The organism is Halopseudomonas yangmingensis (genome assembly GCF_900114825.1).
In the GTDB taxonomy this organism is placed as follows: domain Bacteria; phylum Pseudomonadota; class Gammaproteobacteria; order Pseudomonadales; family Pseudomonadaceae; genus Halopseudomonas; species Halopseudomonas yangmingensis.
The window spans coordinates 1-57,671 of sequence record NZ_FOUI01000011.1; the positions used below are offsets into that span (position 1 = coordinate 1).

The 57,671-nt window shown below is 61.6% G+C and carries 44 protein-coding genes, 1 tRNA gene and 1 CRISPR repeat array (1 of these 46 running past the window's edge); of the genes, 23 read left to right on the forward strand and 22 right to left on the reverse strand.

What is annotated here, in order from left to right; translation table 11 throughout:
• Positions 1 to 2 precede the first annotated feature (2 nt).
• Positions 3 to 275: direct repeats of the CRISPR family, unit length 29 nt; unit sequence GCGTTCCCCGCGTCCGCGGGGATGAACCG.
• A 64-nt stretch (positions 276 to 339) separates the two neighbouring features.
• The 6 genes from BMZ23_RS10430 to BMZ23_RS10455 are packed head-to-tail and all read right to left on the reverse strand — an operon-like array spanning position 340 to position 7,109.
• Positions 340 to 2,016, reverse strand: a complete 1,677-nt coding sequence (locus BMZ23_RS10430; protein ID WP_093476557.1) for a BatD family protein — start codon at positions 2,014 to 2,016, stop codon at positions 340 to 342.
• Positions 2,013 to 3,755: a VWA domain-containing protein gene (locus tag BMZ23_RS10435; RefSeq protein WP_093476560.1), complete on the reverse strand. Its 1,743-nt coding sequence runs from the start codon at positions 3,753 to 3,755 to the stop codon at positions 2,013 to 2,015. Before BMZ23_RS10435 ends, BMZ23_RS10430 begins: the two co-directional genes overlap by 4 nt.
• Positions 3,748 to 4,746: a vWA domain-containing protein gene (locus tag BMZ23_RS10440; RefSeq protein ID WP_093476563.1), complete on the reverse strand. Its 999-nt coding sequence runs from the start codon at positions 4,744 to 4,746 to the stop codon at positions 3,748 to 3,750. The genes BMZ23_RS10435 and BMZ23_RS10440 overlap by 8 nt, the downstream gene beginning before the upstream one ends.
• Complete coding sequence (locus BMZ23_RS10445) at positions 4,739 to 5,200, reverse strand: DUF4381 family protein (RefSeq protein ID WP_093476567.1); 462 nt, start codon at positions 5,198 to 5,200, stop codon at positions 4,739 to 4,741. Before BMZ23_RS10445 ends, BMZ23_RS10440 begins: the two co-directional genes overlap by 8 nt.
• Positions 5,197 to 6,144, reverse strand: coding sequence for a DUF58 domain-containing protein (locus BMZ23_RS10450; protein WP_093476570.1), 948 nt, complete (start codon positions 6,142 to 6,144; stop codon positions 5,197 to 5,199). The genes BMZ23_RS10445 and BMZ23_RS10450 overlap by 4 nt, the downstream gene beginning before the upstream one ends.
• A 5-nt stretch (positions 6,145 to 6,149) precedes the next feature.
• The gene (locus BMZ23_RS10455; RefSeq protein WP_093476572.1) at positions 6,150 to 7,109 is read right to left on the reverse strand and encodes an AAA family ATPase; all 960 of its coding nucleotides are present in this window, start codon (positions 7,107 to 7,109) and stop codon (positions 6,150 to 6,152) included.
• A 129-nt stretch (positions 7,110 to 7,238) separates the two neighbouring features.
• On the opposite strand from BMZ23_RS10455, the gene BMZ23_RS10460 reads away from it, so the two are divergent.
• From BMZ23_RS10460 to BMZ23_RS10470, 3 genes are all read left to right on the forward strand, one after another.
• Positions 7,239 to 12,113 carry an NAD-glutamate dehydrogenase gene (locus BMZ23_RS10460; protein WP_093476575.1) on the forward strand — a complete coding sequence of 1,625 codons (4,875 nt, stop codon included), beginning with the start codon at positions 7,239 to 7,241 and terminating at the stop codon, positions 12,111 to 12,113.
• Complete coding sequence (locus BMZ23_RS10465; RefSeq protein ID WP_093476578.1) at positions 12,101 to 12,328, forward strand: DUF2835 domain-containing protein; 228 nt, start codon at positions 12,101 to 12,103, stop codon at positions 12,326 to 12,328. The genes BMZ23_RS10460 and BMZ23_RS10465 overlap by 13 nt, the downstream gene beginning before the upstream one ends.
• Before the next feature lie 71 nt (positions 12,329 to 12,399).
• Positions 12,400 to 13,437 (forward strand): quinone-dependent dihydroorotate dehydrogenase, encoded by a 1,038-nt coding sequence (locus BMZ23_RS10470; protein ID WP_093476581.1) that lies wholly within the window; start codon positions 12,400 to 12,402, stop codon positions 13,435 to 13,437.
• A 111-nt stretch (positions 13,438 to 13,548) separates the two neighbouring features.
• Here the strand turns inward: BMZ23_RS10470 and rmf are convergent, their stop codons facing one another.
• Positions 13,549 to 13,764, reverse strand: coding sequence for a ribosome modulation factor (rmf, locus tag BMZ23_RS10475; protein ID WP_093476584.1), 216 nt, complete (start codon positions 13,762 to 13,764; stop codon positions 13,549 to 13,551).
• Between the two features lie 246 nt (positions 13,765 to 14,010).
• On the opposite strand from rmf, the gene rlmKL reads away from it, so the two are divergent.
• Positions 14,011 to 16,185: a bifunctional 23S rRNA (guanine(2069)-N(7))-methyltransferase RlmK/23S rRNA (guanine(2445)-N(2))-methyltransferase RlmL gene (gene rlmKL, locus BMZ23_RS10480; protein ID WP_093476588.1), complete on the forward strand. Its 2,175-nt coding sequence runs from the start codon at positions 14,011 to 14,013 to the stop codon at positions 16,183 to 16,185.
• Here the strand turns inward: rlmKL and dacB are convergent.
• The 4 genes from dacB to BMZ23_RS10500 all read right to left on the reverse strand — a co-directional run bounded on the left by dacB (position 16,182) and on the right by BMZ23_RS10500 (position 21,461).
• On the reverse strand, positions 16,182 to 17,654 hold the full coding sequence (gene dacB, locus BMZ23_RS10485; protein ID WP_093476591.1) for a D-alanyl-D-alanine carboxypeptidase/D-alanyl-D-alanine endopeptidase: 1,473 nt from the start codon (positions 17,652 to 17,654) through the stop codon (positions 16,182 to 16,184). The two genes, rlmKL and dacB, sit on opposite strands and share 4 nt — an antisense overlap.
• Positions 17,655 to 17,763: 109 nt before the next feature.
• On the reverse strand, positions 17,764 to 18,876 hold the full coding sequence (locus BMZ23_RS10490; protein WP_093476594.1) for a PDC sensor domain-containing protein: 1,113 nt from the start codon (positions 18,874 to 18,876) through the stop codon (positions 17,764 to 17,766).
• A 59-nt stretch (positions 18,877 to 18,935) separates the two neighbouring features.
• The gene (locus BMZ23_RS10495; RefSeq protein ID WP_093476789.1) at positions 18,936 to 19,736 is read right to left on the reverse strand and encodes a TatD family hydrolase; all 801 of its coding nucleotides are present in this window, start codon (positions 19,734 to 19,736) and stop codon (positions 18,936 to 18,938) included.
• A gap of 3 nt (positions 19,737 to 19,739) precedes the next feature.
• The gene (locus BMZ23_RS10500; protein ID WP_093476597.1) at positions 19,740 to 21,461 is read right to left on the reverse strand and encodes a DEAD/DEAH box helicase; all 1,722 of its coding nucleotides are present in this window, start codon (positions 21,459 to 21,461) and stop codon (positions 19,740 to 19,742) included.
• A gap of 138 nt (positions 21,462 to 21,599) precedes the next feature.
• On the opposite strand from BMZ23_RS10500, the gene BMZ23_RS10505 reads away from it, so the two are divergent.
• From BMZ23_RS10505 to BMZ23_RS10560, 12 genes are all read left to right on the forward strand, one after another.
• Positions 21,600 to 22,586, forward strand: coding sequence for a glutathione S-transferase family protein (locus tag BMZ23_RS10505; protein ID WP_093476600.1), 987 nt, complete (start codon positions 21,600 to 21,602; stop codon positions 22,584 to 22,586).
• Between the two features lie 87 nt (positions 22,587 to 22,673).
• A tRNA-Asp gene (locus BMZ23_RS10510) sits at positions 22,674 to 22,750 on the forward strand.
• Positions 22,751 to 23,061: 311 nt separating this feature from the next.
• Positions 23,062 to 25,047 (forward strand): class I SAM-dependent DNA methyltransferase, encoded by a 1,986-nt coding sequence (locus BMZ23_RS10515; protein ID WP_093476603.1) that lies wholly within the window; start codon positions 23,062 to 23,064, stop codon positions 25,045 to 25,047.
• Complete coding sequence (locus tag BMZ23_RS14835) at positions 25,037 to 26,374, forward strand: restriction endonuclease subunit S (RefSeq protein ID WP_143069588.1); 1,338 nt, start codon at positions 25,037 to 25,039, stop codon at positions 26,372 to 26,374. Before BMZ23_RS10515 ends, BMZ23_RS14835 begins: the two co-directional genes overlap by 11 nt.
• Positions 26,374 to 27,450 (forward strand): Fic family protein, encoded by a 1,077-nt coding sequence (locus BMZ23_RS10525; protein ID WP_093476606.1) that lies wholly within the window; start codon positions 26,374 to 26,376, stop codon positions 27,448 to 27,450. Before BMZ23_RS14835 ends, BMZ23_RS10525 begins: the two co-directional genes overlap by 1 nt.
• Positions 27,451 to 27,558: 108 nt before the next feature.
• On the forward strand, positions 27,559 to 30,660 hold the full coding sequence (locus tag BMZ23_RS10530; RefSeq protein ID WP_093476609.1) for a type I restriction endonuclease subunit R: 3,102 nt from the start codon (positions 27,559 to 27,561) through the stop codon (positions 30,658 to 30,660).
• 24 nt (positions 30,661 to 30,684) lie between these two features.
• Positions 30,685 to 31,056: a hypothetical protein gene (locus tag BMZ23_RS10535; protein ID WP_093476612.1), complete on the forward strand. Its 372-nt coding sequence runs from the start codon at positions 30,685 to 30,687 to the stop codon at positions 31,054 to 31,056.
• 11 nt (positions 31,057 to 31,067) lie between these two features.
• Positions 31,068 to 32,273: a YbfB/YjiJ family MFS transporter gene (locus BMZ23_RS10540; RefSeq protein ID WP_177197266.1), complete on the forward strand. Its 1,206-nt coding sequence runs from the start codon at positions 31,068 to 31,070 to the stop codon at positions 32,271 to 32,273.
• 81 nt (positions 32,274 to 32,354) lie between these two features.
• Positions 32,355 to 33,593, forward strand: coding sequence for a GGDEF domain-containing protein (locus BMZ23_RS10545; RefSeq protein ID WP_177197267.1), 1,239 nt, complete (start codon positions 32,355 to 32,357; stop codon positions 33,591 to 33,593).
• Between the two features lie 252 nt (positions 33,594 to 33,845).
• A complete protein-coding gene (locus BMZ23_RS10550; protein WP_093476620.1) occupies positions 33,846 to 35,180 on the forward strand; it encodes a CmpA/NrtA family ABC transporter substrate-binding protein in 1,335 nt (444 codons plus the stop codon).
• A gap of 27 nt (positions 35,181 to 35,207) precedes the next feature.
• Positions 35,208 to 36,080: a nitrate ABC transporter permease gene (gene ntrB, locus BMZ23_RS10555; protein ID WP_093476623.1), complete on the forward strand. Its 873-nt coding sequence runs from the start codon at positions 35,208 to 35,210 to the stop codon at positions 36,078 to 36,080.
• A 10-nt stretch (positions 36,081 to 36,090) separates the two neighbouring features.
• Complete coding sequence (locus BMZ23_RS10560; RefSeq protein WP_093476626.1) at positions 36,091 to 36,891, forward strand: ABC transporter ATP-binding protein; 801 nt, start codon at positions 36,091 to 36,093, stop codon at positions 36,889 to 36,891.
• A gap of 49 nt (positions 36,892 to 36,940) precedes the next feature.
• Here BMZ23_RS10560 and BMZ23_RS10565 read toward each other — a convergent pair whose 3' ends face one another.
• Positions 36,941 to 38,008, reverse strand: a complete 1,068-nt coding sequence (locus BMZ23_RS10565) for an AI-2E family transporter (protein WP_093476629.1) — start codon at positions 38,006 to 38,008, stop codon at positions 36,941 to 36,943.
• A gap of 128 nt (positions 38,009 to 38,136) precedes the next feature.
• On the opposite strand from BMZ23_RS10565, the gene BMZ23_RS10570 reads away from it, so the two are divergent.
• Positions 38,137 to 39,000: a fumarylacetoacetate hydrolase family protein gene (locus BMZ23_RS10570; RefSeq protein ID WP_093476632.1), complete on the forward strand. Its 864-nt coding sequence runs from the start codon at positions 38,137 to 38,139 to the stop codon at positions 38,998 to 39,000.
• Between the two features lie 30 nt (positions 39,001 to 39,030).
• On the opposite strand, the gene BMZ23_RS10575 is transcribed toward BMZ23_RS10570, so the two are convergent.
• From BMZ23_RS10575 to BMZ23_RS10620, 10 genes are all read right to left on the reverse strand, one after another.
• A complete protein-coding gene (locus tag BMZ23_RS10575) occupies positions 39,031 to 39,453 on the reverse strand; it encodes a putative signal transducing protein (RefSeq protein WP_218143594.1) in 423 nt (140 codons plus the stop codon).
• Between the two features lie 102 nt (positions 39,454 to 39,555).
• Positions 39,556 to 39,774 carry a DUF3820 family protein gene (locus tag BMZ23_RS10580; protein ID WP_093476635.1) on the reverse strand — a complete coding sequence of 73 codons (219 nt, stop codon included), beginning with the start codon at positions 39,772 to 39,774 and terminating at the stop codon, positions 39,556 to 39,558.
• A complete protein-coding gene (locus tag BMZ23_RS10585) occupies positions 39,771 to 40,829 on the reverse strand; it encodes an enoyl-CoA hydratase/isomerase family protein (RefSeq protein WP_093476638.1) in 1,059 nt (352 codons plus the stop codon). The genes BMZ23_RS10580 and BMZ23_RS10585 overlap by 4 nt, the downstream gene beginning before the upstream one ends.
• Before the next feature lie 92 nt (positions 40,830 to 40,921).
• Positions 40,922 to 41,464: a glycine zipper 2TM domain-containing protein gene (locus BMZ23_RS10590; RefSeq protein WP_093476641.1), complete on the reverse strand. Its 543-nt coding sequence runs from the start codon at positions 41,462 to 41,464 to the stop codon at positions 40,922 to 40,924.
• A gap of 109 nt (positions 41,465 to 41,573) precedes the next feature.
• Entirely contained in the window at positions 41,574 to 43,532 is a 1,959-nt protein-coding gene (locus BMZ23_RS10595) for a DUF389 domain-containing protein (protein WP_093476644.1), read from the reverse strand.
• 95 nt (positions 43,533 to 43,627) lie between these two features.
• Entirely contained in the window at positions 43,628 to 45,160 is a 1,533-nt protein-coding gene (locus tag BMZ23_RS10600) for a methyl-accepting chemotaxis protein (protein WP_177197268.1), read from the reverse strand.
• A 151-nt stretch (positions 45,161 to 45,311) separates the two neighbouring features.
• Entirely contained in the window at positions 45,312 to 47,042 is a 1,731-nt protein-coding gene (locus BMZ23_RS10605; RefSeq protein WP_093476650.1) for a chloride channel protein, read from the reverse strand.
• Between the two features lie 97 nt (positions 47,043 to 47,139).
• On the reverse strand, positions 47,140 to 47,829 hold the full coding sequence (locus BMZ23_RS10610) for a tellurite resistance TerB family protein (RefSeq protein ID WP_093476653.1): 690 nt from the start codon (positions 47,827 to 47,829) through the stop codon (positions 47,140 to 47,142).
• A gap of 71 nt (positions 47,830 to 47,900) precedes the next feature.
• The gene (locus tag BMZ23_RS10615) at positions 47,901 to 50,357 is read right to left on the reverse strand and encodes a sensor domain-containing protein (RefSeq protein ID WP_093476656.1); all 2,457 of its coding nucleotides are present in this window, start codon (positions 50,355 to 50,357) and stop codon (positions 47,901 to 47,903) included.
• 140 nt (positions 50,358 to 50,497) lie between these two features.
• A complete protein-coding gene (locus tag BMZ23_RS10620; RefSeq protein ID WP_093476659.1) occupies positions 50,498 to 51,370 on the reverse strand; it encodes a LysR family transcriptional regulator in 873 nt (290 codons plus the stop codon).
• A gap of 137 nt (positions 51,371 to 51,507) precedes the next feature.
• On the opposite strand from BMZ23_RS10620, the gene leuC reads away from it, so the two are divergent.
• From leuC to BMZ23_RS10650, 6 genes are all read left to right on the forward strand, one after another.
• Complete coding sequence (gene leuC / locus BMZ23_RS10625) at positions 51,508 to 52,941, forward strand: 3-isopropylmalate dehydratase large subunit (RefSeq protein ID WP_093476662.1); 1,434 nt, start codon at positions 51,508 to 51,510, stop codon at positions 52,939 to 52,941.
• Positions 52,938 to 53,585, forward strand: a complete 648-nt coding sequence (gene leuD, locus BMZ23_RS10630) for a 3-isopropylmalate dehydratase small subunit (RefSeq protein ID WP_093476666.1) — start codon at positions 52,938 to 52,940, stop codon at positions 53,583 to 53,585. The genes leuC and leuD overlap by 4 nt, the downstream gene beginning before the upstream one ends.
• A gap of 24 nt (positions 53,586 to 53,609) precedes the next feature.
• Complete coding sequence (gene leuB, locus BMZ23_RS10635) at positions 53,610 to 54,689, forward strand: 3-isopropylmalate dehydrogenase (protein ID WP_093476669.1); 1,080 nt, start codon at positions 53,610 to 53,612, stop codon at positions 54,687 to 54,689.
• 78 nt (positions 54,690 to 54,767) lie between these two features.
• Positions 54,768 to 55,880, forward strand: coding sequence for an aspartate-semialdehyde dehydrogenase (gene asd, locus BMZ23_RS10640; protein ID WP_093476672.1), 1,113 nt, complete (start codon positions 54,768 to 54,770; stop codon positions 55,878 to 55,880).
• Between the two features lie 101 nt (positions 55,881 to 55,981).
• On the forward strand, positions 55,982 to 57,004 hold the full coding sequence (locus tag BMZ23_RS10645; protein ID WP_093476675.1) for an aspartate-semialdehyde dehydrogenase: 1,023 nt from the start codon (positions 55,982 to 55,984) through the stop codon (positions 57,002 to 57,004).
• 197 nt (positions 57,005 to 57,201) lie between these two features.
• On the forward strand, positions 57,202 to 57,671 hold the beginning of the coding sequence (locus BMZ23_RS10650; protein WP_093476678.1) for a FimV/HubP family polar landmark protein. Its footprint extends 2,470 nt past the window's final position; the window shows 470 of its 2,940 coding nt (coding positions 1-470); the start codon lies at positions 57,202 to 57,204; its stop codon lies off the right edge, out of view.

The following is a 57,671-nucleotide window of genomic DNA, read 5'->3' on the forward strand; positions in this document are numbered from 1 at the left end:
GAGCGTTCCCCGCGTCCGCGGGGATGAACCGCCGTCCGCACAGGAAAAACGCGCCGAGCGGGCGCGTTCCCCGCGTCCGCGGGGATGAACCGTCAGTCCACCAGATTGTCTGGGAAGAGACCCAGCGTTCCCCGCGTCCGCGGGGATGAACCGTGTCACCTGGAGCATCTGGACAGCCTACAGCCGCGTTCCCCGCGTCCGCGGGGATGAACCGGCTGCGTTCGGCAATACGCTGGCACTGCTGCGGCGTTCCCCGCGTCCGCGGGGATTAATGACCAATAATCTGAGCTACCTGAGTTGTGGCATGTTATTGGGCTGTTTTTGTAGCAGCGCCTTGCATCACTCCTGCGGATACAGCGTATCCAGCACCTGGCTCTGTTGCTGACGGGCCATTTCCTCGCGTTTTTGTGCCTGAATCACCATTCGTACCGCACGCCACAGTGACTTGCCGCGCCAAGCGGTGTCGCTCTGGCCGAACAGGCAGGCATTCAGGTCGTCGAGTGCTTCCCCTAGTTCTGCGTGTTGTTGGCTGAGGCCGATCAGTCCGTCGCTGTGCTGGCGGCGGGCCCAGGCTTCCAGCGCCTTGCGCGCGTCGGCTGGCTGGTTGCTGCGGCAGGCTGCCTGCAGGTCGGTCAAGGGGTTGTTCTGGGTATCCAGCTCCAGATGTTCTTCTTCTTCGGGCAGCTCCAGTGCTTGCAGCTGGCGACGGGTTCGCCATAGCTGCAGCAGGCTGGCGCCGAGGGCTACGCCGAGTAGCAGGGTTGCCAGCTGCCAGGGCCAGAGGCGAACGTTGCTTGTATGTGCAGGCTGGATGCCTGCCAATGCCGGGTCCTCACTGACTTGTCCGTCCTCGCTGATGATGCTCAGCGTGAGGGGTTCCAGCGTGGCTGTTTCAAGTTGATCGGTCAGGGTGTTCCACCAGGGCAGGCGTATTTCCGGAAGCTGGAACTGGCCGGCCTGCTGGGCGACCAGTGCTGCGCTGTCGGTGCGAATGCCGATAATGCCGTACTCGTCGATTTGCTGCTCCAGCAGTGGCTGATCTGCGTATTGGCGCATTCCAGCCAGATCATCCAGGCGGCTGGCCAGTTCAGGCAGTTGGGCCGGACTCAGTCCGCGAGCCTGAACCAGCAATGAGCGGGTAAGGGGCTCGCCGGTAAGCAGGTCGAGTCCGGGGTCGGGTTGCCAGTTTTGCCGGAGTTGCACTTCGCGTGCTGGTAGCCATACGGCATTGGCCGGATAGCTGGGCGGAATGGGGCGTACTTCAATGCTTAATGAGGGTGAGCGTACCTGCACCAGTCGGCCGGTGCGCGGCGAGAAACGCTGGTCCGGATCGCGATCCTCCAGCACGTTGGCGCTGAATAGTTGGGAGGGAATATCCAGCAGGCCGCTGCGCTGGGGCCAGATGGCGTAGCGTACTTCGCTGACGCCATGACGGATGCCGTTGATGATCCGGGTGTACTGCTGCGGCTCACCCAGTCGCTGGACCCGCGCACCATCTATTTCCAATCCGCTAAGGCTGTTGTCGTCATACAGTGAGACTGAATGGTAGATGCGCAGGGTCAACACCACCTGCGCCTGGACATAGGGGTGACGTTCGTCAACTTCACTGTCAATAAATACCGGCGCCAGCACGGCGCTTCGGTCTTGGGCTGCCTGACTGGAACTGAGTACTTCGATGGCAATCGGGGCGCTGGCGGCATCTTCGGCGACCAGGGCGGGGATTTCCAGTAACCCGCTGTGGCGTGGGAGGAGGGTGATGATCCAGCGGGTGACCGGCTGGTTGCGCCCCTCCAGACGTGATACCAGGCTCAGTTGGCGAGTGCCTTGCACCTCGAAGTCCTGCTCCAGTGGTGTCAGATCGGGGCGATTCAGCCGGCTGCTCGCAGGGCTTTCCAGGGTCAGTTCGAGGGTATCGCCCTCGACCAGCCGGGTGCGGTCGACGCTGGCCTCCAGCGACGCCTGTGCCAGGCCCGGCAGGCACAGTAACAGCAGCAATAGCAGTCGTCCCAGGGTCACTCGTGATGCTCCAGATACTGGTGAAGAAACTTGCGTCGCAGCAGCTCTGCCGGGTTGTCCTCAATGCTGTCAAGCCATTGCTGCATGGCTTGCTGGCGTTCCCGTTGCAAGGCGTCGGGTGGCTGAGCGGTATTGCCGGCCGCAGCGGGTTGCAGGGCTTCGCCCGTGGCCCCTGCCGGTTCCGTCTGGCTGTTGTTGTTACTCTCGGCAGTGCCGCTGCTGCTGGTTTCTTCTGTGGCCGGCGTCTGGTTGCTGCTGGTTGTGCTGTCTGTCTGCGCGGGCGTGGGGTTGGCCGGTTGCGTGGCGTCCTGATCGTGCGGCGCCGGGCCCGAGGGGCTGCTTTCTGTGGCCTTGCTGTCGGCTGTTTGCTCTTCTGCACGCTGCGCTTCCAGCCAGGCTTCCACCCGGCTGCGGTTGTGTCTGGCGATACGCAGGTCGGGGGCGCGGGTCAATGCCTGCTCAAAAGACTCCAGTGCTGCTTCGTAGTATCCGTCCATGGCCAGTGCAGTGCCAAGGTTGGCGTGGTGCTCAGCAATGTCAGGCTGTTGCTGGACCAGTACGCGATACTGCTCGATGGCGCGTGGCATATCGGCTGCCTGATACCAGGCCCAGGCTCGCCAGGCCGGATCCTCGAAGCGTCTGGCAGCGGTGGCGGGATCGGTGTCGAGCAGTTGCATGGCCTGCTGGTCAGGCCGTTGCCACAAATCCTTCCAACTCAGGGCTTCGGCCGGCACGGGCAGTAGCCCGGCACACAGCACCAGTCCCAGCCAGCCGCGACGGTAGCCCAGTGCGGCTATCGGCAGGAGTAGCAACAGCAGCCAGTGGCTTTGTTCAGTCAAGGTCTGGCTGATGGTCGTGCTGTCTATGCCGGCGCTGCGCAGGGGGGGTAGCAGTTGGTTGAGGTCGCTGTTGTCAAGGGTCAGTCCGTGATAGCGAGCACCATGCCGGCGCAGGGTGCTGGCCAGTTGTTTGGCATCCAGTCGCGGCAGCAGGATTCGCCCTTGTTCGTCGCGCAGGAACCCGCCGTCGGCCAGCGCCACGGGTGAGCCTTCAGCACTGCCGATGCCAAGCACCGCCAGTCGCGATCCCAGTTCGGCAGCCTGCTGGTCCAGTGCCTGCAGGGCCTTGTCGTCGACACCTGAGGTGATCAGTAGAATGCTCGACCGGCGCGGTGGCCTGCCGCTGAGCATCTGCCGCGCAATCTGCAGGCCGGGTTCCAGCGCCTGTCCATCGATGGGCATGATGTCAGGATGCAAACCACGCAGCAGATTGCTCAGGGTTTCGGCATCCTGTGTCAGCGGAGCAACCCGGTGAGCGCTGCCGGCGTATACCACCAGTCCGGTTTCCAGATCATTGCGTTGCAGCAGATCTTCTATCTTGCGAATGGCACGCTGCAGGCGCTCCGGTTTGATATCGGTCGCCAGCATGGCGCGCGACATATCCAGCACCACGACCACCGCATGGGCTTCGGCTCGCAATCCCTGAGGCTGTCCGGCAGGGACGGAGGGCCCGGACAGGGCAATAACCGCCAGCATCCAGCCGCCAGCCAACAGCCACCAGCGTCCGCGATGCTGGGCGGTCGTGTTGCTCAACAGTACCTGGGCGACAGTCTCGGGCAGCAGTCTGGCCCAGCCGCTGTGACTGGTTCCCTGTCTGTACAGCAGCCAGCTGAGCACAGCCGGCAGCGGGAGCAGGAGCAGCCACGCGGGGCGGGCAAGGTGCAGCATTATTTCAGGCATGCAGTTGCTCCGGTCGCAGGCGGGTGATCGCCAGCCCCAGACTGATCAGCAGAGCCAGTCCTAGAGGCCAGTGCTGTAACGGTCGTGTGTCGTAGCGGGGGCGATCGGCGCGCAGTGCCGGTTCAAGTTGGTCAAGACGCCGGTAGATGGCCGTCATGCTCTGGTTATCGGTGGCGCGAAAATATTCACCGCCGGTGATGGCAGCAATATCCCGCAAAGCAGGTTCGTCGAGATCGATGGAAGGGTCGCCACTGAATGCCAGCAGCGATGTGTTGCTGCTGGCGGTGTGGCTGCCGACGCCAATGGTGAAAATACGCACGTTGTTCTCGGCGGCCATTTGTGCCGCCTGGCGTGGCTGCAGGCTGCCGCTGGTATTGGCACCATCAGTAATAAGTATCAGGGTTCGGCTGCTGGATGGCTGGTCGTGAAGACGGCGGATCGCCAAACCGATGGCATCGCCGATTGCAGTCTGTTGCCCGGCGAGTCCGATAAAGGTTTCGTCAAGCCAGGTGCGCACGCTGTCGTGGTCCAGGGTCAAGGGAGCCTGAACGTAGGCCTGAGTACCAAACAGGATGAGCCCCAGCCGGTCGCCATGACGTTGCTGGATGAAGGTGTCCAGCAGGCTTTTCACCAGCGTCAGGCGATCCACGGTTTGTCCGTCAAGTTGCATGTCATGGATTGTCATGCTGCCGGACAGGTCTACTGCCAACAGCATGTCGCGGCCACTGAGCTCCGGTGTCAGCGGATCGCCAAGCCAGTGAGGCCGGGCAGCTGCGAGCAACAGCAGGAACCAGATCAACAGCAGGGGCCAGCGCCGCCCCGGATTGATGTGCTGGCTGATGCCGCGGTGGGTCTGCGGTAACTGCTGCAGCCGGCGGATGAAACTGACCTGTAGCGCTGGCGCGTCGGTGGCAGCGGCGGGCAGCAACTTGCGCAGCAGCCAGGGTAAGGGTGCCAACAGGAAAATCCACGGCCAATGCAGCTCAGGCATGGTTGTGCCTCAGCCAGCGTTGCAGTTCAAACAGCAGCCGCTGCCGCTGCGCACCGTCCAGCGGGCAGTCTGGAGCGTAGCCGCCGCTGGCCAAGGGGGCCAGCAGGTCGCGGCGCGGTGACGGATAGGTACTGCACAGGTAGTCCACCCAGGCCTGGCCATGCAGCAACAGGGCCTGATTCTGGCCGCGTGTTTTCAGCCAGCGCTTGAGCAGGGTGTTGATGGCGGTTATCCACTCGGCACCGGGCAGATCATGATTGATTGCGCCCAGAATGCGCATTGCTCGCCGCCGGCGCTGCTGGAGGCGTCTCCAGGCAAGCAGGGCGACCGGAAGCAACAGGGCCAGCAGTAGCAGCAAGCCGAGCAGCAGCCACCAGCCTGGGGCAGGGGGCCACCAGCTGGGTGCTGGCGGGGCGGCAGGGTGGATCAGGGACTGGGCCAGAGGGGTGCTCATCGCCGGCCCCGTAGCAGCTGTGAGGACAGTAGCGGATCCAGCTGTTGCCAGCCGTGGCTGCAGGTGTCGAGCAATTGCAGATTGCAGCGTAGCCGCCTGGCCAGTTGCTGCCAGCTGGCCTGCCGTTGCTGGAACTGTTTGCGCCAGGCGTCACGCAGGGTGGCGTCCTGACTGTTCAGCAGCAGACGTTGCTGGTTGTCGCAGAAGGCCAGTTCGCCGGCTGTTGGCAGTTCTGCTTCCAGGGGGTCATGTACCGGCAGCAGGATCAGGTCGTTGTGTGCGGCAAGCGGAATCAGCAAGTTGGCTTGCAGTTGCTCGATGGCGGCGTGGTCGCAAACCAGGTGCACCAGGCTGCCCGGGCGAACAACTTCGCGGCCGTGGCGCAGGGCCAGGTTGACAGGTTCGATAGCAGCGTCGTTCAGCGTTGCCGGAGCCAGTTTCTGGTTGGCTTCGAGCAGCCGCGAGAGCAGTTGCAGCAGCGCCTGGCGGCTACGGCGAGGGCGTATTTCGTGGCATTCACCCGGCGCGAAGATCATCCCGCCGATACGGTCGTTGTCCAGCAGGGCATTCCACGCCAGCAGGGCGCAGGCTTCGGCAGCCACGGTGGATTTCATCAGACCGGTGGATGACAGCAGCAGGCGGCTGCTCTGTTCGCAGATGATGAAAACCGGCCGTTCGCGTTCCTCGTTGAATACCTTGGTGTGCACCCGGTGGCTGCGAGCGGTCACGCGCCAGTCGATGGTTCGAATGTCGTCACCGGGCAGGTAGGGGCGCACCTGATCGAAGTCCACGCCCCTCCCGCGCAGGCGCGAATACTGGCGTCCGGTCAGCTGGCCGCTGCGCCTGCTGCGCGATTGCAGGTGGACATGCTGGCAATGCTGCCTGATCTGTAGCAATTGCTCCAGATTCAGAAACGGCGCCTGGTCATGCAGCGCATTCAGCATCGATGTCAGACCACCGCGACGGATTCGACCAGCAGGCCAATGGTGCGGTCGGCATCCACACCTTCGGCCTCGGCCTCGAAACTGAGGATCAGACGGTGACGCAACACGTCATGCACCACCGCCTGAACATCTTCGGGGCTGACGAAGTCGCGCCCGGCCAGCCAGGCGTGCGCGCGGGCGCAGTGATCCAGTGCAATGGTGCCACGCGGACTGGCACCCAGCTCAATCCATTCGGCCAGTTGCGGGTGGTATTGCTGGGGTTTGCGGGTGGCCATGATCAACTGGATCAGGTATTCCTCCACTGCATCGGCCATAAACAGGTCAAGCACCTCGCGGCGTGCCCGGAATATTGCTTCCTGGCTGACCTGAGGCGCCGCGCAGGGTGGCTCACCTCGTGCCTCGCCGCGCGCCAGATGCAGAATCTGGCGCTCCAGCGCGGCATCCGGAAAGCCGATACGTACATGCATCAGAAAACGGTCGAGCTGGGCTTCCGGTAGCGGGTAGGTGCCCTCCTGCTCGATAGGGTTCTGTGTCGCCATCACCATAAACAGCTCGGGCAGCGGATAGGTTTGCCGCCCGATACTGACCTGACGTTCCGCCATCGCCTCGAGTAATGCCGACTGCACCTTGGCCGGTGCCCGGTTGATCTCGTCGGCCAGCACCAGATGATGGAAGATCGGCCCCTGCTGGAAACTGAAGCTGGCGGTTTCCGGGCGATAGATTTCGGTGCCGGTGATATCTGCCGGCAGCAGGTCGGGAGTGAACTGGATGCGGTGGAAGTCCGCGTCGATCCCTTCGGACAGCGCCTTGATCGCCTTGGTCTTGGCCAGGCCGGGAGCTCCTTCGACCAGCATATGCCCGCCGGCCAACAGACAGATAAGCATCCGGTCAATCAGTTGTTCCTGACCAAATATCTGCTTGCCCATGTAATGCTTGAGCTGGAGCAAGGCTTCACGGTGGGGCATGGACTATCTTCCTGTTTGTAACGACGGGGGGCGCATGGACGCTGACGGTCGATGGGCTAGACTAACCGCATCGCTGCCCCTTTGAAATCAGCCGCCGGCCTCGACCGTGCGGCCACTACCGGAGGTACTATGGCCCTGATCATGGCACAGACCCGCAAAGAGTTCATCGACCAGTTGCAGCAACGACTGCACCCGCTGGCGGAGTCCGCCGAGGCCGATAGCCTGTGCCGCTTTGCCGAGGCGTTTTTCGGGATAGTCGCGCTGGAGGAGTTGCAACAGCGTCAGGATAGCGATCTGCTGGGCTGCACGCTGTCATTCTGGCGTTTCCTGCAGCAGTTGCCGCAGGCCGAAGGCACGTTGCGGGTATTCAATCCGGATACCCGGCAGCATGGCTGGCAGTCGACCCATAGCGTTGTCGAGATACTGCATCCTGATCAGCCGTTTCTGGTCGATTCGGTGCGCATGGCGCTGAACCAGCAGGGCTATGCCATCCACACACTGCAGAACAGTGTGATTGCGGTGCGTCGTGACAGCGACGGCCAATTGCTCGAACTGCTGGACAGCATGGACGAGACGGCAAGCCATGAATCGCTGATGTATATCGAGATCGACCGCTGCGCGACCCAGGCCGAGATGCGTGCGCTGCAGACCGACCTGCAGCAGGCGCTGGCCCAAGTGCGCGCGGTGGTGGCTGATTTTACCCCCATGCGTGCGCGCGTTGCTGATCTGCAGAAAGCGCTGGATGGGCCGGCCTTTGCCTGGTATCCGGCCGCGCAGCGCGCTGAGGCACAGGCCTTTCTGCAGTGGCTGCAGGACGATCACTTTACCTTTATGGGCTATGAGTGCTTCGCGATTGCCGAGGGGCTGGGCGAGCAGCGCCTGGGGATTCGGCCCGACAGCCGCCTGGGTCTGTGTGCCAGCGATCCGCTGGAGGACGACCTCGACGGCCTGCCGCAACCGGTGCTGGATTACCTGCAACAGCCGCTGTTGCTGTCGTTTGCCAAGGCCTCGCGGGTCAGCCGGGTGCATCGCCCGACCTATCCCGATTATGTCTCGTTGCGTGAAGTGGATGCCGAGGGCCGGGTGCTGCTTGAGCACCGCTTTATGGGCCTGTACACCGCACGGGTCTACAGCGACAGCGTCGAGCAGATTCCCTGGTTGCGGCGCAAGGTTGCCGATGTACGGGAATCGATAGGTTTTCGTGGCGGCAGTCACCTCGACAAAGCCTTGCGCCAATTGCTGCAGGTGCTGCCCCGTGATGACCTGTTCCAGATGTCTCCTCTGCAGTTGCAGGATACCGCGCGCGGCATAGTGCAGATCCAGGAACGCAGTCAGGTCCGGCTGTTTATGCGGCGTGGCAACTACGGGCGCTTCTGGTATTGCCTGGTGTTTGTGCCGCGCGAGATCTATTCGACCGCGATCCGGGTAAAGATCGAGCAGGTGCTGATGAAGCGCCTGCAGGCCAGCGAGTGCCAGTTCTGGACCTTCTTCTCCGAGTCGGTACTGGCCCGCACCCAACTCATTCTGCGCGTCGACCCGCGCCAGCAGCTGGACATAGACCCCGTGAAGATCGAACAGGAAGTGATTCAGGCCTGCCGCAGCTGGCAGGACGATTTTGCCGCGCGCCTGCATGACAGCCTCGGCGAGGCGCGCGCCACCGAACTGTTGGTGGAGTTTGCCGGCGGTTTTCCGCCCGGTTACAGCGACCGTTTCACCCCGGCCAGCGGGGTGGTGGATTTGCAACACCTGCTGGAACTGACCCCGGAGCGGCCGCTGCAGATGAGCTTCTACCAGCCGCTGGCGCAGGCCGCCGGGGTGCTGCACTGCAAGCTCTATCACCTGGGCGAGCCGCTGCCGCTGTCGGATGTCATGCCGATCCTGGAGAATCTGGGGCTACGGGTGCTCGGCGAGTTTCCGTTCCGCCTCAATCACCGCGATGGTCGCCAGTACTGGATTCATGACTTCGAATTTACCTTTGCCGACCAGCGCGGGCTGGATATCCAGCAGGTCAACCAGCTCTGCCGTGATGCCTTTCTGGCGGTCTGGCACGGCCAGGCGGAGAACGATGCGTTCAACCGGCTGGTGTTGCTGGCGGCCATGTCCTGGCGCGACGTCAGCCTGCTGCGTGCCTTCGGTCGCTACCTCAAGCAGATCCGCCTGGGCTTCGAGTTGCCCTATATCGCCGCGACCCTGGCCAACCATGCGGATATTGCCCGCGAGCTGGTCAGGCTGTTCCGTACCCGCTTCTATCTGGCGCGCAAGCTGTCGGCGGAGGATCTACAGGACAAGCAGCAGAAGCTGGAACAGGCGATCCTGCAAGCGCTGGACGCGGTGGCCGTGCTCAACGAGGACCGCATCCTGCGGCGCTGTCTGGACCTGATCAAGGCCTGCCTGCGCAGCAACTTCTACCAGCCGGATGCCCAAGGCAAGGCCAAGGACTACATCAGCTTCAAGTTCGATCCGCAGGCGATTCCCGACCTGCCGCTGCCACGCCCGATGTTCGAGATTTTCGTCTATTCGCCACGGGTCGAGGGTGTGCATCTGCGCGGCGGCAAGGTGGCGCGTGGCGGCCTGCGCTGGTCGGATCGCGAGGAGGATTACCGTACCGAGGTGCTCGGGCTGGTCAAGGCCCAGCAGGTGAAGAACGCCGTGATTGTGCCGGTCGGTGCCAAGGGCGGTTTTGTGCCGCGCCGGCTGCCGGTGGGTGGCAGCCGTGACGAGATTCAGCAGGAGGCAATTGCTTGCTACCGGCTGTTTATTCAGGGGCTGCTGGATATCACCGACAATCTGGTGGAGGGTGCCGTGGTCCCGCCGGAGAGCGTGGTGCGGCATGATGGCGACGACCCCTATCTGGTGGTGGCGGCCGACAAGGGCACCGCGACCTTCTCCGATATCGCCAACCAGATCGCCGCCAGCTATGGCTTCTGGCTGGGCGACGCCTTTGCCTCTGGCGGCTCGGCCGGCTATGACCACAAGAAGATGGGCATTACTGCGAGCGGTGCCTGGGTTTCGGTACAGCGGCACTTCCGCGAGCTGGGCATCAATGTGCAGGAAGACCCGATCAGCGTGCTGGGCATTGGTGACATGGCCGGCGACGTATTCGGCAACGGCCTGCTGATGTCGCGCAGTGTCAGGCTGGTGGCGGCGTTCAACCACCAGCACATCTTTATCGACCCGACCCCGGATCCCGAGCGCAGCTATCAGGAGCGCGAACGCTTGTTCCAGCTGCCGCGTTCCAGCTGGGCGGATTACGACCCTGCGCTGATTTCCGAGGGCGGCGGGGTATTCGAGCGCAGCCTCAAGCAGATCCGCCTGACCCCACAGATGCGCGAGTGCTTCGAGATAGAGGCCGAGCACCTGACCCCGGCCGAGCTGATCAACCGCCTGCTCAAGGCCCCGGTTGATCTGTTGTGGAATGGCGGCATCGGCACCTACGTCAAGGGCGCAGCGGAAAGCCATGCGGATGTCGGCGACAAGGCCAACGACGCCTTGCGGGTGAATGGTGGCGAGCTGCGATGCCGGGTGATCGGCGAGGGCGGCAACCTTGGCATGACCCAGCTCGGCCGGGTTGAGTACTGCCTGAATGGTGGCGCAGCGAACACTGACTTTATCGACAACGCCGGCGGCGTCGACTGCTCCGACCATGAAGTGAACATCAAGATCATGCTCAACGAGTTGGTCGCCGCCGAGCAGATGACCGGACGCCAGCGCAACCAGCTGCTGGCGGCGATGACCGATGAAGTGGCTGCTCTGGTGCTGACCAATAACTACCGACAGACCCAGGCGATCAGCCTGGCGGCGCGTCAGGCCGGGCTGGCGATGGGTGAGTACCGGCGCTTTATCAGCGCCATGGAATCTGCCGGCAAGCTGAACCGGGCGCTGGAATTTCTGCCCAGCGACGAGCAACTGGTCGAGCGCAGCGCCGCCGGCAAGGGCCTGACCCGCTCCGAGCTGTCGGTATTGGTGTCCTACGCCAAGGCTGACCTGAAGGAAGCCCTGGCCGCCTCGGATGTGCCGGAGGACAGCTATCTGGCCCGTGAACTGCGCAGCGCCTTCCCGGCCGAGCTGGTATCCCGGCATCCCGACGACTTGCTACAGCACCGCCTGCGCCGCGAAATCATCTCCACCCAGCTGGCCAATGATCTGGTCAACCATATGGGCATCACCTTCCTGCGCCGGGTCGAGCAGTCCACTGGCGCACCGGCCAGCGATATCGCCCGCGCCTATGTGGTGGCGCGGGATGTGTTCGATCTGCGTCAGCGCTTTGCCGAGATCGAGGCGCTGGATTACCGGGTGCCGGCGGCCCTGCAACTGGAAATGATGGATGATCTGGTACGCCTTGGCCGGCGCGCCACCCGTTGGTTTATCCGCAACCGCCGTACCGCGCTGGAGCCGCAGCGCGAGGTCGAACATTTCCGTCCGCGGATTGCCGCGCTGGTGCAGGATTTCGACAGCCTGCTGGAAGGCCCGGTGCGCGAGCTGTGGGAAAGCAAGTACAGCGCCTGGGTCGAGGCCGGTGTGCCGGATACGGTGGCCAGGCTGGTGGCCGGCAGCGGGCATTTCTACACCATGCTCGGCATCGTCGAGGCCGCCGATGCCACCGCCCAGCCCAGCGAGCGGGTGGCCCAGGTGTTCTTTGGCCTGGGCAGTGAATTGCAGCTGTCCTGGTTTGCCCAGCAGATTAACCAGCTGTCGGTGGACAACCACTGGCAGGCGCTGGCCCGTGAAAGCTACCGCGATGATCTGGACTGGCAGGTGCGCAGCATGACAGTGGCCGCCCTGCAGGGCGGCACCGGGGAGCAACCGGTGGCGGCGCTGATCGAGCAGTGGCTGGGGCAGAACACGCTGCACTGCCAGCGCTGGCGCAACATGCTCGGTGAGTTACGCGCTGCCGGCAGTGGCGATTACCCGATGATCGCCGTGGCCATGCGTGAACTGCTGGATCTGGCGCAAAGCTCGCGCCTCGGTGCGGCAGCCGGTGAGGGCGCTGAATGCCGCGAATGATTGTTGATCTGGCGCTGCCGGCCGAGCGTTACCTGGCCTGGTACCAGGGGCGCGCCGAACGGGTACTGATGCACGCCCGTGACGGGCGCAGCATCAGCCTGCCGGCACACCACCTGCGGCGTTTTCTCAGCCGCGAGGGGATTTACGGCAGTTTCGAGCTGGAGTTTACCGAGCAGGGGCAACTGCTCGACATTCGCCGGCTCGACGCCGGCTGATGCAGTCACCGCCACGGGCGCCGCAGTGCTATACTCGGCGCCCTCTTTTTCTGGCTTTCAAGGCGTTGCCCATGTACTCCACCCTGCGCTCGCTGATGTTCCGCCTGCCGGCGGAAACCTCCCATGACCTGGCCCTCGACATGATAGGTGCGGCCGGTCGCCTGGGGCTGGCCCGCCGCCTGTTGCGCCCGGTGGCGCCGCAGCCGGTCGAGGTGATGGGCCTGAAATTCGCCAACCCGGTCGGACTGGCCGCTGGCCTCGACAAGAACGCCGTGGCGGTCGACGGGCTGGGTGCCATGGGTTTTGGCTTTATCGAGGTCGGCACCGTCACCCCGCGCCCGCAGCCGGGCAATCCCAGGCCGCGGATGTTCCGCCTGCCACAGGCGCAGGCGATCATCAATCGCATGGGCTTTAACAACCAGGGCGTGGATGCGCTGCTGGAGCGCCTGCAGGGTGTCGATTATGACGGCGTGCTGGGTATCAATATCGGCAAGAACGCCGTCACCCCGGTGGAAAACGCCGTGGACGACTACCTGACCTGCCTGCGCAAGGTGTATGCCTACGCCGATTACGTGACCCTCAACCTGTCCTCGCCGAATACCCCCGGCCTGCGCACCCTGCAGTACGGCGATGCGCTAAAGGCGCTGCTCGAACCGATCAAGCAGGCGCAGCTGCAACTGCAGCAGGAGCACGGCCGCTATGTACCGCTGGCGCTGAAAATCGCCCCGGACATGAACGACGAGGAGCTGCGCTTGGTAGCCCATACCCTGCTGGAGCAGGGCATGGATGCGGTGATTGCCACCAATACCACGTTGTCACGGGATGCCGTACAGGGCCTTGAACATGCCGACGAGGCGGGCGGGCTGTCTGGCGCGCCTCTCACCGAACGTTCCACCGAGGTGGTGCGTACCCTGGCCGACGAACTGGCCGGGCGCATGCCGATCATTGGTGTGGGCGGCATTTTCAGTGGTGCCGATGCGGCGGCAAAAATTGCCGCAGGGGCCAGCCTGGTACAGCTCTACAGTGGCTTTATCTACCGTGGACCGGAGCTGGTGCGCGAGTGTGTGGATGCGATTGCTGCGGCACAGGCTAACGCCGCGCAGGGCTGAATTGAAAAGCCCCCGCAAGCGGGGGCCGGTGGGCCTCAAGGGCCCGGCGCCGTGGAAGGGCGCCTTGGGAGAAATCGATTGTGAAAGGGTATTTGATTCAGGGCTGAAGACTCAGCCTACCGCATGCATCTCATTGAGCCTGTGCACGCCGGAGATACCAGTGAAGCCGTCCCAGTGGTCGGCTCGACCCTCGCGCCAGCCGTTCAGCCATTCCTGTCGAATACTGGCGGCGGTGAAGGGACAGGTGTCGCGAGACTTGCCTTGCACTCCATGCTGATAACCGCGTTGAAATGCTCGTTCCATCGGATCACGCTTGAGTCTTCTCATAATGGTAAAGCCCTCGTGTGGTTCAACTGCCCGCCACGGCAAATGGCCATAGCAGAAAATGGCACCAGCGGTTTTTGCCAGTGCCCGGACCGGGAGATGGTCTCCGGTGGTCCGTTGTCACGCGCTCAATCCATGAACCTGTTGTACCCTAACCACTGCCGTGTTGAAAGACCAATTAGTCATACCCAGAGCGCTGTTTAGCCGGGTCTGACATATGAATGAAATACACCACCGGAAATCAGACAGATGCGAGAGACTCTTGAATATTTTGTGACCTGCCCGAAGGGCATCGAGGGTCTGCTGCTCGACGAGCTGCGCCAGCTGGGCGCGGAGTCGGCCCGCGAGACGGTCGCCGGGGTCAGCCTGCAAGGCGATCTTGAACTGGGCTATCGCCTCTGCCTGTGGTCACGCCTGGCCAACCGTGTGCTGCTGGTGCTGTCGCGCTTCGCCGCCGAGGACGCCGCCGGCCTGTATGCCGGGGTGCAGGGCATCGACTGGCGCGAGCATCTGGCGCCTGATGGCTCGCTGGCGGTGGACTTCACCGGCAGCCTGCCGGGCATCGACAACACCCATTTCGGCGCGCTGAAGGTCAAGGATGCACTGGTGGATCAGTTGCGCCAGGCCGATGGCACGCGCCCCTCGGTGGACCGCGAACAGCCGGATCTGCGCCTGAACGTGCACTGCCGGCGGGGCGAGGTGCAGTTGGCGCTGGACTTGTCCGGTGCCAGCCTGCACCAGCGTGGCTACCGCCTGCAGCAGGGAGCTGCGCCGCTCAAGGAAAACCTCGCCGCCGCCATCCTGCTGCGCGCCGGCTGGCCGCAACTGGCGTCCGAGGGTGGCGCACTGGTCGATCCGATGTGTGGCTCCGGCACCCTGATTATCGAGGCGGCGCTGATGGCCGCCGATGTGGCGCCCAACATGCTGCGCCAGCGCTGGGGCTTCAGTGGTTGGCAGCAGCATGTGCCGGCGCTCTGGCAACGCCTGCTGGGCGAGGCGCAACAGCGCGCCGAGGCCGGCTTGCGTACACCGCTGTGGATTCGTGGCTACGAGGCTGACCCGCGCCTGCTGCAGCCGCTGCGCAACAACATCCAGCGCGCCGGTCTGGGCGACTGGGTAAAGGTCTACCAGGGCGAGCTGGCGACCTTCGAACCGCACCCGGACAAGGGCCAGCAGGGACTGGTGGTGTGTAATCCGCCCTATGGCGAGCGCCTCGGCGATACCGCCAGCCTGGTCTATCTGTACCAGAAATTTGGTGAGGTGCTGCGCGAGCGCTGCCGTGGCTGGCAGGCGGCGATCTTTACCGGCAACCCGGAGCTGGGCAAGCGCATGGGCATCCGCAGCCACAAGCAGTACGCGCTGTTCAATGGCGCACTGCCGTGCAAGCTGTTGTTGATGAAGATCGACCCGGAGCAGTTTGTCACCGGCAGCGCGCCGAGTGCCGGCGAGCGCAACGCAGCGTCCGCCGCGCCGGTTGCCGAAGCACGCCTGAGCGAGTCGGCGCAGATGTTTGCCAACCGCCTGCGCAAGAACCTGCGTACCCTTGGCAAGTGGGCGCGCCAGCAGGGCATCGAGTGCTACCGCCTGTATGACGCCGACATGCCGGAATTTGCCGTGGCGGTGGATATCTACGGCCAGCGCGTGCATGTGCAGGAATATGCACCGCCGGCCACGGTCAGCGAGGACAAGGCCGCCGCGCGCCTGCAGGATGTGCTGGCAGCCTTGCCGCAGGTGCTGCAGATTGACCCGCAATACATAGTGCTGAAGCAGCGCCAGCGCCAGAGCGGCAAGCAGCAGTACCAGCGGATGGACCAGCGCGGCGAGTTTTTCGAAGTGCGTGAAGGGCAGGCGAGGCTGCTGGTCAATCTCACCGATTACCTGGATACCGGGCTGTTCCTTGACCACCGTCCGCTGCGCCTGCGGATTGCCCGCGAGGCCGCCGGCAAGCGCTTCCTCAACCTGTTCTGCTATACCGCCAGTGCCAGCGTGCACGCCGCCGTCGGCGGTGCCCGCAGCACCACCAGTGTCGACCTGTCACGCACCTATCTGGACTGGGCACGGCGCAATCTGGCGCTGAACGGGCTGTCGAACCTGCACCGGCTGGAGCAGAGCGATGTGATGCAATGGCTTGAGGCAGATCGCGGCGAGTACGACCTGATCTTTATCGATCCGCCGACCTTCTCCAACTCCAAGCGACTGGATGACGTGTTCGATGTGCAGCGCGACCATGTGCGCCTGCTGGACCTGGCGATGGCGCGTCTGGGGCCGGGTGGCAGCCTGTACTTCTCCAACAACTTCCGGCGCTTCCGTCTCGACCCGGCACTGCAGGAACGCTACCGGATCGAGGACATCAGCGCGCAGACCCTGGACCGCGACTTCGAGCGTAACCAGAAGATCCACCGCTGCTGGAAGCTGACGCGCTAGTTACCCAGCGCCACCTGGCTGCTGGAGCGCTGGTGCACGTCGGTTATCACCAGATCCAGTGCGTTGCGGCTGTTGCCGGCGGCCGGATGATTGACGATAGCCACCACTGCCCACTTCTGGCCGTTGCGGTCACGGGTGATGCCAGCCAGGGCGCGCACGTTCCGCAATGCGCCGGTCTTGATATGCGCCTGTCCGGCCACTGGAGTATTGCGCAGGCGCCGGCGCATGGTGCCATCCATTGCCGCCAGCGGCATCGAGGCGGTGAACTCGGCGGCATAAGGGCTGCGCGCCGCCTGCTCCAGCATCAGCGCCAGATCGCGTGCGGTCAGCCGTTCGAAGCGGGACAAGCCAGAGCCGTTTTCAATCACCAGATGCTCACTGGTGATGCCCTTGGCTACCAGCCACTGGTTGATCACCCGCACCGCCGCCTTGTGATCGTCGGCATCCGAAGCACTACGCTGCTGGCGACCGATATTCAGCAGCAGCTGACGGGTCATGGTGTTATTGCTGAACTTGTTGATGTCGCGGATGGTGTCGACCAGATCCGGCGACGTGGTGCGAGCCAGCAGCCGGGCGTCGGCCGGCATATTGCCGATGCGGATGGTGCCGGCAATGCTGCCGCCGAGTTCTTCCCAGGTGGTGCGCAGCAAGCTGCCGGTATAGGTGGCATGGTCCAGTGCCGACAGCCAGCGCTCGGCCTGGCAACCCTCGTGGATTTCGCCACGCAGGGTCAGGGTGGCCTGGCTGCCTTGATCGCTCAGCGCATAGTGGATGTTCGGCCACGGGCAGCTGCGGGCAGCCGGTAGCAGTTTCACTTCGCTGACCACCCGTACCTCGGGCAGCGGCGGCTCCAGGTGGGTACGCACGCCGGTGCTTTCACCAAAGGTGCGCAGCTGGAACACCTTGAGGTTGCTCAGCAGCGGGTCCGGGGTAACCAGAAACGGCCGGCTGGGGTCGTTGCCATCGTCGACGAACTCGGCGATGTCGGTAGGCAGGCGCAAGTCGGCTGGCTGTAATACCAGATCACCGGTCACCTGACGCACACCACTGGCGCGCAGGTCGCGCAGCAGGGTCCAGATGCGTTCGCGGGTCAGCTTGGGGTCACCGCTGCTGCGAAAGACCAGATCGCCCTTGAGCACACCATTCTCGATCGGGCCGCTGGCCAGCAGATCGGTATTCCACTGCCAGGTCGGGCCGAGCAGTTCCAGCGCCGCATAGGTGGTCACCAGCTTCATGGTCGAGGCCGGATTCACCGGTGTGTCGGCATTCACGAACTGCGCCACACCCTGGCCATCCAGCGGAATCACCGCCAGTGACATGGCACTGCTGGGCAACTTGCCGGCCTCCAGGGCACGGGCAACCTGACCGGGCAGCTGACCTGCCTGAACACTGCCGCACAGCCCCAGCAGGAGTGCGCCGGGTAGCAGCAGATGGCGGAAAAGGCGGTTGTGCAGGGACGACAGGCGCATGGCAGCTCCGGCAAGCAAGGAAAAATGTACGGCCCGGCCCCCTAAGGGCCACGGGCGCTGACATCTGCATGATCACGCAAAACCCGCGCATAGCCAAGGGGTAATGACGTCAGCCACGCATACGGCTGATGCCCCAGGCGACCGGCAGCAGCAACAGAGTGATCAGCAGTGTTGCCAGAACGCTTTCGAAACGTACACGGTAGGCTTCGGCCAGCAGTTCGTTTTGCGGCACCAGAACGGCAAGCCAGGCATCCGGAAAGCGTTCCGACTGCAAGCGATGACGGGTTACCTGCCAGACACGCCCCTCCAGCACCAGGCTGCCGATCATCTCGGTGTAAATATCCCGCTCGGCAAAGGCTGCCAGCAGGGTGCTGCCCAGCTCGTCCAGACGACGCAGGCGCTGTTGCCCGGACTGGGTAGTGCCGAGCATGCGCTGCGGTTCATGGTAAGCCAGCACTGTGCCTTGCTGGTCGTATATGACCATTTCGCTGGTGTCGGTCAGGCGCGCCTGCTGGAGTGTCGCGGACAGGTTATGCAGGGTCACGTCTGCAGCAATGACTTGTTGTTGTCGGCCAGCCAGCGCCAGGGTGGTGCCGTATTCGCTGGTGGAAAAAAACACATAGGGCGGCGTGATGACAACACCGTCCTGTTGCAGCGCTTGCTGGTACCAGATGCGCTTGCGCGGGTCGTAGTTTTCGTCATCCACTGGGCCGCTTGCCAGCAGACGCATGTCTGCCGTGTAGAACTCGTGGATAACTTCACGCCGGCCGTTTTCGTGGCTGATGTGCCAGAGTTGCCAGACTGACCCTTCGGGTGCCTGGAAGCGCTCGCGCAGGGTCAGTGAGTGCAAGGGGCGCAACATCATGTAGTCGCCATCCGGCCAGCCGATGTAGATGGAGTTGAGTTGCGGGTTGTGTTGAAGAACGCTGGCAAGTTTGTGCAGGTGCGGGCGACGCTGGGCCAGTATTGAGGTGTTCATCAGAACATCATGCTGCAGCAGCACAAGCGCTTGGCGGGGTGCTTCGTAGGTTGCCAGCAGGTGGTTGCTTATCTGTTGGTGAATGCGCTGGGTCAGTTCATTGCCTGCGCTAAGGATGACCCGGCTGTGCTGGTGATACTGGTAGATCGCCAGGGCAATACCAGCCAGCGCCAGCAGTGACAGAATCGCCAGGGTTTGCGGCCAGTTGCCACGCGGTGCCTGATAGTAGTGCTGCTCGCTCATGCCTGCTGCCTCCGTGAGCCGGGTCTGCAGCAACTATAGATGAGCCTTGCGCTACGTGCTCAGGTGTCGATCTGCGGCAGTCGGAACAGCTGGCGGGCGGTGGCGCTGGTATGGGCAGCCAGTTGTTCGATCGGCTCGTCACGACAGCTGGCCAGCATCCTCGCCACTTCCGGCAGGAACGCCGGCTCGTTGCGGCGGTTGCGCGGGCGGGGCTGCAGGGTGCGTGGCAGCAACCAGGGTGCATCGCTTTCCAGCATCAGTCGTCCCGCCGGAATGTCACGCACCAGCCCCTGCAATTCCACGCCACGGCGTTCGTCACAGACCCAGCCGGTGATGCCGATGTGCAGGTCCAGATCCAGATAGGCATAGAGCGCCGCGCGGTCGGCAGTAAAACAGTGCACCACGGCACCGCACAGCCGGTCGCGGTAGTCGCGCAGTATCTCCAGCAGGCGTTCGGAGGCCTCGCGCTCGTGGATAAATACCGGCAATTGCAGCTCGGCCGCCAGTTGCAGTTGCTGTTCAAAGCACAGCTGCTGTTGCGGACGCGGGGAGAGGTCACGGTTGAAATCCAGCCCGCACTCGCCAATCGCACGGACCTGGCTGGCGCTGGCCAGTTGTTTCAGCGTCAGGCTGTCACTGCTGTGCCAGTGTTTGGCGTCGTGCGGATGCACACCAGCGGTACAGAACAGACGGTCGGGGAGGGCGTTGCAGAGTTCGCTGGCGCGTTCGCTGACGGCCAGTGAGGTGCCGGTCAGCAACAGCTGACTGACACCTGCCTGAAAGGCACGTTCAAGGACCTGTTGGCGGTCCTGATCGAAGGCGTCGTCCGTCAGGTTGACGCCAATGTCGACCAGTTGCACCACTCAGCTCCGCGGACGGGCCTTGGGTTTGAACGGACGCTTTTCCGCGTTGTCGCGGCGCGGCGGACCCTTGCGCGGCGGCGGACGGCGGTCGTCGCTTTCACCCTCGGCCAGCGGCCACGGCTGAATGCGCAGGGCAATACCGTTGATCTCGACCTGCGACAGCCGGCTCAGGGTGGCGGCATCCAGCGCCGGCAGATACACCGCCGTGTGCTGCGGGAACAACTTGATGTTGCCAATCTGCGGGCGACGCAGGTTGCTGTTCTGGCACAGCGCATCGACCAGCGGCTTGGGCAGCATGCCGTTGGTACGACCGCCCTGCACCTTGTAGCGCACCAGACCGTCGTCCTGCTCGGCAAAACGCTCGGTGCTGCGCGGGGCAGCCTGTGGCAGATCGACAACCGGCTCGATCAGGGCCTTGGCACTTGGCAGCATCGACAGCAGGCAGGCGGCCAATTCCTCGGCATCCAGCGTGGTTAGCTCCATCAAGTCGCGTACCAGTTGCTGCTGGGTGGCGCCGACTTTCTCACTGGCAGTGTTCAGGCGGGTAGCCAGCTTGCCCAGGCGACCACTGCGCACCGCATCGGCGCTCGGCAGTGCCTGTTGCTCGATCTTCTGTCCGGTGGCCTTTTCCAGGGCGAACAGCAGGCGCCGCTCACGCGGGGTGGCAAACAGGATCGCGGTGCCCTGGCGACCGGCACGGCCGGTACGGCCAATCCGGTGCACATAGGACTCGCTGTCGTGCGGCAGGTCGTAATTCAGAACGTGGGTGATGCGCTCGACATCCAGACCACGGGCCGCTACGTCAGTCGCTACCACGATATCCAGCTGGCCGCGCTTGAGGCGCTCGACCACCTGCTCGCGCAGTTGCTGGCTGAGGTCGCCGTTCAGTGCGGCGGCGGCAAAGCCACGCGCCTCAAGACGCTCGGCCAGCTCCATGCTGGCGGTCTTGGTGCGCACAAAAACGATCATCGCATCGACCGGCTCCACTTCCAGCAGGCGGGTCATGGCGTCGAGCTTGTGGTGGTTGGCCACTTCCCAGACCTTCTGGGTAATGGTGTCCAGGCTGCTCTTGGCACCGCTGTGCAGGCGGATTTCCTTCGGCTCGTGCAGGTGCTTGTGCGCCACGTTGCGCACGCCCGGCGGCATGGTCGCGGAGAACAGCGCGCGCTGGCAGTCATCCGGTACTTCGTCGAAGACCATTTCCAGGTCATCGGCAAAGCCCATCTTGAGCATCTCGTCGGCTTCGTCGAGCACCAGGTATTTCAGTTCCTGCAGCTTCAACGTGCCGCGACGCAGGTGGTCGGTCAGACGGCCGGGGGTGGCAACCACCACCTGCACGCCACGTTCCAGCGCCTTGAACTGCGGAGCAAAGGCCGAGCCGCCATACAGCGCCAGCACGGTAAAGCCGCGCAGGTTCTGTGCATAGCGCTGCAGTGCCTCGGCAACCTGCAGGGCCAGCTCGCGGGTCGGCGTCAGGATCAGCGCCTGAGTGGCACGCATGCTTGGCTCGATGCAGGCCAGCAACGGCAGGGCAAAGGCCGCCGTCTTGCCGGTGCCGGTCTGCGCCAGACCGAGCAGGTCATGGCCGGCCAGCAAAGTGGGAATGGCCTCGGCCTGAATCGGGGAGGGTGTTTCATAACCGAGGCTGTTAAGAGCGTCGAGGAGCGGTGCAGGCAAGCCAAGATCGGCAAACTGCGGTGCCGCCGGAGCGGTATCGGACATACGGAGAATAAACCTTGGGGGAGTAAAGAGCGGAAGTATACGCCATACGCGGCAGAATTGCCGCAGGGTTTTTCAGCGGCTGGCATAAAAGCCTGACCGGTGGCAGGCTGAACAGCCATACAACAGGAGGGCAGCCGCATGGGCCGACTGGTCGAAGGTATCTGGTACGACGAATGGTACGACACCGACAGCAGCGACGGGCGCTTTGTCCGCGAGGACGCCGGCTTCCGCCATCGCATAGAGGAGGGCGGACGCTTCGCCCCGGAATCCGCACGCTACCACCTGTACGTTTCGCTGGCCTGCCCCTGGGCCCATCGCACGCTGATCCTGCGCAAGCTCAAGGGCCTGGAAGCGCACATAGACGTTACCAGCGTGCACCCGCACATGCTTGACCAGGGCTGGACCTACGACACCCCCGAGCCGCTCTACGGCTTTACCCGGCATCACCAGCTGTACACCCTGGCCAAACCCGACTACAGCGGCCGGGTCACAGTGCCGGTGCTCTGGGACCGCCAGCAGCAGACCATCGTCAACAACGAATCGTCCGAGATTCTGCGGCTGTTCAACAGCGCCTTTAACCAACTGACCGGCAACCGCGACGACTACTGCCCGGCCGACCTGCAGGACGAGATCGAGCGGCTTAACCGGCGCATCTACGACGAGGTCAACAACGGTGTCTACAAGGCCGGCTTTGCCACCAGCCAGAGTGCCTACGAGGAAGCCTGCCAGACCCTGTTCGGCGCGCTGGACTGGCTGGAACAACTGCTTGGCGAACGCCGCTACCTGACCGGCGGCCAGCTCACCGAAGCCGACTGGCGACTGTTCACCACGCTGCTGCGCTTTGATCCGGTGTACCACGGCCACTTCAAGTGCAACATCCGGCGCCTCGCCGACTACCCGAACCTGACCGGCTACACCCGCGAACTGTACCAGTGGCCTGGCGTCGCCGACACCTGCGATTTCTGGCATATCAGGCAGCACTACTATTACAGCCACGACATGATCAACCCGACCCGCGTGGTGCCGCTGGGTGAAGGGCCAGACCTGCAACAACCCCACCAGCGCGACTGGCTGCCGCAGGCCGACAGCGGCGCGTTACGGCAAAAAAACCGCAGCGGCGCTTGACTCTGCTGCCGGGCCGTATAGAATGCGCGCCAGTCCGGTCGACAGGGTGGCCCCACCCGATCCCCAGTGGTGTTGCCGGATCAACGCGCAGCGGTAGTTCAGTCGGTTAGAATACCGGCCTGTCACGCCGGGGGTCGCGGGTTCGAGTCCCGTCCGCTGCGCCATCTACGAAAGCCCCTGATCAGCAATGATCAGGGGCTTTTTTGTTACCTAACCCGCTTACCACCCCACACCGTTTTGGCCACTGGCTTTCGCAATGCGCTGTGCTGGTGCGCTGGCTGCTTTACTCAGGCGGTCGCTCTGGCTAATGTGAACGGCATCACGCTATGGCGGGTCGCGGTAATCCAGGGACGGCACTTCAGGGTATTTGCAGTTTGCTACTGCCTTTCTCGAAACGTCCCCTATCTTCTGCGGCTTGCCTTGCCACCGAACAGTTTGGCGTGCAGCCCAGCGCTGTGCGCTTGAGGAGTTGTAGATGATCGATTTGGCTGAACTGGGACGTGCCGTGCTGGCCGAGGTGCCGGAGGATGGCAGCAGTATTGGCAATCAGACCCTGTTCGAGCGCCTGAAGGCGCGCTTTGCCGGTGTCGGCGATGAGCAGTTGTGGGCGGCGCGGGATGCCTTGGTCGAGCAGGGCGTGCTGGTCAAGGGGCGCGGGCGTGGTGGATCGGTGTTGCGCGCCCAGGCTGCTGGCAAGCCAGCGTCAGCCGCTGTGCAATCGGCGCCTGTGGATGTGACTGCGGCGGCGCAGGTGGGCGAGGTGTCTGCCGGTTATCTGGCCGAGGCGGCGCGGGTGGTCAAGGCCAAGACCAGCGTGCAGCCGGCCACCGGCATTGACGACCTGAAAAAGACCCTGTGGGCCACCGCCGACAAGCTGCGCGCCAATATGGACGCCGCCGAGTACAAGCACATCGTGCTCGGGTTGATCTTCCTTAAATACATCTCCGACAGCTTTGCCGGCCGGCGCGTGGAGCTTGCGCGCAAGCTGCTGGATGAGAACGACGACTACTATCTGGGCGATGACGACCCGGACGCGCTCAATGCCGAGCTGGAAGACCGTGACTACTACCGCGAAGTGAATGTGTTCTGGGTGCCGGAGGTGGCGCGCTGGGAGGCGATCCGCGCCGCCGCCAAGCAGGTGGATATCGGCAAGCGCATCGACGAGGCGCTGGCGGCCATCGAGGCGGAAAACCCTAAGCTGAAGAACATCCTCGACAAGCGCTATGCCCGCGCCCAGTTGCCCGATGGCAAGCTCGGCGAGCTGGTGGATCTGGTCTCGACCATCGGCTTTGGTGACGACACCAGCAAGGCCCGCGACCTGCTCGGGCAGGTTTATGAATACTTCCTCGGCCAGTTCGCCAGTGCCGAGGGCAAGAAGGGCGGCCAGTTCTACACCCCGGCCTCCATCGTGAAAACCCTGGTGGCGGTGCTCAACCCGCACCATGGCAAGGTCTATGACCCCTGTTGCGGCAGTGGCGGCATGTTTGTGCAGTCGGAGAAGTTTATTGAAGCCCACGGCGGCAAGCTGGGCGATGTGTCCATCTATGGTCAGGAGTCCAACCCGACCACCTGGCGGCTGGCGGCGATGAACCTGGCGATTCGCGGCATCGACTTCAACCTGGGCAAGGAGCCGGCGGATACCTTTATCCGCAACCATCACAGCGACCTGCGCGCCGACTTTGTGCTGGCCAACCCGCCGTTCAATATCAGCGACTGGTGGCACGGCAGTCTGGACGGCGACCCGCGCTGGGTGTACGGCACGCCTCCGCAGGGCAACGCCAACTATGCCTGGCTGCAACACATGCTCTACCACCTGAAACCCAACGGCCGCGCTGGCATCGTACTGGCCAACGGCTCGATGAGTTCCAGCCAGAACTCGGAGGGCGAGATTCGCAAGGCGATGATCGAGGCCGATGTGGTGGAAGTGATGGTGGCGCTGCCCGGCCAGCTGTTTTTCAACACGCAGATTCCCGCCTGCCTGTGGTTCCTGGCCAAGGATAAACGCCACGCCCTGAGCACCGCCGGCATCGATCGCAGCGGCCAGGTACTGTTTATCGATGCCCGCAAGCTTGGCACCAGCGTCAGCCGTGTGCAGATCGAACTGACCGACGCCGATATCGAGCGCATCGCACAAACAGTAGCCGCCTGGCGCGGCGAAACCCTCGATGCGCCGGACTCCACCTCCCGTCATTCCCGCGAAGGCGGGAATCCAGGCGCATTGCCGCAATACCAGGACATCCCCGGCTTCTGCCGCAGCGTCTCCCTTGCAGAAATCGCCGAACACGGCCATGTGCTGACACCGGGCCGCTATGTCGGCGCCGAGGAGGTGGAAGACGACGACGAAGCCTTTGCCGAGAAGATGCAGCGGCTGACCAAACAGCTTGGCGAGCAGATGGAGAAGGGCGCGGAACTCGATCAGTTGATCCGGCTGAAGCTTGGGGGGCTGGGGTATGGGCTCTGAGGTGAGCTATACAAGCCTTGCTGATATCTGTTGCGATGTTAGCTATGGCTATACAGAGAGCGCGACAAGCGAAGCTGTCGGCCCAAAGTTCTTGCGCATCACTGATATTCAGGGTGGCACGCTTGACTGGAATAAAGTTCCGTACTGCCCGGCTACTGACGCTAATACTAAGAAATATGCACTTGAGATTGGCGACATTGTAATTGCACGTACAGGTAACTCGACGGGGGAGAACACGCAGCTGTCAACTGAGCCGCCGCCTGCGGTCTTCGCTTCTTACTTGATACGTTTTCGTCCAGACGCATCACGTGTTAATCCTTTTTTCGTGGGTTATCAGTTGAGGTCTGAGCGATTTCGACAGTACGTACTGGCAGTGCGGAGTGGTTCAGCGCAGCCAGGTGCAAATGCCAAGCAGCTGGGGGCCTTCACTGTCGAGTTAATTGATCGGGCACTTCAAGATGAGGCGGTCGAAATACTGAGAGCACTCGACGAACGCATCACCCTGCTACGCGAAACCAACGCCACCCTAGAAGCCATCGCCCAGGCGCTGTTCAAATCCTGGTTCGTCGATTTCGACCCCGTGCGCGCCAAGGCCGAAGGCCGCCAGCCGGAAGGCATGGACGCCACCACCGCCGCCCTGTTCCCCGATAGCTTCGAAGAGTCCGAGCTGGGCTTGGTGCCGAAGGGGTGGGCTGAGGTAAGGCTTGGCCAGCTTTGTACCTTTCAGAAAGGGTGCTCCTATAAGGGTGATGGCCTTTCAGATGATCAAGGTGCGTATATGTTTAACCTTGGTTGTTTTAATGCTCCGAGGGTGTATGCCTTTGAAAGGGTAAAGCGATACACAGGGGAGTTTAAAGATAAACATCGTGTGACGGCTGGCGACTTGATCATTGCCAATACTGATATGACCCAGCATCGAGCCATTTTGGGGAGGCCACTTGTGATCCCTGAAGGAATGAATCCTGGGTTTGTCTCTCATCACGTCTTTAAAGTGGTGATCAACCAAGGGTATGGCGTTGGGATAAAGCCCTTTTTATTTTTCTGCTTCTTGCAGCCATCATTTCGAGAGCGAGCGGTTGGTTACGCGACCGGAACCACGGTGCTAGCGTTGCCAAGAGATGCGCTAGAACAACATTTAATCTACTTGCCTAGTTATGAGTTGCTTAAAGTTTTTGCCGAGTGTTGTGATCCCATTTTTGCCGCAATCAAGTCCAATGAGCTTCAAGCCCAAACCCTCACCCAACTGCGCGACACCCTCTTACCCCGCCTGATCTCCGGCCAGCTGCGCCTGCCGGAAGCCGAAGCCACTGTTGAGGAGGTTTTGTAATGACCTTTAACCGTAGTGAGCCATACAACGATCTGCCTTTGCTGCCGCCGGGCGTCGAGCTGGAAAGTCGCGCCGTGCTGAAGCAGGCGATTGCCGCCAACCGGGTACTGGCTAATCTGCGCGGCCTGGCTGCCAAGATTCCCAACCAGGGCATGCTGATCAACAGCATCGTGTTGCAGGAAGCGCGGCTGTCCTCGGAAATCGAAAATATCGTCACCACTAATGACGAGCTGTACCGGGCTGCCGCCGATGCCGATGGCAAGACCGACCCGCACACCAAGGAAGTGCTGCGCTACCGCCAGGCGCTGTATCGCGGCTTTCAGGCGCTGAAGGAACGACCGCTGAACACCAACCTGTTTATCGAGATGGTGCGGTTGATCAAGCAGGTCGAGCTGGGCATCCGTGCGGTGCCCGGCACTGCGCTGAAAAACGACCTGGGTGAGGTGATCTACACCCCGCCCGAGGGCGAACGTCGTATCCGCGAGCTGCTGGGCAATCTGGAGCAGTTCATTCACGTCGAGGACGACCTGGATCCGCTGGTGAAAATGGCGGTGCTGCACTATCAGTTCGAGGCCATCCACCCCTTCCCCGACGGCAATGGCCGAACCGGGCGGATTCTCAATCTGCTGTTTCTGGTGGAAAAGGGCCTGCTGGATATTCCGGTGCTGTTCCTGTCCCGCTACATCATCGCCAACCGGATGGATTACTACCGGGGCTTGCGGCAGGTCACCGAAGAGCAGGACTGGGAGAGCTGGATCCTGTTCATGCTCCGGGCGGTGGAAAGCACGGCGCAGCATACCTTCGATCAGGTCACCCGCATCCTGGATCTCATGGAGTCGGTACGGGAGCGGGTGCAGCGCGAAGAGCCGGGGATCTACAGCAAGGATCTGATTGAGCTGATCTTCCGTGAGCCCTACACCAAGATCCAGTTCGTCGTGGATCTCGGCCTGGCCAAGCGCCAGACAGCCTCCAGTTATCTGCAGGCTCTTGCCGGACGGGGTATCTTGCGCGAACAGAAAATCGGCAGGGAGAAGTACTACATCAACGATGCGCTACTGCTTGAGCTGACGCGTTGACAGGTTGATCGGATCGACACATTCCCATTATGTGTCGATTTTCAGGTGATTTTTAAACACGTTTTTCCGTCATGTCGATGGAATCGACAGATCAAGGATCGAGCAGTAATGACCGAAGACCAACTGGAACAGGAAGCCCTCGGCTGGCTCGGTGAGCTGGGTTACACCCACCTCTACGGGCCGGATATCGCCCACGATGGCGATAACCCCGAGCGCGGCAGTTACCGCGAGGTGCTGCTGGGCATGCGCTTGCGGGCAGCGGTGGCGCGGCTGAATCCGCAGATTCCGCCAGCGGCGCGGGAGGATGCGCTGCGTCAGGTACTGGAGCTGGGGCTACCGGTGCAGTTGTCGGTCAATCGCCTGTTCCATCGGTTGCTGGTGGGCGGGGTGCCGGTGCAGTACCAGAAGGATGGCGAAACCCGTGGCGATTTTGTGCGGCTGATCGACTGGGCCGATGTGCGTGCCAATGAGTGGCTGGCGGTCAACCAGTTCAGCATTCAGGGGCCAAAGCACACGCGCCGGCCAGACATCATCCTGTTCGTCAACGGCCTGCCGCTGGTGCTGCTGGAGCTGAAGAATCCGGCGGATGTGAATGCCGATCTGATCAAGGCCTTTGACCAGTTGCAGACCTACAAGGAGCAGATTCCCGATCTGTTCCACTACAACGAGATTCTGGTGATCAGCGATGGCAGCGAGGCGCGCATGGGCTCGCTGTCGGCGGACATCGAGCGGTTTGCCCGCTGGCGCACCATCGACGGGGTGACGGTTGATCCGCTGGGTGCCTTCAATGAGCTGGAAACCCTGCTGCGCGGGGTGCTGGAGCCGTCAACCCTGCTGGATTACCTGCGCTATTTCGTGTTGTTCGAGGATGACGGCCGCCTGGTGAAGAAGATTGCCGGCTATCACCAGTTCCATGCCGTGCGTGCGGCGATCCAGCAGGTGGTGCGCGCCTCGCGGCCGGGTGGGACGCAGAAGGGCGGGGTGGTCTGGCATACCCAGGGCTCGGGCAAGAGCATCACCATGACCTGCTTTGCTGCGCGGGTGATGCAGGACGCGGCGATGGAGAACCCGACCATTGTGGTGATCACCGACCGTAACGATCTGGATGGCCAGCTGTTCGGGGTGTTTTCGCTGTCGCAGGATCTGCTGCGCGAGCAGCCGGTGCAGGTGCTGACCCGTGGTGATCTGCGCGAGAAGCTCGGCAACCGGCCAAGTGGCGGGATTATCTTCGCGACCATCCAGAAGTTTATGCCGGGCGAGGATGAGGACAGCTTTCCGGTGCTGTCGACCCGCTCGAATATTGTGGTGGTGGCCGACGAGGCGCACCGCACCCAGTATGGTTTCAGTGCTTCTTTGAAGACACCCGACCTGCAGGCCGCCGAGCCCGGTGCGCGTTACCAGGTAGGTTATGCCCAGCACCTGCGTGATGCGCTGCCGAACGCTACCTTTGTGGCCTTTACCGGCACCCCGGTGTCCAGCGAGGACCGCGATACGCGGGCGGTGTTCGGTGATTACATCCACGTCTACGACATGCAGCAGGCCAAGGAAGACGGCGCTACGGTGGCGATCTATTACGAGTCGCGGCTGGCCAGGCTGTCGTTAAAGGAGGCCGAGCTGGAGCAGCTGGACGAGGAAGTGGACGAGCTGGCCGAGGACGAGGAGGAAGACCAGCAGTCGCGGCTGAAATCGCGCTGGGCAGCGCTGGAGAAGGTGGTGGGTGCCGAGCCACGCATCCATAGTGTGGCGACCGATCTGGTGGCGCACTTCGAGGAGCGCAATCAGGCGCAGAGCGGCAAGGCCATGGTGGTGGCGATGAGCCGGGAAATCTGCGTGCACCTGTACAACGCGATTGTCGCCCTGCGCCCGGAGTGGCACGACGATGACCCGGAAAAGGGCGCGATCAAGATCGTGATGACCGGCAGTGCCTCGGACAAGGCGCTGCTGCGCCCGCATATCTATCCCGGCCAGGTGAAAAAACGTCTGGAAAAGCGCTTCAAGGACCCGGCCGACCCCCTGCAGCTGGTGATAGTGCGCGATATGTGGCTGACCGGCTTTGATGCACCCTGTGTGCATACGCTGTATGTCGACAAGCCGATGAAGGGCCACAATCTGATGCAGGCGATTGCCCGGGTGAACCGGGTGTTCAAGGATAAGCAGGGCGGGCTGGTGGTGGATTACATCGGCATTGCCAACGAGCTGAAGGCGGCGCTGAAGGAATACACCGCGAGCAAGGGGCGTGGTCGTCCGACGGTGGATGCGCATGAGGCCTATGCGCTGCTGGAAGAGCGCCTCGACGTGCTGCGCGGCTTGCTGCACGGCTTTGATTACAGCGATTACCTGACCGGCGGCCATCGCCTGCTGGCCGGTGCGGCCAACCATGTGCTGGGGCTGGAGGACGGCAAGAAGCGCTTTGCCGACAATGCGCTGGCGATGAGCAAGGCCTTTACCCTGTGCTGCACCCTCGACGAGGCCCGCGCGGTACGCGAGGAGGTGGCGTTTCTGCAGGCGATCAAGGTGCTGCTGACCAAGCGCGATATCAGCGCCCGCAAGAAAACCGACGAGGAGCGCGAACTGGCGATCCGGCAGATTATCGGCAATGCGGTGGTGTCCGGCGAGGTGGTGGATGTGTTCCAGGCGGTCGGGCTGGACAAGCCGAATATCGGCCTGCTGGATGACGAGTTTCTTGCCGAGGTGCGTAATCTGCCGGAAAAGAATCTGGCGGTGGAGCTGCTGGAGCGGCTGCTGGAAGGTGAGATCAAGAGCAGGTTCTCCAGCAATCTGGCCCAGGAGAAGAAGTTCTCCGAGCTGCTGGGCAACGTGATCCAGCGTTACCAGAACCGTTCGATAGAAACTGCCCAGGTCATCGAAGAGCTGATCGAGATGGCGAAAAAGTTCGCCGCCGCCAGCCAGCGCGGCGAGCAACTGGGACTGAATGACGACGAGCTGGCGTTCTATGACGCGCTGGCCAACAACGAGGCCTCGGTGCGCGAACTGGGCGACGAGATCCTTGCCAAAATTGCCCATGAACTGACCGACAACCTGCGCCAGAACGTGACCGTGGACTGGAACAACCGCGACAGCGTACGCGCCAGGCTGCGGCTGATGGTCAAGCGTATCCTGCGCAAGTACAAGTACCCGCCGGACCAGGCCGAGGAAGCCGCACAACTGGTGCTGGCGCAGGCCGAGACGCTGTGTGAGGCGTGGTTGTGATCACCTTTTAACCGGATATTTCCCATGCTCGTATATTTTCTAGTTGCCTGTGACCGCCTTGAAGAGAAGCGCGAAAAGAAGCTCAGGCAGCACCTGCCGGAGTTGCAGGCGGCTTTGCAGGCCTATGTCGAGGCCAATGCGGCCAATCAGGTCAGCCTGATCAATGACTGCGACAGTGAGGACTGTGAGGACTGGCAGCTGGGCATCAGCCAGCCGATCAGCAAGCCGCTGCACCTGAACTTTCCGGTCAAGCTGTTCAACGGCCTGGCCGAGCAGTACGGCATTGATTGCGAGGTCGGCACTATCGAGGGCGACAGCCGTGAGCCGGTCAGCTATTTCGGCAAGTTCGAGGGGCCCGGTGAGGCCTTTCTGATCGCCGAGTATCTTGAGTTGTAGCAGGAGCCATGATGTTCCCCAGTGACAAGCGCCCGAACCGGGTGATTACCGTGTTGTGCGGCACCCTGACTTCCCTGGTGGTGATTGGCCTTGCGCGGCTGGCCTACGGGATCATTCTGCCGTCGATGCGTGCGGACCTGGGGTTGTCCTATCAGCAGGCCGGGCTGCTGAGTACGGTTACCGCGCTGTGCTATGTGAGCTTTGTGCTGGCCGGCGGGCTGGCGGCGGCGCGCTGGGGTGCCAGGGCCTCGGTGCTGTTTGGCCTGCTGACGGTGGCGCTGGGCTTTGTCGGGCTGGCATTGGCCGGGAACTTCTGGCTGATCACGCTGCTGATGGGCTTGCTGGGGTTTGGTACGGCCTTTGCCTTTGCGCCCATGGTGTCGCTGCTGGCCGGCTGGTATCCGGAGCAGCGCGGGCTGGTGATCGGTTGCATGACCAGCGGGGTGGGTATTGGCATTCTGGCTTCCGGGTTGCTGGTGCCGGCGCTGATCGAGCAGTTTGCTGCGCTGGGCTGGCGGGTCAGCTGGGGTGTGTTTGCCGCGGCCGCACTGTGTGTCGCGGCTATGGTTGCACTCTTTGTGCAAAACCCGCCGCAGGCGCCGGCCAGTGCGGCCGGTGAATTGCCATCAGCGCAGAAATGGCTGATCTACCGCAATCCGCGGGTGCTGATCGTCGCGACCACCTACGGCATCATCGGCATGGGTTACATCATCCAGACGGTGTTTATGGTCAGCTTTATGGTGGAAAGCGGCCACAGCGCGGCGGTGGCCGGGCGCTATATGGCGATGATGGGCCTGATGTCGATTGCCGCCGGGCCGTTGTGGGGCTGGGTATCGGATTTCACCGGGCGCGGTACGGCGCTGGCGATGTCGATCTTTCTGGTGATCCTGGCTATGCTGCTGCCGCTGATCGGGCAGGGCCTGAGCTTGTTCTTCCTGCACTTTCTGCTGATGGGCGCCTCGGTCAACGGCCTGTTTGCGCTGATCCAGACCAGTGCTACCGAGCAGGTGGCGCCCCGCTATATCCCGATTGCCTTCAGCTTCGCCACGCTGTTCTTTGCAGTCGGTCAGTTTCTCGGCCCGGCCATTGCCGGCTGGCTGATCGAAATCACCGGCGGTTTTACTGCTGCCTTCAGCCTGACCGTGGCGGTGCTAAGCGTCGGCTTTGGCTTGACCCTGCTGATTCGGCGGTTTCCCGCCGGGCCGGCAGTGCGCTAGATTTCGGGGCGGGCGTGTTTTCCAATTCAGGAAATGCCACTAGGCTGGTAGTGGTATTTCCATAAAAAGCTGATGACTACCATGCTGGATATTACAACACTGATACTGGTTCTTGCTGTGACTTCTCTGGTGTCGGTTGTCGGGCTGCTGGTAGCCAGTCAGTTGAATCCGCAGGTCAGGGCAATCCATTACTGGGCTGGTGCGCTGGCGGTTTTTATTGTCGGGTTGGTGCTTCAGGCCAGCAGCCCGCCTTTGCCCCTGTGGATCAGTGCGGTGGTGATTACCCAGGCCTATGCATTCATCTGGTGGGGAACCCGCGTTTATGGTCGGGCCGGTAATGCGGGCAGGCCGGAACTGGTATTGGCGGCCTTTCTGGTGGTGCAGGGGCTGGTGTTTTATTTCCTGCGTGATTCGTTGCGTTTCAGTGTGATCTTTCACAGCCTTGCAGTGCTGCTGTGCAGTGCTTTGGTTGTTCACGAAATCTGGCGGCTGCAACTGGCGCAGCGTGCCCTGGTCTGGAGCTGGTCAGTGCTCTGGGCCATACATGCATTGGTTTATCTGCGACGGATACTGCTGTATCTGTTCGATAACGACTTTATTGCTGCGCAGAGTCTGCAGGATGCGGTGACCGTCGAAGCCATCAACTACCTCGAAGGCATTGGTTTTATTTATGCCTATTCACTGCTCTGTGTGATTTTTACCACGCTGCGGCTGCAGGAAAAGCTGCGCCTTCAGGCTACCCGCGATCCCTTGACCAATCTGTTGAACCGGCGCGCCTTTGAGGAGGCGGCTGTGCCTCTGTTGTGCGCGGTGACACGTGGAGCGCCGCCGTTGAGCCTGCTGGTGTTCGATCTGGATCATTTCAAGGCAGTCAATGATACCCATGGGCACAAGGTCGGTGATCTGGTACTGAAGCGCTTTGCGGGTCAGTTGCAGGCTTCTGCACGTCCGGGTGATCTGGTCTGTCGTCTGGGCGGCGAGGAGTTCGTGTTGCTGCTGGTTGATGCGGATCAGGCCCAGGCCACCCGGGTGGCTGAACGGATTCGTCACAAATGGCAGGAAAGCCTGTGGCTTGTGACGCTGTGCAGATCCGCAGCTCGGTGTCTATCGGCATCGTTCAGGCTTCCGGGCTGGACAATGAAACCCTTTACAGCCTGCTCGACCGGGCTGACCGTGCGCTATATCAGGCCAAGCAGGGTGGTCGCGACCAGGTTGTTAGCGCACCTGTTTGAGCCTGTAACGGTCAGTTGGCGTTCTCAAATGTCGAGTTGCTTGTGCCCCCTCAATTTGCATCGTGCTCCATTGTGGGGCTTGCGATAGTCATGCCGAGTAGCGCTCGGTTTCTGTTTTTTTCTGCCAACCTTCTGAAAATAAAGTCTTTTTAAGGGCTTTTGGGTGGTTGGCACGATTTCTGTATTTCTCCCTGTGACCCGTGAGCGTCCTGCCGTTGTGCTGCGGTGCAGCCATCGACAGGCTTTGGTCGGACAGGCAACTGTCTCGAGCCCGGTGCAGGTTGGGTCGCTGATTCAGTGGTGCAGCCTGCGCCGGTTTTTTTTGCCAGGGAGAATGAGCATGAGCGAGAGCCGAAGCAAAGACAGCCGTGACACCAAGGGCGCTATCAAGCGTCGCGATTTTCTGAAGTTTTCTCTGGGAGCATTGGCCGCCGGCGGGTTGCTGGGGGCTGCTTCGCCGGCACTGCGCTCGGGAGCCTGGGCGGCTGGGTCAGATGCGCCGGAAACCACGCGGGCCAAGCTGGGATTTATTGCGTTGACCGATGCGGCGCCGTTGTTTGTGGCTGATGAGAAGGGTTTTTTTGCCAAACACGGTATGACCGGTGTCGAGGTGCTGAAACAGTCGTCCTGGGGGACTACCCGGGACAATCTGGTGCTGGGGTCTGCGCGCAATGGTATCGACGGGGCGCACATTCTGACGCCGATGCCCTATCTGATCACTACCGGTGCCATGACCGCGAACAATCTGCCGGTGCCGATAAGCATCATTGCCCGGCTGAATCTGGGTGGTCAGTGCATATCGGTCGGACAGGAATACATGGATCTCAAGCTCGGGGTCGACAGCACGCCGTTCAAGGCAGCGCTGCAGGCCAAACGGGCATCGGGGAAGCCGATCAATGCCGCTGTGACCTTTCCTGGTGGCACCCATGATTTGTGGATGCGTTACTGGCTGGCCGCCGGCGGCATAGATCCCAATCGGGATATTTCGACCATTGTTGTCCCTCCGGCTCAGATGGTCGCCAATATGCGGGTTGGCAGCATGGATACCTTCTGTGTCTGTGAGCCCTGGAACGAGCAGTTGATCAGCCAGAAGATCGGCTATACCGCGCTGACCACCAGTGAACTCTGGCATAACCATCCGGAGAAGGCCCTGGCGATGCGCAGTGACTGGATTGAAGCCAACCCACGGGCTACCCAAGCGCTGCTCAAGGCGGTGATGGAGGCGCAGATGTATTGCGAGGATCCGGCCAACCGCGAGGAGGTGGCGCAGATCTGTTCGCGGCGTCGCTGGATCAATGCCCCGGTGGGCGACATTGTCGAGCGCATGAAAGGCAATTTTGATTACGGCACCGGCCGGGTCGATCAGGACAGTCCCTACCAGATGCGTTACTGGAAGGATTTTGCTTCCTATCCGTTCAAGAGCCATGACCTGTGGTTCCTCACCGAGGATATCCGTTGGGGGTATCTGCCGGCCGATCTGGACTGTCAGGCGCTGGTCGACAAGGTCAATCGTGAGGATCTGTGGCGTGCCGCAGCCGTTGAGCTGGGTGTGCCTGCCGAGCAGATTCCCGACTCCACATCACGGGGCGTGGAAACCTTCTTCGATGGCAAGGTGTTCGATCCGGAAAACCCCAAGGCTTACCTCGACAGCCTGGCCATCAAGGCAATGGCCTGAAGCCGTTAACCGCAGGGAGTACACACTATGAATGCCAAAGCCAATATCACGGCTGCGCCTCAGGCCCCGGCCGCTGCGCCAGAAGCGCAGAGCCCCGGCCCGCTCTGGTGGCGGCGTACCGGCAATGCCTTGCTCGATAAGGCGCTGCCGCCAACGGTGATTACGCTGTTCTGTTTGTTGATCTGGGAGATGTTGTGTGCCGGTGAGGGGGCAGCATTGCCGGGCCCGATACAGGTGGTCAACGATACCTGGGAGCTGATCAGCAATCCGTTCTACGACAACGGCGGTAATGATGTCGGCATGGCCTGGCAGATTCTCGCCAGTCTTGAGCGGGTGGCCTGGGGTTATAGCCTGGCGGTGGTCGCTGGCGTCAGTCTCGGGGTGCTGGTGGGGCAGTCAACCTGGGCCATGCGCGGCTTGGACCCGCTGTTCCAGGTGCTGCGAACCGTGCCGCCACTGGCCTGGCTGCCACTTTCGCTGGCAGGTTTTCAGGACAGTAATCCTTCGGCTATTTTTGTGATTTTCATCACGGCGATCTGGCCAATTATCATCAATACCTCGGTTGGCATACGCAATATTCCCGAGGATTACCGTAACGTGGCGCGGGTGCTGCGCCTGAACGGGCTGGAGTATTTCAGCAAGATTATGCTGCCGGCTGCCGCGCCCTATATTTTCTCGGGCTTGCGTATTGGTGTCGGTCTGTCCTGGCTGGCCATCGTTGCCGCAGAAATGCTGGTGGGTGGTGTGGGGATCGGCTTCTTTATCTGGGACGCCTGGAATGCTTCGCTGATCAGCGACATTGTGCTGGCGCTGATTTATGTCGGCATCGTCGGCTTCTTTCTTGATCGTCTGGTGGCATTGGTCGGTCGTCTGGTAACCCGTGGCACATCGGCTGGCTGAGGAGACGGATATGAGCAAGCACTATCTGAGCATTGAGGGTGTATTCAAGACCTTTACCCGCGGCAACCTCAGCAGCCAGGTGTTGAGTGACGTCAATCTGGGTGTCGAGCGCGGTGAGTACATCTCCATCATCGGTCACTCCGGCTGCGGCAAGTCAACGGTACTCAATATTGTCGCGGGGCTGATTGATCCTACCGAGGGGTGTGTGATTCTGGATGGCAAGGAGGTCAGGGGGCCGGGGCCAGAACGCAGCCTGGTGTTCCAGAACCATTCGCTGCTGCCGTGGCTGACGGTCTGGGAGAATGTCGAGATTGCTGTAAACAAGGTGTTCGGGCGCAGCATGTCGCGTGCCGAGCGTGAAGACTGGATTCGTCATAACCTGAAGATGGTGCATATGGAACATGCCATGTACAAGCGGCCCGGCGAGATCTCCGGTGGCATGAAACAGCGGGTCGGGATAGCCAGGGCGCTGGCCATGCAGCCCAAGGTGTTGTTGCTGGATGAGCCGTTTGGCGCGCTGGATGCATTGACCCGGGCGCATTTGCAGGACGAGGTGATGCGAATCCAGAATGACCTGCAGAATACGGTGATCATGATTACCCATGATGTGGATGAGGCGGTGCTGCTGTCTGACCGTATTGTGATGATGACCAACGGGCCTTCGGCAACCATTGGTGAGGTTCTGAAGATCGATTTGCCACGCCCGCGTGAGCGTATCGAGTTGGCTGATGATCCGCGCTACAACCAGTATCGTCAGGCCGTATTGCGTTTTCTCTACGAGAAACAGCGTAACGTTGCGGCCAGTGCCTGAGAGGGTTTGTCCGGGGCAGGCTGGCCGGGTGTGTCCGGCCAGCCTGCTGTCAGGTCTTCGGTTTGCGTACTTCGTCGCTCATCATGATGCCGGCCCAGCGGGTCTGCGGTGAGGCATCAAGTGCCAGCTTGGCAATCATGGTCAGCGGAATCGACAGTATCATCCCGATCGGGCCGAACACCCAGCCCCAGATCAGCAGCGATACCAGCACTATCAGTGGCGACAGTCCGAGTGAACGGCCCATGAAGCGTGGCTCCAGCACGTTGCCGATCACCGTGTTTACCGCCACATACATGACCAGTACTATCACGGCCTCGCCGACACCCAGACCCAGCAGGGCAATCAGCACAGCCGGGAAGGCGGCAATGATCGAGCCAATGGTCGGGATAAAGTTCAGCAGGCCGGCAAGAATGCCCCAGAGTACGGCAAAGTCGACGCCGATGATGGTCAGCGAAATGCCGACGATCAGGCCGGTAGCGGCGCTGGCGGCGGTCTTGATCAGCAGGTAGCGATACACCGAACGCAGGAAACGCCGGGCGCGCACCCGGGCACGCCGGCGCGCCGGGAAGGCGGCATTCAGCTTGCCCGACAGGGTGCCTTCTTCCATCAGCAGGAACATAAAGGCCAGCAGCACCAGCAGGGTGCTGGCGGTGAACTGGCCCAGGCCGCTGGCGACGGACTTGGCGGTATCGGTCAGGGCGCCGGCACCGGGCAGTGGCAGACCTTTAGGTATCAGATCATCGGGCAGGCCGCGGGCCTCGATCAACAGACGTAACTGATCCAGCCAGCCACTCAGTTTGGCCTGATACATCGGGGCCTGGGTGGCCAGGCTTTCGGCGGCGCCCTTCAACGCCAGAAACAGCAGGAAGAACAGCAGGCCGACCGCCGAGAACAGGATCAGGATCGACAGCGCACCGGGGACACCACGGCGCTGCATCCAGCCAAGCGGCGGGGCGCAGATAATTGCCAGAAAGGCTGCCAGCAGAAAGGGCGTGACTATGTGACTGATGGCCTTGAGACCGGCGAGGATGATCACCACGGCGGCGGCCCCCAGCAGCCATTGCCATACAACGGGCATAGCATTGGTGGGGAGCTGGGAGGGTGATGGTGTCTGCATGAAAGTCCCCGTCTGAGTTGTCCGGATGCCAGTGCGCCACATCAGCCGCACCTATGGGCAGCTATCATACTGGCTGGCCGTGCATTTGTTTATCATGGTCGCTGGTAAATGCACAGACGAGGGCGCGGATGAAACTGGTCACGTTTCAACATCAGGGCAGGATTGCCCTGGGCAAGGTTATTGGTGAGCTACTGGTCGATATCAACGCGCAGCTGCCGGATCTGCCGGACAGCATGGCCCGGCTGCTGGCGCAGGGTGAGCCGGCGCTGCAGCGTATCGCGGCACTCGGCGTCGACAGTGCCACCCTGCAGTTGCCGCAGGTGCAGTTGCTGGCGCCGGTGACCGATGCTCAGAAATACCTGGCGATTGGCATGAACTACCGCGCGCATGCCGAGGAGGTGGCGCGCAATGGGGTGCCCATCCCCAAATCGCAGCTGTGGTTCAACAAGCAGGTGTCCTGCCTGAATGGTCCCTATGCGGACATTCACCTGCCGAAGGTGTCCGACAAGCTCGACTACGAGGCCGAGCTGGCGGTGGTGATTGGCCGGCGTTGCCGGCATGTGACGGTGCAGCAGGCGCCCTCGGTGGTGGCCGGCTATATGGTGGCCAACGATGTCAGCGTGCGCGACTGGCAGATGCGCAGCCCGACCTTCACCCTCGGCAAGTCCTTTGATACCCATGGCCCGCTGGGGCCCTGGCTGGTCACCGCCGATGAAGTACCCGATCCGCATGCACTGGGCATTCGCGCCTGGGTGAATGACGAGCTGCGCCAGGACAGCAATACCGGCGACATGATCTACAACATCTGGGAACAGATTGCCTACCTGAGCACGGTGATGACCCTGATGCCTGGCGATATTCTGGCCACCGGCACCCCGGCCGGGGTCGGCGTGGGCTTTGATCCCAAGCGTTTTCTCAAGGTCGGTGATCGGGTGCGGATTGAGGTGGACGGGATCGGGCATATCGAGAATACGGTGGTGGCGGAGTCCTGAGGGCAGAGGTAAATCTGACGCCGGGGTTGTTCAGCTGATGGTGCGCTGGTAGGGGTGACGCCGTCTACAGGTGCGGCAATGCCATTGGCGTTTGAATGGCCAGAGCGGGAAGTGCAGGGCGAGGAATGCCAGAAAGGCCCAGCGCTTGCCGCGAATATCCAGATCCAGTTCGTCGCTGCCGCAGTGCGGGCAGCAATGGCTGTCGGGATCTTCGGTTTGCTCTGCTGCCTGGGGAATGCAATCGGAGAAGTCAGTGGCAAGCAGGGCCAGCGCATGACCGGCATGCTCTGGCGGAACCTGCAGCCGCACGCCGCCCAAAGCATCCGAGTACAACCACTGCATGTTGATGGTGTGCTCGTCGGCAACAAACGCGGGTATGCCGGCCGCCTCAAGGCTGCTGCGGGCAATCTGGGCCTCATGCGGGAAGCTGAAGCGGGCAATGGTAGTCAGCATCGGTATGCCCCGTGTTGTGGTTGTTGGTTGCGGGCTATATGGAAGTGTAGACAGTCTGTTTCAGCTGTCAGTTCAGTTGTGCTGACGAGGCGATGAGTGGTCTCAGGGCTGATGTCTGCGCAGCGGGGTCAGCAGTTCACCCAGGCCGTTGTGGTCTATCTCGTGCATCAGTGCCAGCAGCCGGCCCAGTTCTCCCTTCGGAAATCCTTCGCGGGCAAACCAGCCCAGGTAATGGCCGGGCAGGTCGGCCAACAGCCGGCCCTGGTATTTGCCGTAGGGCATGCGCTGGTTGACCAGCTTGATCAGGTCTTCGGGATTCATTGCGGATCAAATCCGGCGAAGAAACTGTCGATATGCGCCGCCTCCAGCAGTTCGATGCGCGGGGGATTCCACTGCGGTTGCTTGTCCTTGTCGATGATCAGTGCGCGCACCCCTTCGATAAAATCGCCACGCTCAAACCATTGATAGATCAGATGCAGTTCCAGCTTGGCGCAGCCTTGCAGGTCCAGTTGACGTCCACGATGCATCAGTTCCAGGCTGACTGCCATGGCCAGTGGTGAACGTTGCAACATCAGGCTGGCGCACTCTTGTGCCCAGTCCCGCAAGGCCGGATTGTTTTCGCCGAGTAGTGATTCGCGAATGGCCGGGACGCTGTTGGCGGAAAAGTGGCGGTCAATTGCCTCCATCCGTGCCGGCAGTCGGGCCGGATGCAGTGCGACGGGGGGAAGTTCGGCAAGCAGTTGTTCGATCTGCTGTGGCTGTTCATCCGGCTGCCAGTCGTTTTGTTGCAGTGCTTCGATCAGCTGCATTTGCGCCTTGCTGGTAATGGCGTGGGTGGCCAAGCCACAGGCCAGCGCATCGGTGGCATCCAGCTGCACACCGGTGACTGCCAGGTATTCAGCCAGGCGTCCGGGCAGGCGGGTCAGGAAGTAGCTGCCCAGCACGTCAGGGAAGTAGCCGATGCCAACCTCAGGCATGCCCAGTCGGGCGCGTTCGGTGACAATCCGCCAGCGGCAGGCCTGGGCCACACCCATGCCGCCGCCGAGGGTCAGGCCATCCATCAGGCTTATGGTCGGTTTCGGGTAACGGTGCAGCAACAGGTCAAGGGCGTACTCTTCCTCGAGGAAGTCGAAGTGCAACCGTTCGCCGTTGTGATAGCTGTCATACAGGGCGCGCAGGTCGCCGCCCGCACAGAAAGCACGCTCGCCGTTGGCGCTGATCAGCACAGCGTGCATCTGTGGGTCGTTCAGCCACTGTTCCAGATGCCTGTGCATGATCCGGCCCATGTCCAGGGTCAGGCTGTTGAGCTGGGCGGGGCGGTTGAAAATGAGGCGGCCAAGCGGTGGCTGGCGCTCGACAAGCATCTGAGCGGTCATTACGGGTTCCTGCGGTTTGATGAGGCGCTATTTGACCACAGGGCGAGTCGCGGCTGAAGTTGTTACCGGCAAAATCAGGGTGAGGTGTTGCCCTAACTGCCGCTGCGGCTCAGTACCAGTTGTCCGTCCTGCAGTGGAATGCGTTCGCCCGGGTTGTGGTCCATGGTGACAGTGCCGGTCTGCTCGCCGATCCGGTAGTCAACCTGGTAGCCGGTCAGACGCTGGCGTTCGTCGTAACGGGTTTCGCAACGGCGCTCGACGCTTGTGTAGGTATTGTTGCGCTGCATCTGTTCCTGGGTCTTGTTGCCGGCATAGCCGCCGGCTGCTGCGCCGGCTATGGTGGCGAGCTTCTTCCCGCTGCCGCCGCCTACCTGGTTGCCAAGCACACCGCCGACCACTGCACCGGCCACAGTGCCGGTAATGCGGTGCTGGTCCTGAACCGGCTGCTGCCGGGTGACCGGTACATCGCGGCATTCTTCACGCGGGATGCGTTCGGTTTTGTACAGCTCCTTGACGCCGGTTACGTCGGCATGGGTAGGTGCCTTGTTGCCCAGTACGTTGTAGCCGGCGATGGCGCCGCCTGCGGTGGCGACTACTGCGCCTATGATGACGCCGCTGAGCAGGGACTTGTTCATGATGATCTCTCCGATCGTTGCTGGAACCGAAACTTTCTGTTGTGTCTGAACGATTTGATCGGGAATTTGCCGGGTGGTTCCGCCAACCTGCCGGTTGACGGTCACTCGGTCAGGGGTTTTGTGACGTATTTCTCAAGCGCAGGCGGGTGTCGAGCTCCAGGATCACCGGTCTATCCCACTGTTGTTCGAGCTGGTGGCGTAGCTGTTCCAGGTCTTCACGCAGCAGCAGTTGCTCGGCAATCAGCTCGCCGCGCACCAGCAGGCCACCACCCTGGCGACTGACCTGCAGGTCGCTCAGGCTGACCGGCTTGTCGTTGACCAACAGGTCGTGGCGGCTCAGGTCGCGTTCGATCTGCCAGCGGCTGTTCATGTCGGCAAAGGCGACCGTCAGGGGAATCGATACGGCCAGCAGCATTGCCGAGGAAATCGCCAGCCCGCGCCTGGCTCTAACCAGTGGCGCATAGCCCAGCACCAGGAAGGTCAGGGCGGCGCTCAGGGCAATGCCGACCAGGTTGGTGATAAACAACAGCATGGCACCGCTGAATACTTCCCACTGCAACCAGCCAATGCCGATACCGGCCACCGACAGTGGCGGGACCAGTGCCACGGCAATGGCTACGCCGGGCAGGCTTTTCATTACGCTTTCACGGGCGTGCGCGTAGCCGCCGGCGATACCGGAGGCAATCGCCACGCCCAGGTCCAGCAGGTTCGGGTGCAGGCGGCCGGCCATCTCCGGGGTGATGCGGTCAATCGGGATGATCAGTGCGATCAGCGCTGCAGTGCCCAGGGCCAGGAGTACACCCAGACCAATGGTCAGTAGCGCGCGCTGCAACAGGTTGCGATCACCGCGCAGCAGCCCCATGGCCAGTGAGATGATCGGGGCCATCAGCGGTGCCAGCACCATGGCGCCGATGATCACCGCGGCGCTGGAAAGAAACAGGCCGAAGCTGGCGACCACCACACTGAGAACCATCAGTGCAATGTAGTGCGGGTAGGCCTGGGCATTATCGCGCAGCAGCAGGAACAGGTCTTTGAAGTCATCCTCAAGCGCACGGGTAAATAGCGGCAGGTGACTCTGGATCATTTCAAGGCGGGTTTCGTTGGTCGGCAGGTTGTCGACCTTCATGGTGTCCTTGCCCTGACGGTTACCGGGCTGTCCGGTTTGCAGCACCTCGCCAGTGTTGATACGTACCGCTTCGGGATACAGCTCCAGCTCGATCAGGCTGGCCTGTCGGCGTCTGCCGTCGACAAAGTAGGTCAGCGGTTGCGCTGACTCCAGCTTGAGGTATTGGCTTTTGATGTAACTGACGGCGGCCGGCAAACGCTTGACCCCGGTCTCGCCCTTGAATACGGCGGCCAGCAGAAAGGCCAGGTACTCGGTCACCGACTTGGGCGCAATCAGAATGGTCGAGATCTTGCAGTCCTGGGCTGAAATGCTGGTGTTGATCAGCTTGGCGGCGGCGCTGTTGATGTCGTTCTCGATCGCTACCAGTCCGGTTATCGCCGTTTTCAGAGTGACGTCCTTGCCGGTGGTCAGGGTGATGGCAAAGGGTTTGATGACCAGCAGGTTGCGCAGGCTGCTCCAGACCAGCGCCAGCCAGTACAGCAGGTGTTGCCAGGCGGAGGCCTTGCGATTCTGGTAGGTCTTGCTGCGCTGGTCGAGGAAGGGCGTTTCACCAAGCATCAGCATGCCCAGCACCACTTCATTGTTGCAGCGCACCACGTCGAGGGCCGTGGGCGTGCCGGAGAACGCCAGTGTTAATGCGTCGTTGCCTTTGGCGGGGATGCCAAACCAGCGGTGCAGACGGCTTTTCGTATTGGCCGGGATGATGCCCAGCGAGAAGTTCAGTGTCTTGGCCAGGTTGACGTATTCGCTGATGTCTTCATCCTCGACAACCACGACTACATGTTCTGCATGGTCCAGGCAGCGTCCCGGCTGGCTCAGGAAACTATCCTTGTCGAATTCATGGATGAGAATCTTGTGTTCTGCAGCAAAGGCGCGAATATCCGGCAAACGTGCCTCGTGCGCAGTCGGGTAGACGACCAGTACCTGTTCTTGAAATGTCACGTGAGGGGCGTCCGGTTGGCTGGCAATGGGCTGTGATTGTGCGCGATTGCCGGCGTCCGGAAAAGGGCTGCGTGCTTGCTAGCGCAACCGCCTGCTCAGACGCCTAGAGCCTTGGGCTGGATGCCGGCGCTCAGGGTGCCCCAATGCTTGCCGTTGACCCTCAGCGGGACAAACAGCACGAACACAATGGTGCGGGTGCCTGGCAATACAAAGGTGCCCATGCTGATGTAGGTGCAGCGGTTGAGGTTGTCCAGCTCCAGTTTGCTTGGCACCACAAAGCGCATGTGGGTGCTTTGCTGGGCATCTACCCTGGGGTCGCCGGTCATGGGTTTGGAGGCAGCACTACGCGAGGCGGCCATGTAGCCGTGATTGTCCACCGGTACCATATACAGCACCCCGTCCTTGCCGCCGCTGTCCCATTCGTCGAGCAGTGGCTGGATGCGCTGGCGGTAGGCCTCTGCCCAGCTGACGGTGTGTTTCTGGCCGCCGCTGTCCGGAAGCGGGCGATACTGGCGGTCGAATACATCGATGCCTTCTGCGAACAGTGCCTGCAATTGATCCTGAATCACCTGTTGACGCTGCATCAGCAGGTCGGTGGCGCGTTCCAGATTGCCCTTGCCCAGACGGAACTGGCAGAGCCCTTGTAGCACCAGATTGGTATTGTCACGCTGGGTGTCGGCCTGGGCGAAGGTGTCCTGCATGTGTTTGCTGATGGTCAGGCTGAGGTCGCGAATCTCGTTGCCGTGGCGGTGGCTCTCGGAATTGGTGGCGGTGAGTTGTTCCAGCGCGCTACTGACCATCAGCAGGTCATCATTGGCGGTCTGGAAGTCAAATACCATCTGTTCGAACTGGTCGGCTGCAGTACTTACCGCCTGGCCAGCGCTGTCCGATTGATGTTGCATCAACTGGGTCTGTTCGGCGGCACCGGCCATGGCATTGAGCATCTGTTCCATCAGCGTGCCGATCTGGTCGGCGGCTGTGCCAACCTTGATCGACAGATTACGGACTTCATCGGCCACCACGGCAAAGCCACGGCCTTGTTCTCCGGCACGGGCGGCTTCAATCGCTGCGTTCAGGGCCAGCATGTTGGTTTGCGCGGAAAAGTCCTGCACGGTGGTAAGAATGCTGCGTATCTGCCCTGAGGTGCTGTCGAGGGCTTCGATATTGCTCTTGAAGCCGGCCATCGCTGCACTGATCTGCTGCATTTGTGAGCGTGCATCGGCCAGCTGCTGCTGGGATGTGCGCGCGGCATCCAGATTACGGCTGTTCATTTCGGTGATGGTGCCAGTGCGTGCGCTGATATCCTGCAGCGCCCGAGTGGTTTGGTCGCTGGCCTGAAAGATCAGTTCCGAGAGGCTCTGTTGCTTGCCGGCATCTCTGGCGGCCTGCTCAGCCAGAACCCGGCTGTAGGCCGAGCTGGTAGCTATCTGCATACTCTGTTGCTGGAAGTTGATGATCATGTCGCGCAGGCGACGGGTAAAGCTATTGAATTCGCCGATGGCACTGTCCGTTTGCGCCTGATCATCATCGTCGCTGCTGAGATCGATCTGTTCGGCATTAGCCTGCTCCAGTCGTCCGTGCAGGGAAGGCCGGGCCGTGCGAGATGACCAGAGTCTGCTTATGTTCATGCGCCCCTCGGACATTATTGTTGTGTGTGTTGAATCGTCTCTCGATCTTATCTATAGCACGCCAGGAAGAGTAATGGCATTTCGGTCAATTAATGGGCTGAATCGCGCAGTATCATTGGCGGACAAATCTGTCAGAAGCGAGTCCGTTTTGTCAGTAATGCCTTTCCATGTCGGCGCTTGTCAACAGGCCAACAATGCGGGCAGGGCGCCTGGGGTGGGCCTGTTCCACATACAGCGCATCCACGTCTTCAGCCTGCAGGCGTTGCCAGGCCTCGGCCAGGGTTGACTGGATGTCCACCGACTGCAGTTCCAGGCGTTGGCCGGGTAGTTCCAGCAGGTCAATCAGTGGCTCGCTGGTGGTTTCGTCCTGGCTGTCGCTGTGGGCCGTCAGCCAATGGGACAGTGCGGCGGCCTGCAGGGCGATGCGTGGCGCCTGCTGGTTGTCCCGCTCCACCAGCAGCCAGCCGGGATTGCTGGCCAGCAGGGCAGTGGCCTGGGCACGGTCTATCTGGCGTGGAGTGGTTTCAAAGTTGCGCTGCATGGCGGCGGCCACAGACAGGCGTGACAGCACCTGGATCAGCGGTTTTTCCCGGGCCTCCATCAGGCTGCCGGTGGCAAAAAAACCGCGGCAACCCAGCTGCCTGGCAGTGAGCCCGGCAATCACTACAGCCAGCATGCCGGGCATGATCATCGAGGGACTGTGCGTGAGTTCGAGGATGGCCATCAAGGCTGCCAGGGGAGCCTGAAGTACAGCGCCCATCATCGCCGCCATGCCTAGGGTGACGAATACCGCGGCGCTGGCTGCCTGTTCCGGCATCAGGCTGGCGGCCAGCAGGGCGGTCAAGGCACCAATGGCGCCGCCGATGACCAGAATAGGGCCAATGATACTGACCGGTACACCACAGGCCACAGTAATGGCGGTGAGTAGCAGCTTGCCCAGTGCCAGCACCAGCAGGATCTGCAGAGGCAACTGGTGATCGAGCATCAGTTGCAGGCTGTCATAGCCCATGCCCTGCACCTGCGGATACCACCAGGCAACGCCTGCGGTGAGTAGCCCGGCCATGCAGAAGCGGAGCCAGATTGGAGCAATTGTCGGGCGGGTTGAATGGGCAATGCGCACAAATAGTGCGGCGAGGATGCCAACCAGCAGGGCGCCGACCACTATCCATGGCAGATTCCACAGGGATTCCAGCTGCATGCCGGGAATCGAGAAGGCCGGTTGCGGGCCGTATACCAGCTGGGTCACCAGTGCGGCGGTAAAGGAGGCCAGGATAACCGGCATAAAGCCGAGCATGGTGTATTCCATCATCACCACTTCCATGGCGAAGATGACCCCGGCAATCGGCGTGTTGAAGGAGGCGGAGATGCCGGCGGCGGCGCCACAGGCGGTCAGCACCCGCAGGCTGTTGTTGGGCAGTCTCAGGCTGGCACCGAGGCCGCTGGCGGCGGCGGCACCAAGATGTATGGCCGGGCCTTCGCGGCCGGCTGACAGGCCGCCAAGCACAGACAGCAGGCCAACCCACCATTGGGTCAGCCAGTTGCGCAGGGGGAATCTGCCCTGATGCAGGGTCAGCCGCTCTATTACATGGCTGATGCCGATACGGCGGCCGGCGCTGGGTTGGCGCCACAGCCAGATGCCGATCAGCAGTACCGCCAGCAGGGGCAGCAGGCTGCGCAGTTCCGGGGACAGTTGTTCAAAGGCTTCCGGATTGCCATCCGCCAACCAGAGTGTTGCGCCAAGCTGCAGCAACATCCTGAAGGCCACCATCAGCAGGCCGGCAAGCAGACCACTGACCAGGCCCAGCAGGCAGAGTTGCGGGAGCGCGTCCAGCGACGCCAGCCGCTGTCGAAATCGCTCAAGGTCTGGTTGCGGCAGTCGCAACGTATCTACTCCTGAAGGGGGGGCGGATCAGGCAAGGGAAGCCCGTCTGGATTATCAGGCTTCCTGTCGGCTGGCTCAAGTCGCCACGCCTGCGGTTTCAGCCAGCCTGCAGTGCCTGGGTTTCAAGTTCCTTGCGCAGGGCATCCGGTAGTTGCAATTGACGGGCCAGTTCATCCAGGTAGGCGCGCTCCATGAAACTTTGCTGATCCACCATCAGCAGGCTGGCCAGGTACATCTCGGCGGCCAGTTCCGGACTGCTGGCAGCGGCACTGGCGACCTCCGCAGGGTCGAGGGGCTTCTGCAGCTCGCGGTCGAACCATTGCAGCAGGCTCTGGTCGTTGCTGAGCCGGGCGATTTCGTTGTCGATCAGTTCGCGCTCGCGCTGATCAATGTGCCCATCGGCCTTGGCGGCGGCAATCAGCGCGCGCAGTATGGCCTGGCTATGCTGTTCCGCCTGGGGCGCTGGCAGTCGGTCAACCGTCTGAATCGGTTGTGCCTGAGGCGCTGCGCCAGTCTGGTTCTGCTGGTAGTTCTGCCAGGCTTTCCAGGCGACTACGCCGAGGGCGGCAAGCCCGCCGTAGGTTATCGCCTTGCCGCCCATCTTGCGGGCCTTTTTGCTGCCCAGCAGCAGACTGATGGCGGCGCCACCACCGGCACCGGCCAGCAGACTGCCGAGCGGCGATGCGCCGGAGCGATTGCCTTGGGGCGCGCTTGCCTGGTTGCTGTTGCCTTGCAGAAGATCGGTACCGGACTTTAGAAGCTGATCGAGCAGACTGCGGGTGTTCATGGTTGCTGGGTTCCCATAGATGATATGCACAGGGTCAGACCAGCAGTGTTGATCGTCGTTCCCTTGCCTGCCTAGCGTCCGGCGAGCAGTTGGCAGAAGGCGTCCTCGGTGACGGCCGGGCTGAACAGGTAGCCCTGATAGTTGCTGCAGCCCTGCTCCAGCAGGAAGGCCAGCTGTTGTCCGGTTTCCACACCCTCAGCGATCAGGTCCATGTTCAGGCTGCGCGCCATGGCGATGATGGCGCGCACTATCTCGGCATCGTTGCCATCGCGCGTACAGTCACGGATAAACGACTGATCGATTTTCAGCAGGTCGACCGGCAGCCGTTTCAGGTAACTGAGCGATGAATAGCCGGTGCCGAAGTCGTCGATGGCAAAGCGAATACCCAGATTGCGCAGCTGGTGCATCTTGGCAATGGTGTCGTTGACGTTCTGGATCACCATGCCTTCGGTGATTTCCAGTTTCAGCGCCTGGGCAGGGATGCCGTGCTGGCTGATTGCGGCGGCCACCTCGTCAACAAAGCCGCTTTGGCGGAACTGCCTGGGGCTGATATTGATGCTCAGGCAGAACTGCTGCGGGTCTATTCGCCGTTGCTCCAGCAGGCGGGCAATGAAGCGGCAGCCCTCGTGCAGCACCCAGCTACCGGCGGCGAGAATCTGACCGCTTTCTTCCAGTACCTCCATAAATGCACCTGGGCCGACCAGACCGCGCTCCGGGTGCTGCCAGCGAATCAGTGCCTCGGCGCCAATAATGCGCTGGCTGCTGGCGTCCATCTGCGGCTGGTAATGCAGGCAAAATTCTTCGTTCTGCAAGGCCTGACGTAAATCGGTTTCCAGAGTCAGGCGCTGACTGGCGGCAATTTGCATTTGCTGCTCAAAGAAGGCAATGCCGTCCCGTCCACTGGCTTTTACCTGATACAGGGCAATGTCGGCACGCTTGAGCAGATCATCCGGGTTGTCACCGTGCTCGGGTGCCAGTGCAATGCCGATGCTGCAACCCAGCTGCAGGGTGTGCCCTTCGACCTCCATTGGCGCGGCCAGGGCTTGGCGCAGCTTTTCTGCAGTGTTGCGTACCTGTCGAACTATCTCGGTGCTGCTGCCTTTCAGGCCGGTCAGCAATACCACGAACTCATCGCCGCCAAGGCGTGCTACGGTGTCGGTCTTGCGCAACTCATCCAGCAGGCGTGTGGCAATCTCCTGGAGTACAGCGTCACCCCGGGAATGTCCCAACGAGTCATTGATGTGCTTGAAATGATCCAGATCGAAGAACATCAGGGCGCAATGCAGCTGGTGACGTTCCAACAGGCCCAGATGTTGTTGCAAACGGTCGTGCAGCAACAGGCGGTTCGGCAAGTCGGTCAGCGCATCGTGGCTGGCCTGGTGCTTGATGCGTGCCTCGATCAGTTTTTGTTCGGTGATATCACGGCAGGTCAGCAGGATGCAGTCACGCCCGTCCAGCTGAACGCGCTCGGCGGATACAGAAACAATCAGGCTGCGTCCCGAGCGATGATTGAGCTGCATTTCGCGCATGCTGACCCTGCCTTCGCGCCCCAGTGCCTGTAGCAGGCTGCGGCGTTCGTGGCTGTTACTCCAGATATCAAGCTCATTCTCCCGTCGACCGATGGCTTCCGCTTCACTGTAGCCGGTCAGCCGGGTGAAACTTTCGTTGATGTCAAGGAAAGCGCCAGTGGCCATATCGGAGATGCTGATCGCATCCGGACTGGACTTGAACGCCTTGACAAACTTGTCCTCCGAGGCGCGCAGCGCCAGCTCGGCCTGCCGGCGGGCAGTGACATCCTTGAAGCTGGACAGGGTACGGCTGTGGTTTTCCACTTCAATAAAGTTGCTGGAGACTTCACAGTGCAGTACCCGCCCGTCCTTGGTCAGAAAGTCCGCCGGATGGCTGCGCAGGCGGCCTTCGCGCAGCAGTTTCTCGATCACCGCCGGGCGCGCATCCATGTCCTTCCAGAAGTTGATGTCCTTGGCGGTTTTACCAATAACGTCTTCCGGCTGAAAGCCGAACAGTTCGGTAAAGCTCTGATTGATCTCGATAAAACAGGCCGTTTTCTTGTCGAACAGTGCATAGGGTTCGGGGGCCTGCTGGAACAGCAGGGAGAACTTGGTTTCACTGAGCTTTAGTGCCTGTTCGGCGGCTATGCGGTCACTGATGTCGTGTGCCATCGACAACCGGCAGACGTCACCATTAATTCCGATTGATTCAACATACACCAGGCAGGTCTTCAGGTTGGTATTGCGACAGGCCAGCTGGCATTCGAACTGGGTGACACGACTGTTGCGGGCAAACAGATCGAGCAGTTGCTGACGCTGTTGTGGGCTGCTCCATAGTTCGATCTGATCGGAGGACTTGTCCAGTACGTCGGCATTGGTCCAGCCAAACAGTCGCTCGAAGGCCAGATTGATGGCCAGTACCCGACTGTCACTGACCCGTGTCAGCATGCTGGCGATCGGCATGCGACTGAACAGGGCCATGAAGCTTTCGGGATGCTCATTGTTGCTGCGCTGGGTCATGTTGCCCCTTGCAAAATCCGGCAGGCGTCAGGGTGAGCACTCCAGCATGCCCCGTCGCATTGTTCTTATGCCACCAAGTTAGCCGTTTGGCCGCTCAGGCACAAGGCCATTGCGCATTGCTTCGTTGCTGATACAAGTCATCAGTCAGCGTCATGTCGCAGCAGCTCGATCAATGCCTCGGCAGCATTCGACAGGGTCCGGCCGCTGTGCCAGATCACTCCGAGACGGCGCTGCAGCGCCACGCCGGGTATTGGCAGGGCTCGCACCTGATTATCCAGCATGGTGCGTGGCAGTACGCTCCAGGCCAATCCGATCGATACCATCATCTTGATTGTCTCGAGGTAGTTGGTGCTCATGCCGATATCCGGACGTATGCCGTGCTGCTCGAACAGGCCGCTGACCACCCGGTGGGTAAAGGTGTTGGCGCCGGGGAATACCGCCGGGTAGTCGGCCAGCTGACGCAGGCTGACCCGTTCGCGGCCGGCCAGCGGATGTTCCGGGGCGATCACGAAATCCAGCGGGTCATTCCAGATGGTGGCGGCCACCAAGGGGGGCTCGACCTGCGGGGCCAGGGTGATGATTGCCAGTTCGACGTTGCCACGCAGCACCTGATCGTAGGCGACCTCGGAGTCGAGAAAGTCGATATCCAGCGCCACCCCCGGATAGGCCTTGGTGAAGCGTCGCAACACCGGCGGCAGACGGTGCAGGCCAATATGGTGGCTGGTGGCCATGCTCAGCCGCCCGCGTACCTGTCCGGACAGCTTGCCCAGTGCCCGGCGGGTGTCGGTGAGGGTCTGCAGGACCAGTTCTGCTCGTGGTTTGAGGGCGCGCCCGGCCTCGGTCAGGGTGACATGCCGGCCGATACGGTCGAACAGTCGAGCATCCAGTTGCTGTTCCAGTAGGGCGATGCGTTTGCTTACCGCTGGCTGAGTGATATGCAGTTGCTCGGCAGCGCGGGAGAACGAACCGCTGTCGGCTACCGCAAGAAAGGCGCTGAGGTTGGCGGTATCCACTATGGATTCCTCTTGGTTATCCAATGCATGAATATTATGAATTGGCGTTATTCATTGCGCGAGGATAGCATGCCCCTGTCATGAAAACGTCCGTGGCGCACAACGACGCTGCGGCACAGCCTGATCCGGGAGTTCACATGTCTGCCAAGACGCTGTACGACAAGCTCTGGGACAACCACCTCGTCAAGCAACGGGATGATGGTTCCGCCCTTATTTATATCGACCGTCACCTGTTGCATGAGGTGACCTCGCCGCAGGCCTTTGAAGGGCTGCGCCTGGCCGCACGCAAGCCGTGGCGGATCGATGCCAACCTGGCCACGCCAGACCACAACGTGCCAACCACCAACCGTGCGGCTGGCATCAGTGGTATCGAGGACGAGGTGTCCAAGCTGCAGGTGGTGACGCTTGACGAGAACTGCGATGACTTCGGCATTCTCGAATTCAAGATGACCGACCGCCGCCAGGGCATCGTGCATGTGGTTGGCCCGGAGCAGGGCGCCACCCTGCCGGGCATGACCATCGTTTGCGGAGACTCGCACACCGCCACCCACGGCGCCTTCGCGGCGCTGGCGCATGGTATCGGCACCTCCGAGGTCGAACATGTGCTGGCTACCCAGTGTCTGGTGGCGAAGAAGATGAAGAACATGCTGGTCAAGGTCGAAGGCAAGCTCGGTTTTGGCGTGACCGCCAAGGACATAGTGCTGGCGGTGATCGGCAAGATAGGTACCGCCGGCGGCAACGGCCACGCCATCGAGTTCGGTGGTTCGGCAATTCGCGAGCTGTCGATGGAAGGCCGCATGACCATTTGCAATATGGCCATTGAGGCCGGTGCGCGGGTAGGGCTGGTGGCCTGCGACGAGAAGACCGTCGCCTACGTCAAGGACCGCCCCTATGCGCCCAAGGGCGCTGACTGGGAGCGGGCCGTGGCGGCCTGGCAGGATCTGGTGTCGGATGCCGATGCACAGTTCGATACGGTCGTGGAGCTGGATGCCGCCGAGATCAAGCCGCAGGTGTCCTGGGGTACATCGCCGGAGATGGTGGTGGCAGTGGATGCGCTGGTGCCGGACCCGGCGGCGCAAACCGATGCGGTCAAGCGCAGCGGTTACCAGCGGGCCCTGCAGTACATGGGGCTTGAGGCCAATCAGCCGATCAGCTCGATCAAGGTCGACCGGGTGTTTATCGGCTCTTGCACCAATTCGCGGATCGAGGATCTGCGGGCCGCCGCTGCCGTGGCCAAGGGTCGCCGGGTGGCGGCCAGTGTCAAGCAGGCGATGGTGGTACCGGGTTCCGGGCTGGTCAAGGAGCAGGCCGAGCGCGAGGGGCTGGACGTGATCTTCAAGGCTGCCGGTTTCGAGTGGCGTGATCCGGGCTGTTCGATGTGCCTGGCGATGAACCCCGATCGCCTGCAGGCCGGCGAGCACTGCGCCTCGACCTCCAATCGTAATTTCGAGGGGCGTCAGGGCAATGGTGGGCGTACCCACCTGGTCAGTCCGGCAATGGCTGCTGCCGCTGCGGTAGCCGGTCATTTTGTCGATGTTCGCGAGATGCTCAACGAGGAGGGCCGCGCATGAAAGCCTTTACCCGGCATACCGGTCTGGTCGCGCCGCTTGATCGCGCCAACGTGGACACCGACCAGATCATTCCCAAGCAGTTCCTGAAGTCGATCAAGCGCACCGGCTTCGGTCAGAACCTGTTCGACGAATGGCGCTATCTGGATGAGGGCTATCCCGGGCAGGATTGCTCGGTGCGCCCGCTGAACCCGGAGTTTGTGCTCAATCTGCCGCGTTATCAGGGTGCCAGCGTGCTGCTGGCACGCGAGAACTTTGGCTGTGGCTCGAGTCGCGAGCACGCACCCTGGGCGCTGGACGAGTACGGTTTCCGTAGCGTGATTGCGCCGAGCTTTGCCGATATTTTCTTTAATAACAGTTTCAAGAATGGCTTGTTACCCATTGTTTTGACTGAAGAAGAGTTGGATGAGTTGTTCGAGCAGGCGCAGGCCGAGGAAGGCTATCAGCTGACCGTCGACCTGGCAGCACAGACGGTTACCCGTCCCGATGGTAAGCAATATGTCTTCGAGGTCGACGAGTTCCGCAAGCATTGCCTGCTCAACGGGCTCGACGATATCGGCCTGACCCTGCAGGACGCCGATTCGATCCGCGCCTTCGAGGAAAAACACCGTCAGAACCAGCCATGGCTGTTCGGCGCGATCAAGTAACGAACAGCTTTCCTGAGGAAAACCATGAGCAAGAACATTCTGATTCTCCCCGGCGACGGTATCGGCCCGGAGATAGTCGCAGAGGCGGTAAAGGTGCTGGAAACAGCCAATCAGCGTTTTGGTTTGGGTGTGCAGCTCAGCCATGACGATCTGGGCGGTGCGGCCTATGACCGGTACGGTGTGCCGCTGGCCGATGAAACCCTGGAGCGCGCCCGCGCCGCCGATGCCATTCTGCTCGGTGCGGTGGGTGGCCCCAAGTGGGACAGTATTGATCCGGCGCTGCGCCCCGAGCGTGGCCTGCTGAAAATTCGCTCGCAGCTGGGGCTGTTTGCCAACCTGCGTCCGGCAATTCTCTATCCGCAACTGGCGGCGGCCTCGTCGCTGAAGCCTGAAGTGGTTGCCGGTCTGGATATCCTGATCGTGCGTGAGCTGACCGGAGGCATCTATTTCGGCCAGCCGCGCGAGCGTACCGAACGCGATGGCCAGCGCATGGCCTACGACACCTTGCCCTACAGTGAAGGCGAGATCAGCCGGATTGCCCGGGTCGGTTTCGACATGGCAATGGTGCGCAACAAAAAACTCTGCTCGGTGGACAAGGCCAATGTGCTGGCCTCCAGTCAGCTGTGGCGCGAGGTGGTGGAAGAGGTGGCGCGCGATTACCCCGAGGTCGAGCTGTCGCACATGTATGTCGATAACGCGGCCATGCAGCTGGTGCGTGCGCCCAAGCAGTTCGACGTGATGGTCACCGACAACATGTTCGGCGACATTCTGTCGGACGAGGCCTCGATGCTGACCGGCTCGATCGGCATGCTGCCCTCGGCATCGCTGGATGCCAACAACAAGGGCATGTACGAACCGTGCCACGGCAGTGCACCGGATATTGCCGGGCAGGGTATCGCCAACCCGCTGGCGACCATTCTTTCGGTGTCGATGATGCTGCGTTACAGCCTGAATCAGCCGGCCGCTGCCGATGCCATCGAACAGGCGGTCAGCCGGGTGCTGGATCAGGGGCTGCGCACTGCCGATATCATGGCCGAAGGTTGCCGCAAGGTAGGTACCGCGGAGATGGGTGACGCCGTGGCCGCGGCCCTGAAAAACCTGTAATCTGTTGTGCTTTTCGCCGCGCCCGGGCCTGCCCGGGCGCAGTTGCCGTTGAATTGTTACCCCATGGGGGTTGTTGTCATGAAAAAAGTAGGTCTGGTTGGCTGGCGAGGCATGGTCGGTTCCGTGCTGATGCAGCGCATGCGTGAAGAAAACGATTTTGCCGGTATCGAGCCGTACTTCTTTACCACTTCCAACGTCGGTGGCAAGGGACCGGATATCGGCAAGGACACCGCGCCGCTGCTGGATGCCTACGACATCGAGGCGCTGAAGCCGATGGATGTGATCATCACCTGTCAGGGTGGCGACTACACCAGCGCGGTTTTTGCCAAGCTGCGTGGCGAAGGCTGGAACGGCTACTGGATCGATGCCGCTTCGACCCTGCGCATGGAAGATGATGCGGTGATCATTCTGGATCCGGTCAACCGTCGTAACATCGACCAGGCGGTGCGTGATGGCATCAAGACCTACGTGGGTGGCAACTGTACCGTGAGCCTGATGCTGATGGGGTTGGGCGGGCTGTTCGAGAATGGCCTGGTCGAGTGGATGAGTGCCATGACCTATCAGGCCGCCTCCGGCGCCGGTGCGCAGAACATGCGCGAACTGATCAGCCAGATGGGTTCGATCAACGCCAGTGTCGCCGCTGAGCTGGCCGATCCGGCCAGCGCGATTCTGGACATCGACCGCAAGGTTGCCGAAACCCTGCGCAGCGATGCCATGCCGGTCGACAATTTCGGTGTGCCGCTGGCCGGCAGCCTGATTCCCTGGATCGACAAGCAACTGCCCAACGGTCAGAGCCGCGAGGAGTGGAAAGCCCAGGCCGAGACCAACAAGATCATCGGCCGCAGTGGTCGCCCGATTCCTGTGGATGGCATTTGTGTGCGCATCGGCGCCATGCGCTGCCACAGCCAGGCGCTGACCATCAAGCTGAACAAGGATGTGCCGCTGGCCGATATCGAGGCCATGCTGGATGCGCATAATCCCTGGTCGAAGGTAGTGCCGAACGACAAGGAAGCGACTGTGCGTGATCTGACGCCGACTGCCGTCACTGGCACTCTGACTGTTCCTGTGGGTCGCCTGCGCAAGCTGAACATGGGGTCGCAGTACCTGTCGGCCTTCACCGTCGGTGACCAGTTGTTGTGGGGCGCGGCAGAGCCGTTGCGGCGCATGCTGCGCATCCTGCTGGAAGGTTGATGAACCAGGCCCGCAGCAACGCGGGCCTGACTGTCAAAGGCATCCCGTCAGTGGGGTGCCTTTTTGTTTTTCGCTGTATCTGATGTTTTCAAGGAGTATGCATGTCCGCACAAAAGGCCATCGCCATCGTTGGTGCCAACTCATTGCAGGGCGAGGCGCTGCTGGCGGTTCTCGAGGATCAGGATTTCGGCTTTGCCGGGGTTCATCTGCTTGACGTGGCCGAGGAGGCGGGCGGCCGACTGATGCTGCACGGTCAGAGTCTGCGTGTCGAGCCGCTGGAAAGCTTCGATTTTTCCAGCGTGGCAGTGGCTTTGATGGCGCTGGAGCCGGAGCAGGTGATTGCCTGCATGCCGCGCATTCGGGAGGCTGGCTGTATTGCCGTAGATGCCTCCGGAGCACTGCGCTCGGTTACCCGTGTGCCTCTGGTCGTGGCAGCCATCAACCCGCAGGCACTGGCGTCAGCCGTCGAGGCCGGCGCGGTGAACTGTCCCGATGCGCAAACCTTGCTGACCGCCCAGGTGGTCCATCCGTTGCTGGCCGAGGCCGGTGTCCAGATGCTATCGGTTGCGACCTATCAATCAGCTTCGACCCTCGGGCAGTCAGGGCTTGAGGCGCTGGCGTTGCAGACAGGCAAGCTGCTGAACGGTCAGCCAGCTGACGCAGGACTTACCGGCAGGCAAATGGCTTTCAACCTGATCCCCCGTCTGGGTTTGCTGGACGAGTCGGGTAATACGCAGGATGAGTTGCGCATGGTTAATGATTTGTGCGTGCTGTTTGATCTGCCTGAATTGCCGGTACAGGTTACCCAGGTGTTGGTGCCGGTGTTCTATGGTTCTGCCCAGGTTATTCAGGTGCAGAATCAGGAGGCGCTGGAGGTTGCACGGATTCCGGTCCTGTTGCGGCGTAACCGTAATCTCAAACTGCTGGACAAGCCGGCCGATAACGGCTTCCCGACGCCGATAGAGCAGGCCAGCGGTAGCGACAGGCTCTGGGTGGGGCGCATCAGACAGAATCCACAGGATCCCCGTTTGTTGCAGTTGTGGGCAGTGGCGGACAATTTCCGTGCCTGTCTGGCAATGAATCAACTGCAGGTCACTCAGTTATTGATAAAAGACTTTTTGTAATCAATACTTGCACTGATTTCCTCGGGGATGTACTGATCTGTGGTATTAGGGCTTGCGTGTCAGGGATGCCCTCCGGTAGCCGTGTGACTGTGGTCGTGCCTATGGCCCATTGGGGCATATTGCCTTCCGGGGTGCTTTGGGGTTGTCCGCCACAGGGTCGGTGCAAGACAAAACGATAAAAGCAAAGGATTCAGGCTATGGTTCGGAAACTGGTTTTGGCTGTTGCTGCGGCAAGCGCGCTGATGTCGTCCGGTATGGTGAATGCGCTGGGAGTGGGTGACATCAAACTGCGCTCGACGCTCAACCAGCCTCTTGATGCAGAGATCGAGCTGCTGCAATTGCGCGATCTGACCAGTACCGAAATCCTGCCACGACTGGCTTCACCCGATGACTTTGGCCGTGCCGGCATCGATCGCAGTTTCTTTCTTACCGATCTGACCTTTACACCGGTAGTACGGCCGGATGGCAAGGGTGTGATTCGGGTAACCTCGAATCGCCCTGTGCGCGAGCCTTTCCTGAGTTTTTTGATGGAAGTTCGCTGGCCGTCTGGCCGCGTTCTTCGCGAATTCACCCTGCTGCTTGATCCGCCGCTTTACCAGCCGGTTGCCGTTACCGCTTCGGCGCCCGCTGTGCCGGCCGCTCAAGCCGCACCGGTGCGTCAGGCACC

What these genes read in the sequence shown, in the direction of transcription:
- BMZ23_RS10435 (WP_093476560.1), bottom strand. Translation starts at nt 3,755, where the DNA reads ATGCCTGAAATAATGCTGCACCTTGCCCGCCCCGCGTGGCTGCTCCTG.
- BMZ23_RS10440 (WP_093476563.1), bottom strand. Translation starts at nt 4,746, where the DNA reads ATGCCTGAGCTGCATTGGCCGTGGATTTTCCTGTTGGCACCCTTACCC.
- BMZ23_RS10445 (WP_093476567.1), bottom strand. Translation starts at nt 5,200, where the DNA reads ATGAGCACCCCTCTGGCCCAGTCCCTGATCCACCCTGCCGCCCCGCCA.
- BMZ23_RS10450 (WP_093476570.1), bottom strand. Translation starts at nt 6,144, where the DNA reads ATGCTGAATGCGCTGCATGACCAGGCGCCGTTTCTGAATCTGGAGCAA.
- BMZ23_RS10455 (WP_093476572.1), bottom strand. Translation starts at nt 7,109, where the DNA reads ATGCCCCACCGTGAAGCCTTGCTCCAGCTCAAGCATTACATGGGCAAG.
- BMZ23_RS10460 (WP_093476575.1), top strand. Translation starts at nt 7,239, where the DNA reads ATGGCCCTGATCATGGCACAGACCCGCAAAGAGTTCATCGACCAGTTG.
- BMZ23_RS10465 (WP_093476578.1), top strand. Translation starts at nt 12,101, where the DNA reads ATGCCGCGAATGATTGTTGATCTGGCGCTGCCGGCCGAGCGTTACCTG.
- BMZ23_RS10470 (WP_093476581.1), top strand. Translation starts at nt 12,400, where the DNA reads ATGTACTCCACCCTGCGCTCGCTGATGTTCCGCCTGCCGGCGGAAACC.
- rmf (WP_093476584.1), bottom strand. Translation starts at nt 13,764, where the DNA reads ATGAGAAGACTCAAGCGTGATCCGATGGAACGAGCATTTCAACGCGGT.
- rlmKL (WP_093476588.1), top strand. Translation starts at nt 14,011, where the DNA reads ATGCGAGAGACTCTTGAATATTTTGTGACCTGCCCGAAGGGCATCGAG.
- dacB (WP_093476591.1), bottom strand. Translation starts at nt 17,654, where the DNA reads ATGCGCCTGTCGTCCCTGCACAACCGCCTTTTCCGCCATCTGCTGCTA.
- BMZ23_RS10490 (WP_093476594.1), bottom strand. Translation starts at nt 18,876, where the DNA reads ATGAGCGAGCAGCACTACTATCAGGCACCGCGTGGCAACTGGCCGCAA.
- BMZ23_RS10500 (WP_093476597.1), bottom strand. Translation starts at nt 21,461, where the DNA reads ATGTCCGATACCGCTCCGGCGGCACCGCAGTTTGCCGATCTTGGCTTG.
- BMZ23_RS10505 (WP_093476600.1), top strand. Translation starts at nt 21,600, where the DNA reads ATGGGCCGACTGGTCGAAGGTATCTGGTACGACGAATGGTACGACACC.
- BMZ23_RS10515 (WP_093476603.1), top strand. Translation starts at nt 23,062, where the DNA reads ATGATCGATTTGGCTGAACTGGGACGTGCCGTGCTGGCCGAGGTGCCG.
- BMZ23_RS14835 (WP_143069588.1), top strand. Translation starts at nt 25,037, where the DNA reads ATGGGCTCTGAGGTGAGCTATACAAGCCTTGCTGATATCTGTTGCGAT.
- BMZ23_RS10525 (WP_093476606.1), top strand. Translation starts at nt 26,374, where the DNA reads ATGACCTTTAACCGTAGTGAGCCATACAACGATCTGCCTTTGCTGCCG.
- BMZ23_RS10530 (WP_093476609.1), top strand. Translation starts at nt 27,559, where the DNA reads ATGACCGAAGACCAACTGGAACAGGAAGCCCTCGGCTGGCTCGGTGAG.
- BMZ23_RS10535 (WP_093476612.1), top strand. Translation starts at nt 30,685, where the DNA reads ATGCTCGTATATTTTCTAGTTGCCTGTGACCGCCTTGAAGAGAAGCGC.
- BMZ23_RS10540 (WP_177197266.1), top strand. Translation starts at nt 31,068, where the DNA reads ATGTTCCCCAGTGACAAGCGCCCGAACCGGGTGATTACCGTGTTGTGC.
- BMZ23_RS10545 (WP_177197267.1), top strand. Translation starts at nt 32,355, where the DNA reads ATGCTGGATATTACAACACTGATACTGGTTCTTGCTGTGACTTCTCTG.
- BMZ23_RS10550 (WP_093476620.1), top strand. Translation starts at nt 33,846, where the DNA reads ATGAGCGAGAGCCGAAGCAAAGACAGCCGTGACACCAAGGGCGCTATC.
- ntrB (WP_093476623.1), top strand. Translation starts at nt 35,208, where the DNA reads ATGAATGCCAAAGCCAATATCACGGCTGCGCCTCAGGCCCCGGCCGCT.
- BMZ23_RS10560 (WP_093476626.1), top strand. Translation starts at nt 36,091, where the DNA reads ATGAGCAAGCACTATCTGAGCATTGAGGGTGTATTCAAGACCTTTACC.
- BMZ23_RS10565 (WP_093476629.1), bottom strand. Translation starts at nt 38,008, where the DNA reads ATGCAGACACCATCACCCTCCCAGCTCCCCACCAATGCTATGCCCGTT.
- BMZ23_RS10570 (WP_093476632.1), top strand. Translation starts at nt 38,137, where the DNA reads ATGAAACTGGTCACGTTTCAACATCAGGGCAGGATTGCCCTGGGCAAG.
- BMZ23_RS10575 (WP_218143594.1), bottom strand. Translation starts at nt 39,453, where the DNA reads ATGCTGACTACCATTGCCCGCTTCAGCTTCCCGCATGAGGCCCAGATT.
- BMZ23_RS10580 (WP_093476635.1), bottom strand. Translation starts at nt 39,774, where the DNA reads ATGAATCCCGAAGACCTGATCAAGCTGGTCAACCAGCGCATGCCCTAC.
- BMZ23_RS10585 (WP_093476638.1), bottom strand. Translation starts at nt 40,829, where the DNA reads ATGACCGCTCAGATGCTTGTCGAGCGCCAGCCACCGCTTGGCCGCCTC.
- BMZ23_RS10590 (WP_093476641.1), bottom strand. Translation starts at nt 41,464, where the DNA reads ATGAACAAGTCCCTGCTCAGCGGCGTCATCATAGGCGCAGTAGTCGCC.
- BMZ23_RS10600 (WP_177197268.1), bottom strand. Translation starts at nt 45,160, where the DNA reads ATGAACATAAGCAGACTCTGGTCATCTCGCACGGCCCGGCCTTCCCTG.
- BMZ23_RS10610 (WP_093476653.1), bottom strand. Translation starts at nt 47,829, where the DNA reads ATGAACACCCGCAGTCTGCTCGATCAGCTTCTAAAGTCCGGTACCGAT.
- BMZ23_RS10615 (WP_093476656.1), bottom strand. Translation starts at nt 50,357, where the DNA reads ATGACCCAGCGCAGCAACAATGAGCATCCCGAAAGCTTCATGGCCCTG.
- leuC (WP_093476662.1), top strand. Translation starts at nt 51,508, where the DNA reads ATGTCTGCCAAGACGCTGTACGACAAGCTCTGGGACAACCACCTCGTC.
- leuD (WP_093476666.1), top strand. Translation starts at nt 52,938, where the DNA reads ATGAAAGCCTTTACCCGGCATACCGGTCTGGTCGCGCCGCTTGATCGC.
- leuB (WP_093476669.1), top strand. Translation starts at nt 53,610, where the DNA reads ATGAGCAAGAACATTCTGATTCTCCCCGGCGACGGTATCGGCCCGGAG.
- asd (WP_093476672.1), top strand. Translation starts at nt 54,768, where the DNA reads ATGAAAAAAGTAGGTCTGGTTGGCTGGCGAGGCATGGTCGGTTCCGTG.
- BMZ23_RS10645 (WP_093476675.1), top strand. Translation starts at nt 55,982, where the DNA reads ATGTCCGCACAAAAGGCCATCGCCATCGTTGGTGCCAACTCATTGCAG.